The sequence below is a fragment of the Aromatoleum evansii genome (genome assembly GCF_045689615.1).
Lineage (GTDB): Bacteria > Pseudomonadota > Gammaproteobacteria > Burkholderiales > Rhodocyclaceae > Aromatoleum > Aromatoleum evansii.
In genome coordinates this window covers 514,559-572,229 of record NZ_CP141259.1, presented here as the reverse complement: position 1 = coordinate 572,229, position 57,671 = coordinate 514,559, and the positions used below count along the sequence as shown (strand labels likewise).

General features: G+C 67.9%; 48 protein-coding genes (1 of these 48 cut by a window edge). 27 read left to right on the top strand and 21 right to left on the bottom strand.

Annotated elements, in window-relative coordinates; genetic code table 11:
* The first annotated feature begins 323 nt into the window (after positions 1-323).
* Entirely contained in the window at positions 324-1,205 is an 882-nt protein-coding gene (locus tag U5817_RS02420; RefSeq protein WP_407279594.1) for a DMT family transporter, read from the top strand.
* A gap of 135 nt (positions 1,206-1,340) precedes the next feature.
* A complete protein-coding gene (locus U5817_RS02415; protein WP_407279593.1) occupies positions 1,341-2,726 on the top strand; it encodes a dicarboxylate/amino acid:cation symporter in 1,386 nt (461 codons plus the stop codon).
* A gap of 101 nt (positions 2,727-2,827) precedes the next feature.
* Here the strand turns inward: U5817_RS02415 and U5817_RS02410 are convergent, their stop codons facing one another.
* Positions 2,828-3,748, bottom strand: coding sequence for a hypothetical protein (locus U5817_RS02410; RefSeq protein ID WP_169129544.1), 921 nt, complete (start codon positions 3,746-3,748; stop codon positions 2,828-2,830).
* A 273-nt stretch (positions 3,749-4,021) separates the two neighbouring features.
* Between U5817_RS02410 and U5817_RS02405 the strand changes: the two genes are divergently transcribed.
* Positions 4,022-4,540 carry a hypothetical protein gene (locus U5817_RS02405; protein WP_407279592.1) on the top strand — a complete coding sequence of 173 codons (519 nt, stop codon included), beginning with the start codon at positions 4,022-4,024 and terminating at the stop codon, positions 4,538-4,540.
* 87 nt (positions 4,541-4,627) lie between these two features.
* A complete protein-coding gene (gene ruvC, locus U5817_RS02400; protein WP_169129548.1) occupies positions 4,628-5,182 on the top strand; it encodes a crossover junction endodeoxyribonuclease RuvC in 555 nt (184 codons plus the stop codon).
* On the opposite strand, the gene U5817_RS02395 is transcribed toward ruvC, so the two are convergent.
* The 12 genes from U5817_RS02395 to U5817_RS02340 form a co-directional block, all read right to left on the bottom strand.
* Positions 5,183-5,710 carry a Gx transporter family protein gene (locus U5817_RS02395; protein WP_407279591.1) on the bottom strand — a complete coding sequence of 176 codons (528 nt, stop codon included), beginning with the start codon at positions 5,708-5,710 and terminating at the stop codon, positions 5,183-5,185.
* Positions 5,691-6,080, bottom strand: coding sequence for a NusG domain II-containing protein (locus tag U5817_RS02390; protein ID WP_169129550.1), 390 nt, complete (start codon positions 6,078-6,080; stop codon positions 5,691-5,693). The genes U5817_RS02395 and U5817_RS02390 overlap by 20 nt, the downstream gene beginning before the upstream one ends.
* A complete protein-coding gene (gene rapZ / locus U5817_RS02385; protein ID WP_169129552.1) occupies positions 6,077-6,955 on the bottom strand; it encodes an RNase adapter RapZ in 879 nt (292 codons plus the stop codon). Before rapZ ends, U5817_RS02390 begins: the two co-directional genes overlap by 4 nt.
* An 89-nt stretch (positions 6,956-7,044) precedes the next feature.
* On the bottom strand, positions 7,045-7,965 hold the full coding sequence (locus U5817_RS02380; RefSeq protein WP_169129554.1) for an MBL fold metallo-hydrolase: 921 nt from the start codon (positions 7,963-7,965) through the stop codon (positions 7,045-7,047).
* A complete protein-coding gene (locus U5817_RS02375; RefSeq protein WP_169129556.1) occupies positions 7,962-8,144 on the bottom strand; it encodes a DUF1289 domain-containing protein in 183 nt (60 codons plus the stop codon). The genes U5817_RS02380 and U5817_RS02375 overlap by 4 nt, the downstream gene beginning before the upstream one ends.
* Positions 8,141-8,350 (bottom strand): DUF1289 domain-containing protein, encoded by a 210-nt coding sequence (locus U5817_RS02370; RefSeq protein WP_169129558.1) that lies wholly within the window; start codon positions 8,348-8,350, stop codon positions 8,141-8,143. The genes U5817_RS02375 and U5817_RS02370 overlap by 4 nt, the downstream gene beginning before the upstream one ends.
* Positions 8,351-8,531: 181 nt before the next feature.
* On the bottom strand, positions 8,532-9,455 hold the full coding sequence (locus U5817_RS02365) for a hydroxymethylglutaryl-CoA lyase (protein WP_407279590.1): 924 nt from the start codon (positions 9,453-9,455) through the stop codon (positions 8,532-8,534).
* Positions 9,456-9,720: 265 nt separating this feature from the next.
* Positions 9,721-10,512, bottom strand: coding sequence for an enoyl-CoA hydratase/isomerase family protein (locus tag U5817_RS02360; RefSeq protein WP_407279589.1), 792 nt, complete (start codon positions 10,510-10,512; stop codon positions 9,721-9,723).
* Between the two features lie 293 nt (positions 10,513-10,805).
* On the bottom strand, positions 10,806-11,939 hold the full coding sequence (locus U5817_RS02355) for an acyl-CoA dehydrogenase (RefSeq protein WP_407279588.1): 1,134 nt from the start codon (positions 11,937-11,939) through the stop codon (positions 10,806-10,808).
* Positions 11,940-13,130 carry an acetyl-CoA C-acetyltransferase gene (locus tag U5817_RS02350; protein ID WP_407279587.1) on the bottom strand — a complete coding sequence of 397 codons (1,191 nt, stop codon included), beginning with the start codon at positions 13,128-13,130 and terminating at the stop codon, positions 11,940-11,942. It lies immediately after the preceding gene.
* A 32-nt stretch (positions 13,131-13,162) separates the two neighbouring features.
* Entirely contained in the window at positions 13,163-14,302 is a 1,140-nt protein-coding gene (can, locus tag U5817_RS02345; protein WP_169129568.1) for a carbonate dehydratase, read from the bottom strand.
* 324 nt (positions 14,303-14,626) lie between these two features.
* Positions 14,627-15,064 carry a MerR family DNA-binding transcriptional regulator gene (locus tag U5817_RS02340; RefSeq protein ID WP_169129570.1) on the bottom strand — a complete coding sequence of 146 codons (438 nt, stop codon included), beginning with the start codon at positions 15,062-15,064 and terminating at the stop codon, positions 14,627-14,629.
* A gap of 137 nt (positions 15,065-15,201) precedes the next feature.
* On the opposite strand from U5817_RS02340, the gene U5817_RS02335 reads away from it, so the two are divergent.
* From U5817_RS02335 to U5817_RS02325, 3 genes are all read left to right on the top strand, one after another.
* Positions 15,202-16,230: an MBL fold metallo-hydrolase gene (locus U5817_RS02335; RefSeq protein ID WP_211167143.1), complete on the top strand. Its 1,029-nt coding sequence runs from the start codon at positions 15,202-15,204 to the stop codon at positions 16,228-16,230.
* Between the two features lie 20 nt (positions 16,231-16,250).
* A complete protein-coding gene (locus tag U5817_RS02330; RefSeq protein WP_169129572.1) occupies positions 16,251-18,074 on the top strand; it encodes an alpha/beta hydrolase in 1,824 nt (607 codons plus the stop codon).
* 98 nt (positions 18,075-18,172) lie between these two features.
* On the top strand, positions 18,173-18,664 hold the full coding sequence (locus tag U5817_RS02325) for a putative toxin-antitoxin system toxin component, PIN family (RefSeq protein ID WP_211167144.1): 492 nt from the start codon (positions 18,173-18,175) through the stop codon (positions 18,662-18,664).
* 158 nt (positions 18,665-18,822) lie between these two features.
* Here the strand turns inward: U5817_RS02325 and U5817_RS02320 are convergent, their stop codons facing one another.
* Positions 18,823-19,656 carry a helical backbone metal receptor gene (locus U5817_RS02320; RefSeq protein ID WP_407279586.1) on the bottom strand — a complete coding sequence of 278 codons (834 nt, stop codon included), beginning with the start codon at positions 19,654-19,656 and terminating at the stop codon, positions 18,823-18,825.
* Positions 19,657-19,838: 182 nt separating this feature from the next.
* Here U5817_RS02320 and U5817_RS02315 point away from each other — a divergent pair, with 182 nt between their 5' ends.
* From U5817_RS02315 to U5817_RS02275, 9 genes are all read left to right on the top strand, one after another.
* Positions 19,839-21,755 carry a potassium transporter Kup gene (locus U5817_RS02315; protein ID WP_169129576.1) on the top strand — a complete coding sequence of 639 codons (1,917 nt, stop codon included), beginning with the start codon at positions 19,839-19,841 and terminating at the stop codon, positions 21,753-21,755.
* Positions 21,756-21,794: 39 nt separating this feature from the next.
* Entirely contained in the window at positions 21,795-22,256 is a 462-nt protein-coding gene (locus tag U5817_RS02310) for an HMA2 domain-containing protein (RefSeq protein ID WP_407279585.1), read from the top strand.
* Between the two features lie 44 nt (positions 22,257-22,300).
* Positions 22,301-22,636: a cation transporter gene (locus U5817_RS02305; RefSeq protein ID WP_169129580.1), complete on the top strand. Its 336-nt coding sequence runs from the start codon at positions 22,301-22,303 to the stop codon at positions 22,634-22,636.
* Positions 22,629-23,321 carry a ferritin gene (locus tag U5817_RS02300; RefSeq protein ID WP_407279584.1) on the top strand — a complete coding sequence of 231 codons (693 nt, stop codon included), beginning with the start codon at positions 22,629-22,631 and terminating at the stop codon, positions 23,319-23,321. Before U5817_RS02305 ends, U5817_RS02300 begins: the two co-directional genes overlap by 8 nt.
* A gap of 1 nt (position 23,322) precedes the next feature.
* Positions 23,323-23,745 (top strand): hypothetical protein, encoded by a 423-nt coding sequence (locus U5817_RS02295; protein ID WP_407279583.1) that lies wholly within the window; start codon positions 23,323-23,325, stop codon positions 23,743-23,745.
* Entirely contained in the window at positions 23,745-24,104 is a 360-nt protein-coding gene (locus tag U5817_RS02290) for a hypothetical protein (RefSeq protein WP_211167146.1), read from the top strand. Before U5817_RS02295 ends, U5817_RS02290 begins: the two co-directional genes overlap by 1 nt.
* A complete protein-coding gene (locus tag U5817_RS02285) occupies positions 24,070-24,438 on the top strand; it encodes a YtxH domain-containing protein (protein WP_169129584.1) in 369 nt (122 codons plus the stop codon). The genes U5817_RS02290 and U5817_RS02285 overlap by 35 nt, the downstream gene beginning before the upstream one ends.
* Complete coding sequence (locus U5817_RS02280) at positions 24,435-26,522, top strand: heavy metal translocating P-type ATPase (RefSeq protein WP_407279582.1); 2,088 nt, start codon at positions 24,435-24,437, stop codon at positions 26,520-26,522. The genes U5817_RS02285 and U5817_RS02280 overlap by 4 nt, the downstream gene beginning before the upstream one ends.
* 87 nt (positions 26,523-26,609) lie before the next feature.
* Entirely contained in the window at positions 26,610-27,782 is a 1,173-nt protein-coding gene (locus U5817_RS02275) for a glycoside hydrolase family 2 TIM barrel-domain containing protein (protein ID WP_407281145.1), read from the top strand.
* A gap of 131 nt (positions 27,783-27,913) precedes the next feature.
* On the opposite strand, the gene U5817_RS02270 is transcribed toward U5817_RS02275, so the two are convergent.
* Positions 27,914-29,824: a DUF3656 domain-containing protein gene (locus U5817_RS02270; RefSeq protein WP_407279581.1), complete on the bottom strand. Its 1,911-nt coding sequence runs from the start codon at positions 29,822-29,824 to the stop codon at positions 27,914-27,916.
* A gap of 279 nt (positions 29,825-30,103) precedes the next feature.
* Here U5817_RS02270 and U5817_RS02265 point away from each other — a divergent pair, with 279 nt between their 5' ends.
* On the top strand, positions 30,104-35,983 hold the full coding sequence (locus U5817_RS02265) for a retention module-containing protein (RefSeq protein WP_407279580.1): 5,880 nt from the start codon (positions 30,104-30,106) through the stop codon (positions 35,981-35,983).
* Between the two features lie 60 nt (positions 35,984-36,043).
* Here U5817_RS02265 and U5817_RS02260 read toward each other — a convergent pair whose 3' ends face one another.
* The 5 genes from U5817_RS02260 to argS all read right to left on the bottom strand — a co-directional run bounded on the left by U5817_RS02260 (position 36,044) and on the right by argS (position 45,228).
* Complete coding sequence (locus U5817_RS02260; protein ID WP_407279579.1) at positions 36,044-40,861, bottom strand: NAD-glutamate dehydrogenase; 4,818 nt, start codon at positions 40,859-40,861, stop codon at positions 36,044-36,046.
* A gap of 259 nt (positions 40,862-41,120) precedes the next feature.
* Complete coding sequence (locus U5817_RS02255) at positions 41,121-41,912, bottom strand: SDR family oxidoreductase (protein WP_339380066.1); 792 nt, start codon at positions 41,910-41,912, stop codon at positions 41,121-41,123.
* Between the two features lie 218 nt (positions 41,913-42,130).
* The gene (locus U5817_RS02250) at positions 42,131-42,772 is read right to left on the bottom strand and encodes a thiol:disulfide interchange protein DsbA/DsbL (RefSeq protein WP_169130367.1); all 642 of its coding nucleotides are present in this window, start codon (positions 42,770-42,772) and stop codon (positions 42,131-42,133) included.
* Positions 42,773-42,870: 98 nt separating this feature from the next.
* Entirely contained in the window at positions 42,871-43,449 is a 579-nt protein-coding gene (locus tag U5817_RS02245) for an SPOR domain-containing protein (RefSeq protein ID WP_169130365.1), read from the bottom strand.
* A 15-nt stretch (positions 43,450-43,464) separates the two neighbouring features.
* Entirely contained in the window at positions 43,465-45,228 is a 1,764-nt protein-coding gene (gene argS, locus U5817_RS02240) for an arginine--tRNA ligase (protein ID WP_407279578.1), read from the bottom strand.
* Between the two features lie 231 nt (positions 45,229-45,459).
* Between argS and U5817_RS02235 the strand changes: the two genes are divergently transcribed.
* From U5817_RS02235 to ubiB, 3 genes are all read left to right on the top strand, one after another.
* Positions 45,460-45,807, top strand: a complete 348-nt coding sequence (locus tag U5817_RS02235) for a hypothetical protein (RefSeq protein WP_407279577.1) — start codon at positions 45,460-45,462, stop codon at positions 45,805-45,807.
* Between the two features lie 108 nt (positions 45,808-45,915).
* The gene (locus tag U5817_RS02230) at positions 45,916-47,970 is read left to right on the top strand and encodes a TonB-dependent receptor (RefSeq protein ID WP_407279576.1); all 2,055 of its coding nucleotides are present in this window, start codon (positions 45,916-45,918) and stop codon (positions 47,968-47,970) included.
* Between the two features lie 277 nt (positions 47,971-48,247).
* Positions 48,248-49,777 carry a ubiquinone biosynthesis regulatory protein kinase UbiB gene (ubiB, locus tag U5817_RS02225; protein ID WP_169130357.1) on the top strand — a complete coding sequence of 510 codons (1,530 nt, stop codon included), beginning with the start codon at positions 48,248-48,250 and terminating at the stop codon, positions 49,775-49,777.
* A gap of 36 nt (positions 49,778-49,813) precedes the next feature.
* Here the strand turns inward: ubiB and U5817_RS02220 are convergent, their stop codons facing one another.
* A complete protein-coding gene (locus tag U5817_RS02220; RefSeq protein ID WP_169130355.1) occupies positions 49,814-50,083 on the bottom strand; it encodes a hypothetical protein in 270 nt (89 codons plus the stop codon).
* On the opposite strand from U5817_RS02220, the gene rocD reads away from it, so the two are divergent.
* From rocD to hcrC, 7 genes are all read left to right on the top strand, one after another.
* Complete coding sequence (gene rocD / locus U5817_RS02215) at positions 50,082-52,238, top strand: ornithine--oxo-acid transaminase (protein ID WP_407279575.1); 2,157 nt, start codon at positions 50,082-50,084, stop codon at positions 52,236-52,238. The genes U5817_RS02220 and rocD overlap by 2 nt on opposite strands.
* A gap of 140 nt (positions 52,239-52,378) precedes the next feature.
* Positions 52,379-53,836: a sodium:solute symporter family protein gene (locus U5817_RS02210; RefSeq protein ID WP_407279574.1), complete on the top strand. Its 1,458-nt coding sequence runs from the start codon at positions 52,379-52,381 to the stop codon at positions 53,834-53,836.
* Positions 53,837-54,097: 261 nt separating this feature from the next.
* Positions 54,098-54,712, top strand: coding sequence for a twin-arginine translocation signal domain-containing protein (locus tag U5817_RS02205; RefSeq protein WP_407279573.1), 615 nt, complete (start codon positions 54,098-54,100; stop codon positions 54,710-54,712).
* Positions 54,713-54,749: 37 nt separating this feature from the next.
* Entirely contained in the window at positions 54,750-56,318 is a 1,569-nt protein-coding gene (locus tag U5817_RS02200; RefSeq protein ID WP_407279572.1) for a GMC family oxidoreductase, read from the top strand.
* 22 nt (positions 56,319-56,340) lie between these two features.
* A complete protein-coding gene (locus tag U5817_RS02195; RefSeq protein ID WP_169130345.1) occupies positions 56,341-56,691 on the top strand; it encodes a ribbon-helix-helix domain-containing protein in 351 nt (116 codons plus the stop codon).
* A gap of 74 nt (positions 56,692-56,765) precedes the next feature.
* The gene (locus U5817_RS02190) at positions 56,766-57,161 is read left to right on the top strand and encodes a VOC family protein (protein ID WP_407279571.1); all 396 of its coding nucleotides are present in this window, start codon (positions 56,766-56,768) and stop codon (positions 57,159-57,161) included.
* Positions 57,162-57,541: 380 nt separating this feature from the next.
* Positions 57,542-57,671 carry the beginning of a 4-hydroxybenzoyl-CoA reductase subunit gamma gene (gene hcrC / locus U5817_RS02185; protein ID WP_407279570.1) on the top strand. The gene runs 356 nt beyond the window's last position, so the window shows 130 of its 486 coding nt (coding positions 1-130); it begins with the start codon at positions 57,542-57,544; its stop codon lies beyond the right edge, outside the window.

Sequence of the window (57,671 nt, the reverse complement as noted above, 5' to 3'; positions counted from 1 at the left end):
TTCCCCCCTTGTGGGTGGGCCCGGCAATGGCGCGGGCACCGAAGAATCGCTGCTGTGCCCGAAAGGGAATCGACACGCCTTTCGGGTGCGAAAACGACCATGTTCTTCTTATATACCGACGTCACGAAACATACTATGACGTTGTTGCGATCCAGTGTAACTCCCGCCTTGCATACCCACAACGCAGCGGTGGTTGAAAAATGCCCGGCATGCGAGAAAATTCATCGAGCAGCCGGTCAGCAAAGGCACGCAGGCATCAACGTGCATGTAAGATCGGACAATTCCGCCCCGCCGGGCCCGCCCACGCACGTTCCCGACACCTCATGGCCGCCCTCCATCCCCGCCTGACCGCCGCAGCCCCGCTCCTCTTCGTCCTGCTGTGGAGCACCGGCTTCATCGGCGCCAAGTTCGGCCTGCCCTTCGCGGAGCCGCTGACCTTCCTGAGCACCCGCTACGTACTGGTGATCACGCTGATGGGCGCGCTGGCATTCGCGATGCGCGCCCCCTGGCCCCGCGACTGGCGCCAGGTGGTGCACATCGGCGTGGCCGGCCTGCTGGTGCAGGCGACCTATCTCGGCGGGGTGTTCATGTCGATCGATCGCGGCCTGCCCGCGGGCGTCTCGTCCCTGGTCGTCGGCATGCAGCCGCTGCTGACCGCGCTCGGCGCCGGCTGGCTGCTGGGCGAGCGGGTCACCCCGCGCCAGTGGACGGGGCTGGTACTGGGCTTCGTCGGTGTCACGCTGGTGGTGAGCAACAAGGTCGCGGTCGGCGCATCGGCGGCGGAACTGGGGTGGATGCTGACGCCGGCCCTGACGGCGCTGGCCGGCATCACCGTCGGCACGCTCTACCAAAAGCGCTTCTGCCCGAGCTTCGACCTGCGCACCGGCTCGGTCGTGCAATTCATCCCCAGCCTGGTCGTCACCAGCCTCCTCGCGCGTGGCACCGAGACGATGCACATCGACTGGAGCGGCCAGTTCGCGTTCGCGCTGCTGTGGCTGGTGCTGGTGCTCTCGCTCGGCGCGATCAGCCTGCTCAACCTGCTGATCCGCAGCGGCAGCGCCGTGAACGTGGCCAGCCTGTTCTACCTCACGCCGCCGACCACCGCGCTGATGGCCTGGCTGCTGTTCGGCGAGACCCTCACCGGCCTCGCGCTCGCCGGCATGGCCGTCGCCGTGCTGGGCGTGTGGCTCGCACGCAAGGTGTGAACGGCCCCGGCCCGCGCCGGAAAACATCCGTGCTTTCCGCAATGCGGCTATCCGCAATGCGGATGTTCACACTGCCCACCTTCCCTCCCGGCCGAAATAATCGCGCCCACACGCAGTACATAACAGGAGAGGGAATTGGCAAAGAAACCGTTTTACACGTCGCTGTACTTCCAGGTCATCGTCGCCATCGTGATCGGCGTGCTGCTGGGGCACTTCTACCCGCAGACCGGCGCCGCGATGAAACCGCTGGGTGACGGCTTCATCAAGCTGATCAAGATGATCATCGCCCCGATCATCTTCTGTACCGTCGTCGTCGGCATCGCCGGCATGGAGGACATGAAGAAGGTCGGCAAGACCGGCGGCTTCGCGCTGCTGTATTTCGAGATCGTCAGCACCATCGCACTGATCGTCGGACTCGTGATCGTCAACGTGGTCAAGCCGGGCGCCGGCATGAACATCGACGTGACGACGCTGGACACGAAGGCGATCGCCGCCTATACCGACCCGTCGAAGATGCAGAGCACGACGGACTTCCTGCTGCACGTGATCCCGACCACCGTGGTCGACGCCTTCGCGAAGGGCGAGATCCTGCAGGTGCTGCTGTTCTCCGTGCTGTTCGGCTTCGCGCTGCACAAGTTCGGCGGCCGCGGCACGCTGGTGTTCGACTTCATCGAGAAGTTCTCGCACGTGCTGTTCGGCATCGTCGGCTACATCATGAAGGTCGCCCCGATCGGCGCCTTCGGCGCGATGGCCTTCACCATCGGCAAGCACGGCGTCGGCGCGCTGGCGCAGCTGGGCATGCTGATGGCGACCTTCTACCTGACCTGCATCGTCTTCATCTTCGGCGTGCTGGGGGCGATCGCCAAGGCGCACGGCTTCTCGGTCGTGAAGCTGATCCGCTATATCAAGGAAGAGCTGCTGATCGTGCTGGGCACCTCGTCGTCGGAATCGGCGCTGCCGCGCCTGATGGCGAAGATGGAGAACCTCGGCTGCAAGAAGTCGACGGTCGGCCTGGTGGTCCCGACGGGCTACTCGTTCAACCTCGACGGCACCTCGATCTACCTGACGATGGCGGCCGTGTTCATCGCCCAGGCGACCAACACCCCGCTCGACATCACGCAGCAGCTGACCCTGCTCGCGGTGCTGCTGCTGACCTCGAAGGGCGCGGCCGGCATCACCGGCAGCGGCTTCATCGTGCTCGCGGCGACGCTGTCGGCCGTCGGCGGCGTACCGGTCGCGGGCCTCGCGCTGATCCTCGGCATCGACCGCTTCATGTCGGAAGCTCGTGCGCTGACCAACCTGATCGGCAACAGCGTGGCGACCGTGGTCGTCGCCAAGTGGTGCAAGGACGTCGACATGAAGGTGCTCAACAGCCACCTGAACAACGAGACCGTCGAGGAAGCCGACGCTCCCGAGGCCGTGCTCGACCTGCAGGACGCGCACATGGACGTTCGCCCGGCCGTGGCCAGGGTGGAAGAAGCCACCGAAATGCCGCCGCTCGCCGTGCCCGCCCGCGCGTAAGCACGCCGCCTGCGGCAGCGGGAAGCAAATCGGCCCGCCGGCACATGCCGGCGGGCCGATTTATTTACCGTACGGGGCCGGGACTCCCGCCCCGCTCCGTGTCAGCCCGGCAGCAGCACGCCAGCGTTGCGGATGGCCTTCTGGTACTCGGCGGTCGATTCGTCGATCGTCTTCAGCGCATTGTCGAATTCGCTGCGCTTGGCTTGCGCATCGGCGTCGGCACGCAGCTTGGCGGCACGGTCGAGCGTTCCCTTGAGCTGCGCCTCGCGGGCACTGCCGTTGGGCACCAGCATCGGAATCAGCAGGCGGTAGGTCTCGTTGCGATCCTGCTCGTAGCGGTATTCGTCGCCCTTGCTGTCGAACTGCAGCGTGCGCACGAGCGTTTCGCCGCCGCGCAGACGTTCGATCTGCACCTTGGTGCGCAGGTAGGCGTGGTCGAGGATCGCGCGACCGCGGCGCGTATTGTCGGCGTGCTCGGCATCGGCGTCGGCCATCAGCTTGTCGACGACCTTCACCTCGGCCCGGCCCTTGTCGTCGTTCTTTTCCTCGGCGATGCGCACCAGCGCATCACGCAGGGCCTTGGTGGAGTCCTTGCGTGCGGCGTATTCCTTCTGCTCGCGCGGATCCGCGGCGGCGGCCGGCGCCGCCGGCTTGGCGCCGTTCGCCGCGGGTTTAGTGAGTTCGGCGATGGAGAGCGCCGCACCGAGGTAGGCGTCCTCGAGGAGCAGGCGCGCGTCGAGAGTCTTCCCTTCTGCCGCAGCCGCCTCGGCCTGCTTGATCTTGGCCTCGTTGTCCTGCACGGCGCGCGCATTGTCCACCTTGCGTTGCTCGCCGACACGCTTGAGCGCCTTGTTCAGTTCCTTGGTGCTTTCGAGCTTGCGTGCGAACTCGCTCTTCATCCGCGCCTCCTCGGCGGCCACGACGCGGGCCGACTGCACGTCGGCGAGCGCATCGGCCGTCATCAGGAAGCCCGCGCTTGCGACCAGTGCGGCGCCGAGGGCGTGTTTCGATCCTTTCATCATGCGTATCCCCTTGTTTTGCGTATTCCGGTGCATCAGCCTCCCCCGCTTCCAGCCTCCCGTGGCTTCAATCCGGAAGCGGGACGGGACGGTCTCGCCGCCCATGACGAAAGTCTAGCCTATTGGCCATGGCGCGATCATGGATTTGGTCAAATTGGCCGCAGTTTCCGACGATTCGGGCGCCTGCGGAATATTGCGCGGGGTCGTCGCGTTCACCATTTGCCCGCAGACAAGGTTCGCCTGACGCGGCGCCCTACCCCCAACAAGGAGACGAAAATGAAACGACTCGCACTGACGGGCATCTGCATGCTGGCCACAACCGGACTGATGAGTTCTGCGGCGATGGCCGCGGGCGGCCAGGACAAGATCCTCGAGTTCGACACGATGGTCGGGGTGTCGCGCCCCTATACCGGAACAGCGAACCCGATCCGCGGCGTGAACGGCGGAGGGCTTCCGTGGGTGATCGGCCCCGTCGAGGGCGAACTCACCATCGACGGAAAGCTGGAGATCCGCGTCACAGGGTTGGTGTTCGCGGACGATCCGGCTGTACCGATTCAGAACCAGGGCAGGAATACGGTCCCCAATTTTCGTGCCATCGTGAGCTGCCAGACCGTGAATATGCAGACGGATCCGCCCAGCCCGCAGGTGCTGAACGTCACGACCGGACTCTTCCCCGCCACCGAGGCGGGCAACGCCTATATCGAAGCGCAAGTGGACCTGCCCCAGCCCTGCATCGCGCCGATCATCTTCGTGACGAATCCGAACGGCGCGTGGTTCGCGGCGACGGGCATGTGAGCTTGCCACGCCGCCCACAGAACCTCAGAAGCCGAGGCTGAGCAGCGGGTGCGGGGAGGACACGCGGCCTTCCTTTAGAATGCGCGGATGAAGGAAATCTCCGCATCGCGCATCGTCGCCACCCGCATCCTCGGCCTGGACCCGGGGCTGCGCATCACGGGTTTCGGCGTCATCGACAAGCTCGGCAGCCAACTGCGCTACGTCGCGAGCGGCTGCATCCGGACGCGCGACGGGGAACTACCGGGGCGGCTGAAGACGCTGCTCGACGGCGTGCGGGAAGTCGTCGCGACCTACACGCCGGACCAGGCCGCAGTGGAGAAGGTGTTCGTGAACGTGAACCCCCAATCCACGCTGCTGCTCGGGCAGGCGCGCGGCGCGGTGATCTGCGGTGCCGTGTCCTGCGACCTGCCGGTGCATGAGTACACCGCGCTGCAGGTCAAGCAGGCGGTGGTCGGCTACGGCAAGGCGAACAAGGAACAGGTGCAGCACATGGTGCAGCGCCTGCTCGCGCTCGACGGCAGCCCCAGCCCGGACGCCGCAGACGCGCTCGCGTGCGCGATCTGCCACGCGCATGGCGGCGAAGGGCTGGCGGGCGGAATCGGCGGGCGCCGGCGCGCCGGACGCATCCTCGTCATGCCGTGATCAATTCTTCCCCGAGACCGGACCCTGCATCAGCTTCGCGGCCACCAGTCCATTGACCAGGCCGAACACCGTCGCGGCGAGGGCGAACACCGGCACGAGGTAGAACACGCCATCGTGGGGCACGAGCCACAAGCGCGCGAGCACGAGCTGCCCGCCGATATGCGCGAAGGCGGCGAACACGCTGAGGCTGACGGGGCCGAACCAGCGGCGCGGCAGGTGCATCGCAAGGCCGAGCGTGGCGAGGCTGGCGAGCGAACCGGCGAGGCTGAGGAAAAAGCCCGGCGCGAAGAGCTGGCCGAGCAGCAGGCTGCCGGCGAACACGCGCAGCAGCGCCACCCATACGGCGTCGCGCCAGCCCCAGCGCGCCAGCACGATCAGCGTCACGATGTTGGCCAGGCCCGGCTTCACGCCCGGCAGCGGCAGCGGAATCGCGGCCTCGGCGACGGTGAGCACGATCGCGGCGGCGGCCAGGCGCGCGATGCGCCGGTCGTCCGCGGTCGGGACGATCTCAATAGTTGAGGGAGTCATAGTCCGCAGCACCGCCGGCGAGGCTCAGGGACACCTGGTTGGGGGCGCAGATCGCCACCGCCCCCGAGCGCGTCAGCCAGCCCTGGCGCACGCAGTACTGGCGCGGCCCGGGATCGGATGCGACGCGCGCGCGGCCCGGCTCGATCTCGATGCGGGTGATGCCGAGCGGGCCGGGCACCTCGACCACCTGCGCGCGCGCGAGCCCCGTTTCCGCGAAGACCTTGCCGCCCGCGCGCACGACCACCCTGTCCGGCGCCCCGCCACGCCACAGCGCCAGCGCCGACAGCACGCACAGCGACAACGCACCGGCGAGCACGAGCCAGTCGCCCGGCCGCAGCAGGACGACCCACTCGGACAGACGCGCCCTCACTGGTCCGCCGGTCGCGCCGCGTGGTCCAGCGCACGCCGCACGGCCGAGCGATGGCGCACCAGCACGCGCACGGACCCGGCAAAGTGCTGCCCCAGCTTCTCGGCAAGGTACACCGAGCGGTGCTGTCCCCCGGTGCAGCCGATGGCGACGGTGAGATAGCTGCGGTTGTCGCGCGCGTAGCTGGGCAGCCAGTTGGCGACGAAGCTGCGGATGTCCTCGTACATGCGCGCGACTTCGGGCATGTTCTCGAGGAAGTCGATCACCGGCTTGTCCTTTCCGGTGAAGGGCCGCAGCAGCGGGTCGTAATGGGGATTGGGCAGGCAGCGCACGTCGAACACGTTGTCGGCGTCCAGCGGAATGCCGTACTTGAAGCCGAAGGACTGGAACATCAGCGTGAGCCCCGCGGTCGCCTCGATCTGCATGAAGTCCTTGATCCACGCGCGCAGGGTATTCGCCTGCAAGTCGCTGGTGTCGATGCGGTGGCCCAGCGCGGCGACCGATTCGAGTGCGTCGCGCTCCTTCTGGATCGCCTCTTCGAGCGAGACCTCGTCGCTTGCAAGCGGATGGCGCCGGCGCGTTTCCGAGAAGCGCGCGATCAACGCATCGTCACGCGCTTCGAGGAAAAGCACGCGCAGGTCGCCGACCGTCCGGCGCAGGTCTTCCACCTTCTGCGGCAAGGCCGCGATGTTGGCGCCGGAGCGCACGTCGACCGCGACCGCGACACGCCCGTGGCCCAGCCGCCGCAATTCCGCCACGAGCTTGGGCAGCAGGCTCGCCGGCAGATTGTCTACCGCGTAATAGCCCGCGTCTTCGAGCACCTTGAGTGCGACGCTCTTCCCGGAACCCGACAAGCCGCTGATAAGGACGATCTGCATGACCCTGAACTCCGCGTGGATCAGCGATTATCGCCAAAGCGCGCCTCCCCGGCCAGCGCGGAACGCCCCTTTCTACGACTAAAGTCAGATCAGGCCGCGACCAGCAGCTCGCCTTCGCGCCGCGCCACCCCGGCCCGCGTGAGTTCGGCGACCAGCCAGTCGGCGAGGGTTTCGGGCGCGAGCCCGAGGAAGCGCGCGTTGGCTTCGCGGTACAGCGGCACGCCGTCCAGATGTTCCGCGAGCGCGTCGATCCGCATGCTGCGCGCATCGAGCAGCGAGAAGGTCATGCAGGCGCGGATCGCGTTGCGCGCCATGCGCGCGCCATCCTCCTCGAACGCCCGCAGGCGGGCGAAGGCGCGCGCGAGGGCGTCGTCGAACTCGACGAAGGGTGCGCCATGGCCGGGGATGACGACATCCACCGCCAGGCGTGCAATGGCCTCCAGCGTGCGCCGCGTCGCGCCGATGCCGTCGCCGGTCCCCAGCACCTCGGCGAACAGGATGCCGAAGCCGTCGCGCCACAGCGCGTCGCCGGAGATCAGGATGCGCCGATCCGCGTTGTGGAAGACCAGCGCGTCCATGTCGTGACCGGGTGCGGCGATCGCCTGCCACGCGAGGCCGCCCATCTGCAGCATGTCGCCCGGATGGAGCGCGCGATCGGCGTGGAAGCGCTCGGCGCTCTGCGCCGCGGTGGTCAGCAGCAGTGCGTCCTCGTCCCACGCCGCGACCGAGGGCAGCATGCCCGCGGGGACGCTGATCGAGCAGCCGAAGGTGCGCTGCAGCAGGGCATTGCCGCCGATGTGGTCGGAATGCGAGTGCGTGTTTACGAGCTCGGCGAGCCGCCGTCCCGCCAGCACCTCGCGCAGCAGCGCGACGGTCTGCTCGCCGTGGCTGACGTAGCCGCTGTCCACCACGGTCGCCCGGTCGCCGTCGATCAGGACGATGTTGTTGGCCGACAGCCAGCCGCGTTCGAGCACGCGGATGGTGTCGGGCAACGCGGCTGCGGCGCTCATTCGGAACCCTCGCCGACCTGAGCGGCGACGTTGGCGGGCAGCGGCGCGGGTTTCGGCGCTTCGGCCGGGGCCGGCGGCACCGGCACACCGTTGATCTCCTCGGGGGTGCGACCGCAGCCGAGGCACACCCCGGAGTCCCAGTCGATCATGCACACGCCGACACACAAGGGCTCGCTCATGCGCCCTCCTTCAGTGTCGCGGTCGGCGCCGCAGCGCCGCCCAAGGTCACCCGACGCCGGGCGATGAGTTCGAGGATGCGCTGCTTGTCGGAGTCGTCGCTGCGGCTCCAGCGCGCTATCTCGTCAAGGCTGCGGAAACAGCCTTCGCACAGGCCGGTCGTCGCGCTCATGCGACAGAGGTTGATGCAGGGCGATGCGATGCTCATGTCGGGGTCGGGGGTCTTATTGAGGTAGCGGGTGCGGCTCGTTGTCGTATTTGGTCTGCCGCGGCCCGATCGAGTTCATTATCAGGGAGAAATCGGATACTCCGTTCGCCCTGAGGGCTTCGACCGGCCTGTCCTGAGCGAAGTCGAAGGGTTCAGCCCGAACGGTATTCAGTTCCCGTGTTCAAGCGGCGCAGGCCGCCTTCCCCCGCTTCGCGAGCACGGCGCGGGCCACGCGCGAGGCCGGTTCGCGACCGAGCACACCGCTGATCCATGCGGCGATGTCGACCAGGCGGTCGAGGTCGATGCCGGTGTCGATGCCCAGCCCGTTCAGCAGCCACACGACATCCTCGGTGGCGACGTTGCCGGACGCGCCCGCCGCATAAGGGCAGCCGCCTAGCCCGCCGACCGAGGCGTCGAACACCGCCACGCCCATCTCGAGCGACGCGTAGACGTTCGCGGCCGCCATGCCGTAGGTGTCGTGATAGTGGCCGGCGAGGCGCTCGACCGGCACGCGCCTGATCACCGCTTCGAGCATGCGCGAGATGTTCGCCGGGTTGCCGCTGCCGATGGTGTCGCCCAGCGACACCTCGTAGCAACCCATCTCCATCAGCGTCGCGGCGACTTCAGCGACCTTCTCGGGCGCGACCGGTCCCTCGTAGGGACAGCCCGCGACGCAGGAGACGTAGCCGCGCACCTTCACCCCCGTCGCGCGCGCCGCCTCGGTGACCGGGCGGAAGCGCTCCAGCGATTCGGCGATCGAGCAGTTGATATTCTTCTGGCTGAAGGACTCGGACGCCGCGCCGAACACCGCGACCTCGTCGGCGCCGGCCGCAAGCGCGGCCTCGAAGCCTTTCAGGTTGGGCGTCAGCACCGGGTAGGCGACGCCCGGACGGCGCGCGATGCGCGCCATCACCTCGGCGTTGTCGCCCATCTGCGGCACCCACTTGGGCGACACGAAGGAGGTCGCCTCGATGGTCTTCAGGCCGGCGTCGGCCAGGCGCGCTATCAGTTCGACCTTGGTTTCGGTCGTGACGATCTGCTTCTCGTTCTGCAGCCCGTCGCGCGGGCCGACGTCGACGATGCGTACGCTTTTGGGGAATGTCATGGAGTTATCCTCGCGACTCCCTCCGCTTCAAGGGGGCGGAGGCGGGGTTTCGGAGAGCACCGCTCTGCGCCGCCATAGCGGCGGAGCGAAGCGGAGACTCCCGGGTTGGGGTGGGGATGGGTGGACTCCGAAGCGCCTGCACGAAACCCATCCCCATCCTGTCCGTTCCAAGGCCGGCTTTGCACAGCCGGCCCGCTCGGACGGCACGAAGCGATGCTTCGCGAAACCCCGTCCTCGCCCCCTTGAAGGGGAAGGAACCTGCTAATCAAGACCGCGGCACCCACGCCGCCGGACGCTTCGACAGGAAGGCGTCGAGCCCCTCCTTCGCTTCCGGCGTCGCGCGCAGGCTGGAGATGCGGCGTGCGGTGTCCTCGACGAGCTCGTCCGACACCGGCCGGTTCGCGACCGCGCGGATCAGGTCCTTCGCCGCGGCCTGCGATTTCGGGCCGCCCTGCAGCAGGGCCGTCACGATCTCGCTGACCTTTGCATCCAGTTCCTCGGCCGCGACGACCTCGTGCGCGAGGCCGATCTCGCCGGCGCGCCGGGCGGAGATGCGCTCGGCGGTCTGGAAGTAGCGATACGACTGCCGCTCGCCGATGGCGCGGAGCACGTAGGGGCTGATCGCCGAGGGGATGATGCCGAACTTGACCTCGGAGGTCGCGAACACCGCCTTGTCGGAGGCGACGCAGATGTCGCACGCCGACGCGAGCCCCATGCCGCCGCCCAGCGCCGCGCCCTGCACCCGCGCGATCGTCGGCTTGTCCATCTCCGACAGCGTGCGCAGCATGCCGGCGAGCTTGCGCGCGTCGGCGAGGTTCTCCTCGACGCTCGCCTCGCCGGCGGCCTTCATCCAGTTGAGATCGGCGCCGGCCGAGAAACTCTTGCCGCGGCCGGCGAGCACGACGACACGCACCGCATCGTCGGCGTCGAGCTGGCGGCAGGCTGAAGTGATGTCCGCGATGAGCTGCGCGTTGAACGCGTTGTGCACGTCCGGACGGTTCATCCACACGGTCGCGACGCCTTGTTCGACGACGATTTCGAGGGTTTCGTAGTTCAATTTCGTCTCCTGCCTTCCATCGCCGGGGCTCTTGGCGGCCCCGGTCGGGTGTGAATAAAAGGATCCCGCGGGACACCGGAGGCATCTAGAGGGAGGCTGCAGGGAGAACACCCCCGGCGCCTGCACCCGCAGGATCGGGAAACACCTGTTGCTTGACGGTGCCGGCGACCAGAGCGGTTTACCGACCCGTGTCCCCATCGTAGGGCGGGAGGAGCGGAGCGCATCCCGCCACCCGGAACAATGGCATGGCGGGATGCGCCTTCTGCTGCTCCCGCCCTACAGCAACTTGCTGCTCAAACCGCGAGCGAGCGCCCGATCACCAGGCGCTGGATGTCGCTCGCGCCTTCGTAGATCTGGCACACGCGCACGTCGCGGTAGATGCGCTCGACCGGGAAATCGCTGACGTAGCCGTAGCCGCCGTGGATCTGGATCGCGTCGGAGCACACCTTCTCGGCCATCTCCGAGGCGAAGAGCTTCGCCATCGAGGCTTCCTTGAGGCAGGGGCGGCCGGCATCCTTCAGCGTCGCGGCGTGCCACACGAGCTGGCGCGCGGCTTCGAGCTGGGTCGCCATGTCGGCGAGGCGGAAGTTCACCGCCTGGTGCTCGAAGATCGGCTTGCCGAAAGTCTCACGCTCGTGTGCGTACTTCACCGCCGCTTCCAGCGCCGCACGCGCCATGCCGAGGCACTGCGCGGCGATGCCGATGCGGCCCGCCTCGAGGTTCGACAGCGCGATCTTGTAGCCCTCGCCTTCGGCGCCGAGCAGCGCGCCGGCCGGCACGCGGCAGTTCTCGAACAGGATCTGCGCGGTGTCGGAGGCCTTCTGGCCCATCTTCTCCTCGATGCGCGCGACGATGTAGCCCGGCGTGTTCGTGGGCACGAGGAAGCACGAAATGCCCTTCTTGCCGGCGGTCTTGTCGGTCACCGCGAACACGATCGCCACGTCCGCCTCGCGGCCCGTCGTGATGAACTGCTTGACGCCGTTGATGACCCACGAGTCGCCGTCCTTCACGGCAGTGGTCTTCAGTGCGGAAGCGTCCGAGCCGACGTGCGGCTCGGTCAGGCAGAAGCAGCCGAGCTTCTCGCCGCGCGCGAGCGGCTTCAGCCACTCTTCCTTCTGCGCGTCGTTGCCGTAGCGGTTCGGGATACCGCAGGCGAGCGAGTTCTGCACGCTGACGATGGTCGAGGTCGCACCGTCGCCGGCCGCGATCTCCTCCAGCGCGAGCACCAGGCTCACGTAGTCCATCCCCGCGCCGCCCCACTGCTCGGGCACCACCATGCCCAGCGCGCCGAGCTCGGCCAGTTCCTTCAAGGCCTCGCGCGGGAAGGTGTGATTGCGGTCCCACTCTGCGGCGAAGGGGGCGAGGCGCTCCTGCGCGAAGGCGCGCAGGGAGTCGCGGATCATTTCCTGTTCTTGCGTGAGGATCATTTACGCGAGCTCCACCGCAACCGCCGTCGCCTCGCCGCCGCCGATGCACAGGCTCGCGACACCGCGCTTCTTGCCGTACTTCTGCAGCGCGCCGAGCAGCGTGACGAGGATGCGCGCGCCCGAGGCGCCGATCGGATGGCCCAGCGCGCATGCGCCGCCATGCACGTTCACCTTGTCGTGCGGCAGCTCGAGTTCCTTCATCGCCGCCATCGTGACGACCGCGAAGGCTTCGTTGATCTCCCACAGGTCGACCTGGTCCTTGGTCCAGCCGGCCTTCGTCAGCACCTTCTGCATCGCGCCGACCGGGGCGGTCGTGAACCAGGCGGGCTCCTGCGCGTGCGTCGCGTGGCCGACGATGGTCGCGAGCGGCTTGAGGCCCAGCTTGTCGGCGGTCGAGCGGCGCATCATGACGAGTGCCGCGGCGCCGTCGGAGATCGAGCTGGAGTTCGCGGCGGTCACGGTGCCGTCCTTGCTGAATGCGGGCTTCAGGCCGGCGATCTTGTCGATCTGCGCCTTGGGCGGCTGCTCGTCCTTGTCGACGACGACCTCGCCCTTGCGGCCGGCGACGGTCACCGGCGCGATTTCCCACGCGAAGCTGCCGTCCTTGATCGCATTCTGCGCCCGCGTCGTGGACGCGATCGCAAATTCGTCCTGGGCGCCGCGCGTGAAGCTGAAGTGGCTCGCGCAGTCCTCGGCGAAGGTGCCCATCAGGCGGCCCTTGGTTTCCTTCTTGTAGCTGTCCTCGAGGCCGTCGTAGAACATGTGGTCGAGCAGCTGGCCGTGGCCGAGACGATAGCCGGCGCGCGCCTTGGGCAGCATGTAGGGGGCGTTCGACATCGACTCCATGCCGCCCGCAACCATTACATCGTTGGAGCCGGCTACGAGCAGGTCGTGCGCGAGCATGACGGACTTCATGCCCGAGCCGCACACCTTGCTCACCGTCGTGCAGCCGGCGGCCAACGGCAGACCCGCGCCGAGCGCCGCCTGGCGGGCCGGCGCCTGGCCGACGCCGGCGGGCAGCACGCACCCCATCAGCACTTCCTGCACCTGCTCTGGAGAGATCCCGGCGCGCTCGACGGCGGCCTTGATCGCGACGGCGCCGAGCTGGGGACCGGTCAGGCCGGACAGCTCGCCCTGGAAGCCGCCCATGGGGGTGCGCGCGGCGGAAACGATAACGACGGGATCACTCATGCTTCTCTCCTAACTATCGACAAATCCGGCTCTCAGGCCAGTGAATCAAGCGCCGCGACGTAGCGCGGCATCAGGTCTTCCGGACGATGCACGTTGAGACCGAGATCCCGCATCAACCCGTCCTTCAGTCCGTAAATCCAGGCATGCACGGTCAACGGCTGCCCGCGCCGCCAGGCGTCCTGCACGACCACGCTCTGGCACACGTTGACGACCTGTTCCAGCGCGTTCAATTCACACAGGCGGTCGTGAGCCTGCTCGAGCGGCAGGTCGTCGACGCGTTTGCGGTGCTTCACGCGCACGTCCTGCACATGGCGCAGCCACAGGTCGACCAGGCCGACGCGCGAGCGCTCGAGCGCGGCCTTCACGCCGCCGCAGCCGTAGTGCCCGACCACCATGATGTGCTTCACCTTCAGCACGTCGACGGCGTACTGCATCACCGACAGGCAGTTGAGATCGGTATGCACGACGACGTTCGCGACGTTGCGATGCACGAACACCTCGCCCGGCAGCAGGCCGATGATCTGGTTCGCCGGCACGCGCGAATCCGAGCAGCCGATCCACAGGTATTCGGGCGCCTGCAGCGTCGACAGCTTCTCGAAGAAGGTGGCATCGACCTGACGCATCTGCTGCGCCCAGGCGCGGTTGTAGTCGAAGAGGTGAAACAGGTTGTCGCTCGCGACCTCCTCCTCCGACCAGTTTTCGAGGTCCAGCGAAAGGAAGATCGTGCCTTCGAGCGGCGTCGGGTAATACGCGGGTGCTTCCTTGAAGCCCATTTCGCGGTACAGCTTCACGGCGATGCGCATCGCCGGCAGCGTGTCGAGCAGGATGCGGCGGTAGCCGAGATCCTTCGCGGCGCGGATCGCCGCGAGCACCAGATCGCGACCGATGCCCAGGCCTCGGACGGCCGGCTCGACATACAGCCGCTTCATCTCGCACACGCCTTCCGAGAACCGCCGCAGCCCCACGCAACCGGCCGGCTGACCTTCGTGCTCGGCGTAGAACAGTCGCCCCTCGGGCGGCGAATACGTGCCAGGCAGCGAGGCCATCTCGTCGCCGAACCCCTGAAAGCACAGGTCCACGCCCAGCCATGCCGCGTAGTTGCGGAAGAACTGGCGCACGTGGTCCAGTTCGACCTTGTCGTCAGCACTCAGTATGCGAAGCTTCGCTGCCATCCTCACTCCCAGGAACAGTCGCAGGCGGAAGCCCTTGCGAGCCGCCGCGGGTTATCGTCGCACGACGGGGCCATGCCCCGTCACTAACCCGCCATGCTGCCACAGTCCGCCCCCCGCCACCCGTACGGCGCTTTTCTTGTGGGAGCGGCTTCAGCCGCGAATTTGCGCCTGACCAACCCGGGCCGGTCGATTCGCGGCTGAAGCCGCTCCCACAGTCTCATCCCGCCAGCCTCATGCTCTGGCGGACGTCAACCGTCCTCTCACCCGCCCAGCCGTTCCTGCCACCATTACGTTTACGTCAACGTAAACTAACCGTCAAAAAAATCAAGTCCCGGCGCGCATGCGGCGAACGACTGCGGCGCGCTCCTCGGCCGCACGGGAGGTATCGTGGCCGAGCAGTTCGGAGCACTGCTGCTCCAGCGACTCGATCTCGCCCAGCACCGCCTCGATGTCCTCGCGCTGCTGTTCGAGCGCCGCCCGCCGGTCGGCGAGCACGACGAGGAAGCGCAGCAGCTGGGGCGCCGCGTTGCGCACGCCGCCGTGCATCTCGATCAGCTCCTTGATCTCGGCGAGCGACAGGCCCAGGCGCTTGCCGCGCAGCGTGAGCTTGAGGCGGGTGCGGTCGGACTTCGAGTAAACCCGGGTGCGGCCGACACGCGACGGCTTCAGCAGGCCCTGGTCCTCGTAGAAGCGGATCGCGCGCGGAGTCACGTCGAATTCCCGCGCGAGTTCCGTGATTGTGTAGGTTTGTTCGCTTGCCATTGGCCGACCGATCGAAGTAAAACCGGTCCGAAGCGGGCGCGTTGCGTGGCCACCAGCCCGGACAGGGCGAAAAAGTTAATCAGAATTCAGGGGTTTGGGCAATGCTCGATTGCTCCCCCGCCAACGGAGACGGTCAGATGACGACAAGCGGAGAACTGCAGTACCCCTTCGACGACACCCCTGGAGCGGGCGAAGTGAAGCAGGTCGCACCCGGCGTGGGCTGGGTGCGCATGCCGCTGCCCTTCGCGCTCAACCACATCAACCTGTGGACGCTGGACGACGGCGAGGCACTCGCCGTCGTCGACACCGGCTTCGGCCTCGACGCGGTGCGCGACAGCTGGAACGCCATCCTCGACCACGACCGGCGCCCGCTGTCGCGCGTCCTCGTCACCCACAGCCATCCCGACCACCTCGGCCTCGCCGCCTGGCTCGCCGAGCGCGACGGCGCGCCGGTGCAGATGACGCAGGGCGAGTTCTTCAACGGCCACGCGATCTGGAACCAGATCGCCGGCAACGCCGTCGACGAGATGGTCGCGCACTTCGCCGCCCACGGCCTCGACCCCGAGCGCCAGGGTGCGCTGCGCGAACGCGGCAATTCCTACCGCAAGGGGGTCCCGGCCCTGCCGAAGTCCTACCAGCGCATCTTCGACGGCGACGTGCTGCGCATCGGCGCGCACGACTGGCGGGTGATCGTCGGCTTCGGCCATTCCCCCGAGCACGCGAGCCTGTATTGCGAGTCGCTCGGAGTGCTCATTTCGGGCGATATGCTGCTACCGCGCATCTCGACAAACATCAGCGTTTACGCCCTCACTCCGGAAGACGACCTGCTCGGCTGGTTTCTCGAATCATTAAACCGCTTCAAGGACTTGCCCGACGATACGCTCGTGCTACCATCACACGGGCATCCGTTCCGCGGTATCCGTGCGCGCATCGAACAACTCAATGTGCACCACCGTGAACGCTGCGATGCACTATTGGACGTGATCAAGACCCCCCGCAGCGCAGGGGAACTGCTATCGACGCTGTTCCCCCGTGAGTTGGACACCCATCAGGTCATGTTCGCCATGGGAGAGGCGATTGCACACCTCAACTACCTCGTCGCGCGCGGCGAGGTGCGCAAGGTGGGCGACCGGACAGGCATCATCCGATTCGAAAAAACAGCTTGAAAACAGGAGCAAGACAAGAAATGGCCGCACCAACACCCGAGACCGTGTTCGCCGACCTGCCCGACCCCAAGGAAGTCGCGAAAACCTATGCCGAGGTCGCCCAGCGCGCCTCGCACCTCATCAGCGAACACGTCCAGCGCCAGCTCAAGCGGGGCGTCTCGACCCCCAGCGACGAACTCGGCATCGCGCAGGCCTTCATGGACATGATGGCCAAGCTGCTGGCCAACCCGTACAAGCTGGCGCAGTCGCAGATGAACCTGGTGTGGGACTACTTCTCGCTGTGGCAGCACTCCATGCTGCGCGTGATGGGCATGCACGGCGCACCGATCGCCGAGCCGGAAAAGACCGACAAGCGCTTCAAGGACGAGCAGTGGGAAGAGCATTTCCTGTTCGACTTCATCAAGCAGTCCTACCTGATCGCCGCGCGCCACGTGCATGACACCGTGTGCTGCGTCGACGGCCTCGACGAGCAGACGCAGAAGAAGGTCAACTTCTACACGCGCCAGTACATCGACGCGCTGTCGCCGTCGAACTTCGCGCTGACCAACCCGGAAGTGTTCCGCGAGACGGTCAAGAACAACGGCCAGAACCTGATCAAGGGCCTCAACAACCTGTTGCGCGACATGGAAGACGGCGGCGGCCAGCTGCGCGTGCGCATGACCGACACCAGCGCCTTCGAGCTGGGCAAGAATGTCGGCACGACGCCGGGCAAGGTCGTGTTCCAGACCGACATGATGCAGCTGATCCAGTACACGCCGACGACGCAGAAGGCCTACAAGCGGCCGCTGCTGATCGTGCCGCCGTGGATCAACAAGTTCTACATCCTCGACCTGCGCGAGAAGAACTCCTACGTGAAGTGGTGCGTGGACCAGGGCCACACGGTGTTCGTGATCTCGTGGGTGAACCCGGACGAACGCCTCGCCGACAAGACCTTCGAGTCCTACGTGCTGGAAGGCATCGTCGCGGCGCTGGACGCGATCGAGAAGCAGACCGGCGAGAAGGAAGTGAACGCCTGCGGCTACTGCCTGGGCGGCACCCTGCTGGCGACCACGCTCGCCTACCTCGCGGGCAAGAAGCAGAAGCGCATCGCTGCGGCGACCTTCTTCACGACCATGACCGACTTCGCCGAGCCGGGCGAACTGGGCGTGTTCATCGACGAGCAGCAGGTCTCCAGCCTCGAGAAGAAGATGTTCGAGCGCGGCTACCTCGAAGGCGCCGAGATGGCGGGCACCTTCAACATGATGCGTGCCAACGACCTGATCTGGTCCTTCGTCGTCAATAACTACCTGATGGGCAAGGATCCCTTCCCGTTCGACCTGCTGTACTGGAACTCCGACTCCACGCGCATGCCGGCGAAGATGCACAGCTTCTACCTGCGCGCGATGTACATGGAGAACCGCCTCGTGCAGCCGGGCGGCATCGAGATCGACGGCGTGCCGATCGACCTCGGCAAGATCAAGGTCCCCTGCTACTTCATCTCGACGCTGGAAGACCACATCGCACCGTGGAAGAGCACCTACGTCGGCGCGACGAACTTCGGCGGTCCCGTGCGCTTCGTGCTGGGCGGCTCCGGCCACATCGCCGGCATCGTCAACCCGCCGGTTGCGAACAAGTACGGCTACTGGCTGAACCCGGCCGCGAAGCTGGCCGACACCGCAGACAAGTGGTTCGAAGGCGCCGAACACCAGCAGGGCTCGTGGTGGACCGACTGGCAGGCGTGGGTCACCGCCCACGATTCGGAGCAGGTCGATGCCCGCGATCCGGCCAAGGGCAAGCTGAAGGCGATCGAGGACGCCCCGGGCTCCTACGTCAAGATCCGTCTCGACGCCAAGGAAGCTGCCTGATCCCCGCCTGATTCGCATCCGGTGGCAATGAACGCGAGGGGGCCCGGCCCCCTCGCTGTCGTTTACACCCGGCCAACCGCTCCCATCGCCCGCGCCCAATGATCTTCACGCTGCCCCATCCGTCCGCCTTGCGCCTCGTGCTCGACACCAACACCGTGATGGCGCTGTGGGCGTTCGAGGATCCGAAGCTCGCATCCTTGCGTGCGCTGATCGAAGGCGGCGCGCCGCGGCTGCTCGCCAATGCGCTGACGCTGGAAGAGCTGCGGCGGGTGCTGGCCTATCGCCAGTTCGCAATTGCGCCGGAGCGCCAGGACGCCATCCTCGCCGCCTACCGGTCCCGCGTCGCCGTGATGTCCGCCCCCGAAGCTGCGGATGTCCCCGCCCTGCCCGCATGCCGCGACGCGGACGACCAGAAATTCCTCGAGCTCGCGCGCGACAGCGGCGCGACGCATCTCGTCAGCCGCGACAAGCTGCTGCTGAAGCTCAACCGCCACCGGCTCGTGCGTCCACTTTTTGCAATACTGACGCCGGAAGCTCTCGACTCCAGCCTGACTGCCGCCGCCGATTCCGCCTCGCCGTCGGGAGGGTAAGCGGAAGACGCTTCACCGTTCCGCCCGGCGCGAACGGTGGGAGCGGCTTCAGCCGCGAAGATGCGGTGTCGCTGGCTGCACGGCCCATTCGCGGCTGAAGCCGCTCCCACATCGCTGCTCCCACATCACCGCTCCCACATCGCTGCTCTCACATGGCGTCAAGCCACGCCGGCCAAGGCGCGCCGCAGCGCTGCAAGGTAACGCAAGCCCGCCGCGGCACGGCTGCCGTACCACGACGCCATCTCGCCGTCGATCATCGCCACCGGCCGCCCCGACAGCGCAGCGACTTCGGCGAGGTGCCGCTCGCGGAAACGGTAGGGCTCGCTCGACAGGAACACGCGCGCGACGCCCGCCATCCATGGCACCTGCCAGTCGATCTCCGGATAGCGCTGGCCGGCATCAGCGGGCAGCGTGTCCCAGCCCACCGCGGCCAGGGTGGCGGAGATGTAGGTGTCGCGCGCGACACTCATCCACGGCTCGCGCCAGATGAGATACAGGACCTCCTCGCGCGGCAGCTCCCGTGCGACGCCCTGCGCCTCGGCCAGCGCCGTCCCGAGTTCGGCCGCGAGCCGCGCGGCGCGGTCGGCACAATGGAAGATTCCGCCGAAGAGGCGATACAGGTCGAGATTGTCCGCCGGCGCGCAGGGATGCGTGACGATCACGTTGGGCACGAAGGCCGCCAGTTCCTCCACCGTCTCGCGCCGGTTTTCGTCTACATTGACGATCAGATGGGTCGGCGCGAGCGCTCGCACGACATCCATCTTCACGTCCTTCGTGCCGCCGACCTTGGGGATGGGCTTCAGGACGTCGCGCGGGTGCACGCAGAAGCCCGTGCGCCCCACCAGGCGATCGGCGAGCCCGAGATCGCACACGAGCTCGGTCAGCGAGGGCACGAGCGACACGATGCGCAGCTCGCCGGCGGCCGGCCGGTGCTCGGTACCGAGGGCATCGCGCAGGGGCGCGGCGGCAGCAGGCGAGAGGGAAGTTTTCATCGACACGGTGACTGAACGGAAATCGCTCGCAATTGTAGGACAGGCGCGGCAAACACGGAGCGCGCGGTCGATGCGCACGTCCTAGCGGGGATTTTCCGCGCGGAATGTGACGCATTTTTCCCTGTTTCGGGATGTTGCATTGCAGTATGCTTTGCCCCCCAACAGAACATCCAGGGGTCGTCGTGCACTCCTCAGACCGTGCGGAACACCCGACCGATGCACCCGTCGCCCACGCCCCGCAGCACGCCGGGCTGGCCGGGCTCGCCGTTGCCGCGATCGGCGTCGTCTATGGCGACATCGGCACCAGCCCGCTCTATACGCTGAAGGAAGTGTTCAACGGCCCGCATGCCGTGCCGGTGACCCCGGCGAACGTGTACGGGATCCTGTCGCTGGTGTTCTGGGCGCTGATGCTGGTGGTGTCGGCGAAATACGTGGTCTTCATCACGCGGGCCGACAACCGCGGCGAGGGCGGCATCATGGCCCTGACCTCGCTGGCGCTGCGCGTCGTCCCCGAAGGCCGCAAGGCCTGGGTGCTGTCGTCGCTGGGCGTATTCGGCGCGGCGCTGTTCTACGGCGACGGCATGATCACGCCGGCGATCTCGGTGCTGTCCGCGGTCGAAGGCCTGGAAGTCGCGACACCGGCCTTCGCCCCCTACGTGCTGCCGATCGCACTGGTGGTGCTGGTGGGCCTGTTCATGATGCAGCGCCACGGCACCCACAAGGTCGGCGCGATCTTCGGGCCGGTGATGGTGTGCTGGTTCCTCCTCCTTGCGGTACTCGGCATCTCCGGGATCCGCCTGCACCCGGAAATCCTCGGTGCGATCAATCCGGCGTGGGCGCTGGGATTCCTCGCCGAAAACCCGCTGCTGGGCTGGCTCGGCCTGGGCGCGGTGGTGCTGGCGATCACCGGCGGCGAGGCGCTGTACGCAGACATGGGCCACTTCGGCCGCCGTCCGATCAAGCTCGCGTGGTTCACGGTGGTGTTCCCGGCGCTGTACCTGAACTACCTCGGCCAGGGCGCGCTGATCCTCGACCATCCCGACAACGTGCGCAACCCCTTCTACCTGCTGGTGCCCGACGAGCTGGTGTATCCCATGGTCGGCATGGCGACGCTGGCGACCATCATCGCCAGCCAGGCGGTGATCTCGGGCGCCTACTCGCTGACCCGCCAGGCCATGCAGCTCGGCTACGCGCCGCGGATGCGCACGATCTTCACGTCCGCGCGCGAAATGGGCCAGATCTACGTGCCGAGCATCAACTGGATGCTGCTCGGCGCGGTGATCGCGCTGGTCGTCGGCTTCCGCTCTTCGAGCGCGCTAGCCTCGGCCTACGGCATCGCCGTGACGATGACGATGATGATCGACACGGTGCTCGCTTTCGTCGTCGTGCGCGCGCTGTGGGGCTGGGGCCCGCTCAAGGCCGGCCTCTTCCTCGCCGTGTTCCTCGCCGTCGATATCGCGTTCTTCTCCGCGACCACGGTGAAGATCCTCGCCGGCGGCTGGTTCCCGCTGCTGATCGGGGCGGTGATCTTCACCTTCCTGACGACCTGGAAGCGCGGCCGCGCGATGCTCAACAACCGCATCCGCACGGACACGATCCCGCTCGACCTCTTCATCCATTCGATGTTCACCAGCCCGCCGCCGCGCGTCGCGGGTACCGCGGTGTTCCTGACCACCTGGCTCGACGCCGTGCCGCGCGCGCTGCTGCACAACATCCTGCACAACAAGGTGCTGCACGAGCGTGTGGTGCTGCTGAAGGTGCACACCGCGGACGTGTCCCACGTGGCGGAAAAGGACCGCATCGAGCTCGAGGAGGTCGACTACGGCTTCTACCGCCTGCGCCTGACCTTCGGCTTCATGGACGACCCCGACATCCCGGCGGAACTGGCACGCTGCGCCGGGCACGGACTGGCCTTCGAGACCATGGAGACCTCGTTCTTCCTCGGCCGCGAGACCATCGTCCGGCGCATGGGTTCGGGTATGGCACGGTGGCGCGAGCGGCTCTTCATCGTCATGTTCCGCAATGCCGGCAGCGCAGCCGACTACTTCCACCTGCCGCCCAACCGCGTGGTGGAACTGGGTACCCAGGTCGAGCTATGATGCGGAATATCGGACATCCAGCAATGAGGGCGCGCCAGCATGAACCGCATCGCCTCGGCCGTGCCCGGCCGCATACGGATCAGGGATAGCCGCCTGCGCGACAGCGCGCGGCATGCCGCGCTGGGCGCGACGCTGGCCGCACTCGACGGTGCCGGCCAGATCGAAGGCAATTTGCTCACCGGCAGCTTCCTGCTGCGCTACGACGCGGCGCGCGTCGCGCCCGCGGTCATGGAGGCCCGGGTTGCGGCTGCCGTCGCCACCGCACTCGACCCGCAGCAGGTTGCGGCGCAGGACGCAGCGCCCGCACGTCGCACCCCGCGGCGCTGGCAACGCGACCGCCGCCTCAACACCTGGGCGAAATACGGCATGCTCGGCAGCCTGGGCATCTCGCTGGCGCTGGCCGCGGCCGGCAGCAAGAAGGCCCATGCGGCGACCGGGGGACTGTTCCTCGGCCTGCTCGGCATCCACATGGCGGTACACCGTCGTCATCTTTTCAAATAGGCGCAATCCCGCCGCCATTCCCGGATCGCTCCACACACCATTCCATGGATGCCTTCGAGCAACTGCAACGCTTCTCGCGCAATCTGCGCATCGCCCACCACATCCCGGGGCGCATCCGCCTCAAGCTCGAGGCCGATCTCGACCAGGGCCAGATGGACGCGATCGGGGACGCGAAACGCTTCGGCCAGGCGCTCGACGACATCCCCGGGATCCGCTCGGTGAAGCTCAACCTGCTCGCGCGATCGTGCACCGTCGAATACGACACCGGAGCGATTCCGGCTGCCGCCTGGCCGGACCTCCTTGGCGGCGTGCGTTCGCCCGCGGCCGAGACCCTGCTCGACATCCTCGTCGCGAAACACCGCGAGGTGACCGGTGCCTAATTACGACGAGGCGATCCTGCGCGGCCGGCGCATCGCGCGCAAGGCGCCGTTCCCGCCGGTGCACCAGGCGCTGCGCATCGCCCTGTACGACGAATTCGCCGCCCGCGCCTTCTTCCGCAAGGCGGTCGAGGCCTATGGGCCGCGCGAGCCCTTCGCCGCGAGCCTGAAGGCGGCCGAGGCGCGCATCGCGACGCTCGCGCGGCTGTGTCGGCGCTACGGCGTCGCCGGCCCGCAGGATCCCTTCCCGCTGGAAACGAGCCTCGCGCCGGGCTGGCGGGCGAACTGCGAGCGCGCCCTCGCCGGGACGCTGGGACGCCTGCACCTTTACGAGACGCTGATCGCGCGCACCGACGCCCTGCGCAAGCCCCTGCGCCGCCTGCAGGCCGAGGACGCACGGCAACTGCAGGTATGGCACGAGGCGGTCGCGGAGGCGCTGCGCCTCGAACAGCTCCACGCACAAGGCGGTGTGGCACCCGAGGAGGCGCACATGGAACACGGGCTGATCGGCGACTTCCTCGAAAAGACCTTCTCGATGCTCAGCGGACAGCATGCCGCCATCGGCGTCGTCGGCCCGCTGCTGGGCAAACTCAACCCTGCCCTGCTGGCCGGCATCGCGGCCGGCGGCGCGGGCGTCCTGCTTGCCCGCGGCAAGCTCAATTTCACTCACGACGGAAAGGAGGGATGAGATGTATCCCGTGCTTCCATTCGCAATCGGCGCCATGGTCGGCGCCGCGGCCGTACGGCTGCTGAAGACGGTCAACCTGCGCGGCGGCCTGGACAAGGCGCAGGAGAAACTGCGCGACGCGACGATCTCCAGCCTCGACGCGATCGAACACTCGTCGGCGGGCCTGAAGGCCAAGCTGGCGGCAGTGCCTGAACCGGCCGAAGCCGCACCCGCCGAAGCGGCACCCACGCGCAAGGCCCCAGCGCGCCGCAGGAGCAGCCCTGCAGCCGGCGCGGCCAAGCCTGCGGCGCCCGCCAAGGTGGCGGCGGTTGCCAAACCGGCAGCCAAGGCTGCGAAGTCCGCCGACGCGGCCCCAGCACGCCCGCGCACGCGCAAGAAAGCCGCGGCGCCGGTTCCGCCTGGCGACACCGGAGACTCCGCCTGATGCGACCGGCGCACAAGTTTCCGGTCAAGCTGAAGACCGGCGAGATGCCGGCGAATTTCGTCCGCGGCTTCGTCGCCACCGGCCTGCTCGCGGCCCTGCAGGAACCGGCAGGGCGCGCCACGCCCACCGCCGGCCGGACGGTGCTGAAACAGGCCTTGCAGGGCGGCACCGCGCTGGCGGCCGGCTGTGCCGCGGCCGATGCCTGGCAGCGGCAGGATCTCCGCGGCGTGCTCATGGCCGTCGCGGGCGGCGCGGCGGGCCTGGCAGCGATCGACTACTTGGCGCGCAAATCCGCGCGCCGCAACGGAAAAAGGGAGAAGCTCCTTGGGCAAGAAGAAACACAAGAAAGCGCGGCATGACGACTACGCCGCCGGCTACGCGCCGGGCGGCTGGGGTGCCGGCTACGGCATGCCCGCCGGCGGCCAGGGCGGCCCCATGGGCCACGGCTTCGACGAAGGCCTGCTGAAGGCGATGCCCGGTCTGCTCAAATCGCGCCAGTACGACCAGTTCCTGCTCGGCGCCGCAATCGGCGCGGCCGCGGCCTATGTGCTGAGCGACGAGGAACTGCGCGGCAAGCTGCTGAAGATGGGCATGAAGCTGTACGCGGGCGTGCTCGGTGGCGTCGAGGAGTTCAAGGAACAGATGGCCGACCTGAAGGCCGAAGTCGAGGCGGAGCAGCACGGCGGCGCATGAGCGGAGGCTCGTGGTTCCGCTCGCTGACGGTCGCGCACCGCACGCGCGGGCGGGTGCGCTTCCGCTTCGCGTGCATGCCCGGCACGCCTGCGACACCGCTGGCGATCGAGCGTGCGGCGGAGAACGTCCCGGGCGTCCATGAGGCGCGGGTCAATCCGCGTGCGCAATCGCTGGTTGTGACGTTCGACGCTGCGGCGACCGACGTCGATACGCTGCAGCGCGCCGTCGCGGCACTGACGCCCCCCGGCGCGCGAGCCGCGCCCGCGAAGGCCGCCACGGATGAAGGTGGCGCCGGGCCGTTGGTTGCGAGCCTCGCCACGCTGCTGGGCACCCCCTACCTGCCCGCATCGGTTCAGCTGCCCGTGACGCTGGGCGCCGCGGCACCGCTCATCAAGCACGCCCTCGACGACTACCGCGACAACGGCATTTCCTCGCACGTGCTCGAGGCGATGGCGGTGTCGATCTCGCTCGCACGCGGCGATTTCAGTGCCGCCAACACGACCACCTTCATGCTCGCGCTCGGGGAGTACCTCGAGGACTCGATCGCGCGGCGCTCGGACGATCTCCTCAAGCACTTGCTGCGCCCGTCGAGCGACGAGATCTGGGTGGTGCGCGACGGCCAGGAGGTGCTCGTCCCGGCGGCGGAGGTGAGCGTCGGCGACACCGTCGTCGTCGGCACCGGCGCCGTGATCCCGGTCGATGGCACCGTGCTCGGCGGCGAAGGGACGGTGAACGAGGCGGCGATGACCGGCGAGAGCGTCGCGGTCGTGAAGGGGCGCGGCGATGCGGTACTGTCGGGCACGCTGATCGAGGAAGGCCGGCTGCAGATCTACGCCGAGCAGGTCGGCGCGCGCACCGCGGCGGCACGCATCGCCGACTACGTCGAACAATCCCTCACGGCGAAGAGCGAGGCACAGCTCGGAGCGGCGCGCCTGGCGGATCGCCTCGTGCCCATCGTGCTCGGGCTGGCGGGCTCCACCTACCTGCTGTCGCGCGACTGGCGCCGCGCGGCCGCGGTGCTGCAGGCCGACTACTCGTGCGCGCTGAAACTGGCGACGCCGGTGGCGTTCAAGTCGGCGATGTACCGCGCCGGGCGCACCGGCATCCTCGTCAAGGGCGCGAGCGCGCTGGAGCGACTGGCCGAGGCCGACACCTTCGTCTTCGACAAGACGGGAACGCTCACGGCCGGCCGGCTCGCCGTCACCGACTCGGTGACCTTCGACCGCAGCTTCTCCGCCGACGACCTGATCTGCCTCGCTGCGTCGGTCGAGGAACACTACTTCCACCCCCTCGCGCTGGCAGTCGTCGCAGCGGCGAAGGAGATCTCGGGCAAGCACTTCGACCACCAGGAGGTGCAGTTCATCGTCGCGCACGGCGTGGCCAGCGTGATCGACGGCCGGCGCATCGTCGTCGGCTCGCGCCACTTCATCGAGGACGACGAGAAGATCGATGTCTCCACGCACACGGAAACAATCGACCGCCTGTACCGCGAAGGCAAGACGCTGCTCTACATCGGCTTCGGCGGCAAGCTGCTGGGTGTGCTGGCGCTGAAGGACGAAGTGCGGGCCAACGCCGCGGCGACCATCACGCGACTGCGACAGCTCGGCGCGCGCCGCATCCTGATGCTGACCGGCGACCACCATGACCGCGCCGCCGAACTCGCGGCGGAGCTGGGTCTCGACGCCTTCCACGCCGAGCTGCTGCCCGAGCAGAAGGCGCACATCGTCGAGGAGCTGGGCCGGCAGGGGGCGCGCATCGCCTTCGTCGGCGACGGCATCAACGACGCCCCCGCGCTCGCCGGTGCGCACGTCGGCGTCGCGATGCAGAAAGGTGCCGACATCGCGCGCCTGACCGCCGACGTCGCACTGCTGGAGGACGACATCGGCTGCGTCGCCGACGCCAAGGCGCTGGCACAGGCGACCATGACGCGCATCCGCAACAACTACCGCCTCACCGTCGGGCTCAACACCGCGATCCTCGGCGCCGCCGCGATCGGCGTGCTGTCGCCGGTGACCACCGCAATGCTGCACAACGGCAGCACGATCGCGATCCTGCTCAATGCGCTGCGCGGCAGGGCGGGCTGAGGCGCCGGATCGCAGGTGAACACGCCCTCCGGCGGAAAATCGCCGATCCTGCCCAAGCTGCACCGCCTGCTCGCGATCGGGCTCACGCTGCTATGTCTCGGCGTACAGCCGGTCCGCGCGCAGCCCGCGACGGAGCAATGGCAGGGCGCGGCCTTCGAAGGCGACCGCGTGGCGCTGGAGAGGCTCGCCGCGGCCGGTGCGCGCGTCGTGCGCGTGTATCGCGAATCGGACGCGTGGGTGCTGGACGCCGCGCAGGCGCTCGGGCTCAAGGTGGTGATGGGGCTATGGGTCGGGCACCCGCGCCACGGCTTCGATCTCAACGACGCGAATGCCGTGCAGGCGCAGGAACAGGCGATCCGCTCCTTCGTCACCCGCCACCGCGGCCACCCCGCGCTGCTCGCCTGGGGTGTCGGCAACGAGGTTGAGACCGGCGCAGCCGACCCCTTGCCGGCATGGCGCGAAGTGGACCGGCTCGCAGGCATCGTCAGGGCGCTCGACCCCGCCCACCCGACCATGATGGTCGTCGCAGACACCGGCATGGCGCAGTTGCGCGCGCTCGCCGGCTGCTGCCCGAACGTCGAGCTGCTGGGCATCAACGTCTATGCCGGCGCGGTGTTCGACCTGCCGCAGCGCCTGCGCGAGGCCGGCATTGCGAAACCGGTCGTCGTCAGCGAACTGGGGCCGCTCGGCCAGTGGCAGGCCGGCAGGAAGCCGTGGGGAGCGCCGGTCGAGCCGACCAGCAGCGAGAAGGCCGTCTTCTTCCGCGACGCGCTCGCCTTCCTGCGCAATCAGCCGCAGATCGCGGGCGTGTTTCCCTTCCTGTGGGGCGCGAAGCAGGAGCAGACGTCAACATGGCACGGGCTGCTGCTCGCGGACGGCAGTCTCACGGCAATGACCGACGCGCTGGCGCAGGCCTGGGGCAAGCCGGTCGGCGAAGCGGCGCCGGCGATTCGCGGCATCGGCATCGCGGCCGACGTGTTCGCGCCGGGGGCGGAGATCTCCGCGGGCGTCGATGCCGTCGGCTTCGACGGCTCGCCGCTGCAGGTCGAGTGGAACGTGTTCGCCGAGGCGACCGACCTGCGCAAGGGCGGCGACACGGAAGCCGCGCCGCCACGCATCGAGGTTCGCCTGCTGCACGCGGACGCGACGAGCGTGCGCTTCCTTGCCCCGCAGCCGCCGGGCGCCTACCGGCTCTTCATCACGCTGCGCGACCGCAAGGGCAAGGCAGCGACCGCCAACCTGCCCTTCCTCGTGCGCTAACGCTGGCGGTGGATCGGCGGGATGCGCTGCACTCCTCCCGCCCTACGCCAAGACCGCGGCACGTCCCGGGCGGGAGGAGCCGAAGGCGGATCCCGCCATCACCGGCCGCGGGGCGCGGATCACTCGACCACTCAATCGCCGGCGACCTGCACCCGGCCGCCCTTGCCGCCGACGCGCCGGCCGACCACGTGCATCTCGCACGCCTTGCAGTCGAAGCGCAGCGTCAGCGGCTCGCGCACGACGCGCTCGCCGTCCGTGCGCTCCTGCCACAAGGTCATCGGATCGGGGCGGATGCCCTTCACCTGCTTCGGGCACAGGTTGAAGCTGTAGCGCAGGCAGTGCTTGGTGATCATCAATGACACGAGTCCGTCCTCGTGGTTCGCCTCGAAGGCGTCGGCGATCAGCTCGACGCCGTGCCTGCGGTAGAACTCGCGCGCACGGGCGTTGAAGACGTTGCCGAGGTAGTTCAGCGAAGTGTCCGGGTAGCGTGCCGGCGGATCGACCGGCAGCGCACGCAGCGGGCGCTGCCACACCGCCGCGCGGGCCTCGACGAGTGCCTCCACCGCGGCGCGGCGCAGTGCGTTGAGCTGCCCGACCGGCACGAACCAGGGCTGCGCGGTGTCGATCGCCACCTCGTCCGCAGCGGCAATGAACATCGTGCCGCCGAGCTTCGCGAGGCTGTCGCGCAGGGTCGCCAGGGCGCGCTCCGGGTCGCGCGCTTCGGCCTTGTCGCAGGCGAGCGTGGCCGTCGCCGACACACCCGTCTCGTCGGTGATCGTCAACGCCAAGCCGTCCGCCGCATCGGCCAGACGCAGTCGCACCCGCACGCGACGTTCGGCCGATTTGCCGGCGAGCTGTTTCTCGAACGCGTGATCGACGTTGCGGTACAGCGTCGCACCGCTCACGAGCCCCTGCGGCAGGTCGACGAGCTGGATCCGGTCGCCATCGACGCGGTTGACGCGCGCCCCCTGCAGCTCCCCGGCGGCGTTGAACCACGCCAACCCGTCGCCGTTGGCGAGCGGCTCGGCGGCATCGACGGTGACGAAGCGCCCGCTCACGCCCAGCACGCGACCAACCGGGGCGCCGACGAACTTGGGTGACTCGAAGGACTCGATGTCGCCGTGCCGGCCATTGACGAAATAGTCCGTGCTGCCGCGATTGAAGGTCTTGTCCGGACGCGGCGTGAAGGAGAAGGTCGAGCGGCCCGCCGAACTGCGCGCAAGCTCCGGCCGTCCCTCGAGGATGCGGTCGAGCTCATGGCGGTAGTGCGCGGTCACGTTCTTCACATAGGCCAGATCCTTCAGCCGCCCCTCGATCTTGAACGAGCGGATGCCGGCGTCGACCAGCGCCTCGAGGTTCGCCGTCTGGTCGTTGTCCTTGAGCGACAGCAGATGCCGCCGCTCGGCCACCGGTGTGCCGTCGGCATCCTTCAGCGACCACGGCAGGCGGCACATCTGCGCACACTCGCCGCGGTTCGCGCTGCGTCCGGTGAAGGCGTGGCTGATCGTGCACTGGCCCGAATAGCTGACGCACAGCGCACCGTGGATGAAGAATTCCAGCGCGCAGCGCTCGCGGTCCGTGGCGTCGGCGACCGCACGGATCTGCCGCAGGTCGAGTTCTCGCGCCAGCACGATCTGCGAGAAGCCCACGTCCTGCAGGAAGCGCGCCTTGGCCGGGGTGCGGATGTCGCACTGCGTGCTCGCGTGCAGCTGGATCGGCGGCAGATCCAGCTCCAGCAAGCCCATGTCCTGCACGATCAGCGCGTCCACGCCGGCCTCGTACGCTTGGACGACCACCCTGCGCGCGTCCTCCAGCTCGTCGTCGCGCAGGATCGTGTTGAGCGCAAGCAGCACGCGCGCCGAATAGCGGTGCGCGTGGGCGGCGAGCGCGGCGATGTCCGCCATGCTGTTGCCGGCCGAGGCGCGCGCCCCAAAGGACGGCCCGCCGATATACACGGCGTCGGCACCGTGCTCGATCGCGGCGACGCCGGATTCGAGGTTGCGGGCGGGAGCGAGGAGTTCGAGGGCGGAGGCGTGCGACATCGGGAAACCGGGCAAGTGCGAGTGGATGGAGCGTCCCGCGTGGGGCGGAGGCCCCGGAATGATAGGACTTTTTCCCCTCGCACCGTCACCGATCGCACGCTCCGCGAGCTCGCAACATATCGTTACAAGTCGTGAATTCCTTCACACGAACGGCCTGCCCCCTGTACCTCCGGCCAATACCTTCCGGACCTCCCCGGCCCTATTCTGTTACCGAGTGTAAAAGGATTCCCGCGCAGCTGCCACTCGGCGGCTTCGCCAGACGATCAGAGGAGCAGGAAAATGGCACAAGCGATTGCGGTAGTCGTGGCGGTCACCGGCAGGGCGTTCGCGCGCGACGTAAAAGGCAACCTGCGTCCGCTCAAGGCGGGTGACACGCTGCAGGAAGGCGAAGTGGTCATCACCATGGCCGGCGGCCAGGTTGAACTGGCGATGGCCGACGGGGCCCCGATGACGGTCACCGCGGATCAGGTCGTGACGCTCACCGCGGAGGTCTCCGCAACGAGCCGGCCGGGCCGCGAGGACGCCCAAGTCTCGCAGGATACCGTCGACCAGATAATCCAGGCGCTTGAACAGGGCGGGAACCTCGACGACATCGAAGCCCCTGCAGCCGGTCTGGCCGGCGGCGGCGGCGGCGAAGGCAACAACTTCGTGCGCCTGCTGCGGATTTCCGAAGGGGTGAGCCCGCTCGAGTTCGAGTATGCCCAGGAAACGACCGCGCTCCTCGAGCCTGAAGAACCGGCACCGATCGCGGAGGAGCCTGAGCCCATTGGCACGACGATCACCCTCGGCGACGTCACGGTGTTCGAAGGCACGGGCACGGCTACGATCACCGCAACCGTCAGCAGCCCGGTGACTGGCAGCGACCTCGTCATCACACTGAGCAACGGCGCGATCATCGTCATCCCGGTCGGCTCCACCACCGGCACCTCGACGCCCTTCCCGATCCAGGGCGAAGACCCCTACATCGACGCCGAAACCTTCCCGGTCTCGGTCGTCGACACCAGCGGCAGCGGCTTCAGCACGGTGACCCCGACCGGTCCGGCGACCGTGACAGTGAATGACACGATCGACCAGACCAATTCGTCGCTCAACGTCAAGCTCGAAGCAGCCCCTTCGCTTACTGAGGACGGCGACACCCTCACCTACCTCGTCACGCTGAGTGCCGCCGTGCGTCCGGGCGACGATCCGGTGACGATCACCTTCACCGATATCGCCGGCAACACGCAGACGATCACCATCACCGAAGGCACGACCGGGTCGCTCAACGTTACGATCTCCGAGTCGCTGTTCGAAGATGTCTACAAGGAAGCGGACGCCGTTCTGCCCGTCGCGACCAATGTCACGCTCTCAGGCGGCTCCAATTTCGAAGCCCTCAACCCGCCCTCGGTCGGCACGGTGACCCTTGTCGACACCATCGATACCATCGCAGTCACCCTCGACGACGTCACCGTCTCCGAGGGCAGCGGCACTGCCACGATCACCGCGCACGTCACCAATGCGGTCACCGACACCGACCTCGTGATCACGCTCTCCAACGGCGCCTCCGTCACCATCCCCGTCGGCGCGACCTCCGCCGCCTCGACCCCCTTCGCGGTCCAGGGCGACGATCCCTATGTCGACGGCGAGAGCTATACGGTGAGCATCACCGGCACCACCGGCGGCAACTTCGAGGAACTCAACACCAGCGACACGGCCACCGTCACGGTCAATGACACGACCAACATCACCGCCGTCACCCTCGACGACGTCACCGTCTCCGAGGGCAGCGGCACGGCCACGATCACCGCGCACGTCACCAATGCGGTCACCGACACCGACCTCGTGATCACGCTCTCCAACGGCGCCTCCGTCACCATCCCCGTCGGCGCGACCTCCGCTGCCTCGACCCCCTTCGCGGTCCAGGGCGACGATCCCTATGTCGACGGCGAGAGCTATACGGTGAGCATCACCGGCACCACCGGCGGCAACTTCGAGGAACTCAACACCAGCGACACGGCCACCGTCACAGTCAATGACACGACCAACATCACCGCCGTCACCCTCGACGACGTCACCGTCTCCGAGGGCAGTGGCACGGCCACGATCACCGCGCACGTCACCAGTGCGGTCACCGACACCGACCTCGTGATCACGCTCTCCAACGGCGCCTCCGTCACCATCCCCGTCGGCGCGACCTCCGCTGCCTCGACCCCCTTCGCGGTCCAGGGCGACGATCCCTATGTCGACGGCGAGAGCTATACGGTGAGCATCACCGGCACCACCGGCGGCAACTTCGAGGAACTCAACACCAGCGACACGGCCACCGTCACAGTCAATGACACGACCAACATCACCGCCGTCACCCTCGACGACGTCACCGTCTCCGAGGGCAGTGGCACGGCCACGATCACCGCGCACGTCACCAGTGCGGTCACCGACACCGACCTCGTGATCACGCTCTCCAACGGCGCCTCCGTCACCATCCCCGTCGGCGCGACCTCCGCCGCCTCGACCCCCTTCGCGGTCCAGGGCGACGATCCCTATGTCGACGGCGAGAGCTATACGGTGAGCATCACCGGCACCACCGGCGGCAACTTCGAGGAACTCAACACCAGCGACACGGCCACCGTCACGGTCAATGACACAACCAACATCACCGCCGTCACCCTCGACGACGTCACCGTCTCCGAGGGCAGCGGCACGGCCACGATCACCGCGCACGTCACCAATGCGGTCACCGACACCGACCTCGTGATCACGCTCTCCAACGGCGCCTCCGTCACCATCCCCGTCGGCGCGACCTCCGCTGCCTCGACCCCCTTCGCGGTCCAGGGCGACGATCCCTATGTCGACGGCGAGAGCTATACGGTGAGCATCACCGGCACCACCGGCGGCAACTTCGAGGAACTCAACACCAGCGACACGGCCACCGTCACGGTCAATGACACGACCAACATCACCGCCGTCACCCTCGACGACGTCACCGTCTCCGAGGGCAGTGGCACGGCCACGATCACCGCGCACGTCACCAATGCGGTCACCGACACCGACCTCGTGATCACGCTCTCCAACGGCGCCTCCGTCACCATCCCCGTCGGCGCGACCTCCGCCGCCTCGACCCCCTTCGCGGTCCAGGGCGACGATCCCTATGTCGACGGCGAGAGCTATACGGTGAGCATCACCGGCACCACCGGCGGCAACTTCGAGGAACTCAACACCAGCGACACGGCCACCGTCACGGTCAATGACACGACCAACATCACCGCCGTCACCCTCGACGACGTCACCGTCTCCGAGGGCAGCGGCACGGCCACGATCACCGCGCACGTCACCAATGCGGTCACCGACACCGACCTCGTGATCACGCTCTCCAACGGCGCCTCCGTCACCATCCCCATCGGCGCGACCTCCGCTGCCTCGACCCCCTTCGCGGTCCAGGGCGACGATCCCTATGTCGACGGCGAAAGCTATACGGTGAGCATCACCGGCACCACCGGCGGCAACTTCGAGGAACTCAACACCAGCGACACGGCCACCGTCACGGTCAATGACACGACCAACATCACCGCCGTCACCCTCGACGACGTCACCGTCTCCGAGGGCAGCGGCACGGCCACGATCACCGCGCACGTCACCAGTGCGGTCACCGACACCGACCTCGTGATCACGCTCTCCAACGGCGCCTCCGTCACCATCCCCGTCGGCGCGACCTCCGCCGCCTCGACCCCCTTCGCGGTCCAGGGCGACGATCCCTATGTCGACGGCGAGAGCTATACGGTGAGCATCACCGGCACCACCGGCGGCAACTTCGAGGAACTCAACACCAGCGACACGGCCACCGTCACCGTAGACGACACGATCGGTACCACCACCGCCACCCTGACCGGCACATCCTCTACTCTTCCTGGCGGCACTATCACCTACACAGTGACGCTGGACCATGAAGTACGGGCAGACGACGCGCCGGTAGTCGTGACCCTGTCGAACAGCTTGAGCATCACGATCAGCTCGGGAACCACGGAATCGATTACCGTCAACGCCCCGAACGACGGTACGACGCCCGCAGTCGGCCCCGTGACCGTAACTACGGTCAGCCAAACCGTAAGCGGCACGCAGGGCTCCTTCGAGTTTCTGGCCTCCACAGGCACAGTCACGACTGATATCGACTACACGCCGTCAATCACGACCTCTAATCAGATCGTCGATGAAACGGGTGGCCTAGACACGGTCAGCGGGCTCTTGGCGGTCAATTACGGTGGCGACAACCCCGGCACGCTTGCCCTGGCCGCGAGCAACGCGACGTGGACCGCCGGCACGAACACGCTGACTGCCAACGACGGAAGCTGGAAGATTGTCGTGAACAGCAACGGCACCTACACCTTCACCCAATTGGCGCCACTAACTCATCCTGTTACGACCGATTCTAATGATCCGATCACATTGAGTATCACCGCGAGCGTCACCGATGCGGACGGGACGCCTGCGTCGACCTCCTTCACCGTCGCAGTGCTAGACGACGGTCCGACGACAACTCAAGTGACGAACCTTACCTTCTCTAATCAGGACGCCACGACCGGTGCAAGCGGTACCTTCGCCTACGAAATCGGGACTGACGCGCGAACGACGTACAGCGCGAGCAGTTCGGACTTCCATACCATCACATTGGCGAGCGGATTTGTAGGCGCTACTCCGATTGCGATCGGAGCGAACCCAGTGAATTGGGTATCCGAGACCAGCAACGAAGCGGTGTTTTCCTTCACCTTCCAATACGCAGCTAATCCACTCACACCCGGCATCCTGAGCGAAGCATCCGGTCAATTGATTTTCGACAAGGATGCGGACACCTACACTGTGAAACTGGATGACCCGGTCGAAAGCTTCACTGTTCTCAATACCGGCAGCACCATGGCTCAGGAAAGCTACAACCTTGTGGGTGAAGCTGCGAGTCAACCAGAGATCGTCGTCTCGAAGCTTGCTGCAGACTTCTATGTCCGTTTCACTGGAACGTCCGGCCCCTTGCGCGCCGACGGAGACTCAAACTTCACTGCCAACGAAACCTTCACCGGGACTCAGGACTATGTGAACGTCAATACGACTCAAAACGGTGTCGGCGACGGAGTGGTCGGGCCGGGCGAAGTCCTCAACATGGAGTTCTACACGAGCAGTCCTGGCAGCAACCAAAGCCCCGGTAACGGTACGGCACGAGCCGACGGTCTCTACCTGAAGATCGCCCAGTTCCAAGGGAAGGAAGACTTCGTCGTTGTCCTCAAGCTGATTGATCCCGAAGACAGCACCGACGTCATCACGCGTGCAATCGTCGTAAGCAGCGCGGATGTGTTTACGGGCGCGAACCCCTACGGCATTCCGCTCGGCAATGGCGAAGGGGTGGTGATCATCGAGAGTAACGACTTCAACTTCGGCGATGAGAACTACCAGATCTACGGGGCGCAGTTGCTGTCCTCGACCGAGAGCGTGACCGGATCGGGCATCAACCTGAATCCCCTCACGGGCTCTACAGGCGGATCCAGCCTAAGCGACACCCAAGCATTCGGGACGACCAGCGGATCCAACACTACAGGCACTTCTGACAACGACGTCATCAAGTTCACCGATATCGGTTTCCTGTCCAGTACCACAAGCACTCAAGATACCAAGCTGACGTTCGGGGTGACGGTTGGCGACGCAGACGGTGACACCACCGCAGCCCAAACGCTGAATGTGACGATTGAGGGCAACACGCACTTCCTCGGTACCGCAACGGCTGACACGATGTATGGAAGCGACGGCAATGACACGCTTCAGGCGGGCGCGGGCAATGACACCATGTTCGGCGACTTGGGTGCCGACACCTTCAAGTGGGCCCTTGCCGACGCTAACTCGGCGAGCGTGCCGACGGACACGATCAAGGACTTCAACACCGCTGCCTATGCCAGCGGTGGCGACCGCCTCGATCTGAAGGATCTGCTCGAAGGCTTGTCCCCGACCAATGAAAGCCTCGATAACTACCTGCATTTCAGCAAAACCGGGACATCGACGACGATCGAGGTGCATTCAGGCGGCAACGGAACACCGATCGATCAAGTCATCGTGCTCGAAAACGTCGATCTGGTCACAGGTTTCGCGAACGACGCAGCGATCATCACCGACCTCATGACCAAGGGCAAACTCATCACCGACTGACGCCCTGACGAGTCGCCCGGCGGCCTCAAGGCCGCCGGGCTTTTTTTGTCCATACCCCGCTCACACCATCCCGCGCAGCTCCCTCAGCAGCACCGACAGCATCGACATTTCGATCCCCTGCGCCATCTTCACGTCGGCGAGGAGGTGCCGGTAGCGCTCGATCTGCGGCATGCGGCGTGCTTCCCAGGCGGCGATGAGATCCTCGGGCTGCCCCAGGTCGGGCGCGGTCCGGAGGGTTTCCGCGGCGAGGCTGCGGGCGAGATTCGACAGATCGACGCGCAGCGCGCCGCGCGCGAGGTTCTGCCAGCGCGTGTCGGCCGGCAGCGCGGCGATCTGCGCGCCGAGCCAGTACAGGTCGAGGTGGCCGCCGAGGGTGAAGTACACGGCGGCCACCGTTCCCTCGGGGCGGCCGGTGTCGGCGACGATCTCGACGAGGTCGAGCGCCGAGTACAGCTCGTCGAGCAGGGCGACGCGCAGCGCGAGCTCTCCGGGCACACCCCGCTCGACGTATCGCGCGGTCACGGCGTCGAGCTGTGCACGATAGTCGTCCGACACCAGGCGGTACAGGTGCTCGGACAGGGCTTCGACGCCCGGAGTAAAGCGCGCCAGCGTGGCCTGCAGGTCGGCGAGCCATTCGCGGTGGCGCAGGAACCAGGTCGTGCCGCGCTGCACGAGCCGGCCGCAGTCGATGATCATCGCCGTCTGGACGGCGTCCTCGACGCGATTGTCGAGTTCCTCGATCGCGCGCCAGATCGGCACCAGCCCGAATATCTCGCGCGTCGCCATGTAGGCGCGCACGATCTCCGCGGGCGTCGCGCCCACTTCGCCCTGCAGCCGGCTCACGAAGGTGGGGCCGACGCGGTTGATCATGCTGTTGATGACATGCGTCGAGATGATCTCGCGGCGCAGCGGATGCTTCGCGATGTGGGCGGCGAAGCGTTCACGCAGCGGGGCCGGGAAGTAGCGCGACAGCGCGCTGCCGATGTAGGGGTCCTCCGGCACGTCGGACGCGAGCACCTCGTCGTAGAGCTCGATCTTGCTGTAGGCGAGCAGCACGGCCAGCTCCGGCGCGACGAGGCCGGTGCGCGCGGCAGCGCGTTCGGCGATCTCGTCGTCGAGCGGCAGGAACTCCAGCTTGCGGTTGAGTCGCCCGGCGAAACTCAGGCGGCGGATGAACTCGGCCTGCTCGTCGAGCAGCGCCACGCCGCGCGCGCGCGTCACCGACAGCACCTGCGTCTGCGCGTAGTTGTCGCGCAGCACCAGCGCGGCGACCTCGTCGGTCATCTCGACGAGCAGGGCGTCGCGCTGCTTGCCGGTGAGCTCACCCTCGGCGATCACGCTGTTGAGCAGGATCTTGATGTTCACCTCGTGATCGGAGCAGTCCACGCCGCCGGAGTTGTCGATCGCGTCGGTGTACAGCCGGCCACCCTTCAGCGCGTACTCGATGCGCCCGAGCTGCGTCATGCCGAGGTTGCCGCCTTCGCCGACGACGCGGCAGCGCAGCTCGGCGCCGTTCACCCGCACCGCGTCGTTGGCGCGGTCGCCGACCGAGGCATCCGTCTCGCTCGTCGCCTTCACATAGGTGCCGATGCCGCCGTTGTAGAGCAGATCGACCGGCGCACACAGGATCGCGTGGATCAGCTCGGACGGCGTCAGCGACTCCGCGGCGACGCCCAGCGCGGCCTGCATTTGCGGCGACAGCGCGATCGCCTTGGCGCTGCGCGGCCACACCCCGCCGCCGGCGGAGATCTTCGTGCGGTCGTAGTCGTTCCAGGAGGAGCGCGGCAGCGCGAAGAGGCGCTCACGCTCGACGAAGGAGGTTTCCGGGTCGGGATCGGGGTCGATGAAGACGTGGCGATGGTCGAAGGCCGCGACCAGGCGGGTCTTGCGCGAGCGCAGCATGCCATTGCCGAACACGTCGCCCGACATGTCGCCGACACCGACTGCGGTGAAGGGATCCTCCTGCGTGTCGATGCCGAGCTCGCGGAAGTGGCGCTTCACCGACTCCCACGCGCCGCGCGCGGTAATGGCCATCTTCTTGTGGTCGTAGCCGGCCGAGCCACCGGAGGCGAAGGCGTCGCCGAGCCAGAAACCGTACTCGGCCGCGACGGCGTTCGCATAGTCGGAGAAGCTCGCGGTGCCCTTGTCCGCGGCAACGACGAGATAGGGGTCGTCGCCGTCGTGGCGCACCACGTCGGGCGGCGGCACGACACGGCCCTGCACGAGGTTGTCGGTGAGATCGAGCAGGCCGCGCAGGTACAGGCGGTAGCACGCGATGCCTTCGGCGAGCACCGCCTCGCGATCGCCGGCCGGCGGCGGATTCCTGACCACGAAGCCGCCCTTGGAGCCGACCGGCACGATCACGGCGTTCTTGACGATCTGCGCCTTCACCAGACCCAGCACCTCGGTGCGGTAGTCCTCCATGCGGTCCGACCAGCGCAGCCCGCCGCGCGCCACCTTGCCGCCGCGCAGATGCACCCCCTCGAAGCGCGGCGCATAGACGAAGATCTCGAACATCGGCATCGGCTGCGGCAGGTTGGGGATGCGCTTCGGATCGAACTTGAACGACAGATAGGGCTTGAACGCGCCGTCCGCAGCCCGCTGGTAGTAATTCGTGCGCAGCGTCGCGCGCACCATCGCGAGGAATTGGCGCAGGATGCGGTCCTCGTCGAGGTTGGCGACGTCGTTGAGCGCGTCGTCGATGCCGGCCAGCACCGTCGCCTCGTGGCGGAGACGCTCCTGGCCGCGGGCCGGGTCCATGCGCAGCGCGAAGAGCTCGATGAGCTGGCGCGCGAGCCGCGGATGGGCGGCGAGCGTCTGCTGCATGTAGGTCTGGCTGAACGTGAAAGCGGCCTGCTTCATGTGCTTCGCGTAGGCGCGCAGCACGGTGATCTCGCGCCAGGTGAGCCCCGCGAGCAGGGTCAGGCGGTTGAAGTCGTCACTCTCCGTCTCCCCGCGCCAGGCGCGCAGGAAGGCGTCGTGGAAGAGCGGGCGCAGGGTGTCGATGTCCAGTTCCTCGGCCCCCGCATACGCGAGGCCGAAGTCGTGGATCCACACGCATTCGCCATCCTGGCGCGCGATCTCCGAAGGCCGCTCGTCGATGACCTTCACGCCCATGCGCTCGAGCATGGGCAGGCTCTGCGACAGCGGCACCGGCGCACCGACGCGGTAGATCTTGAAGTTGAGCCGTCCCGCAGGCGCCTCCAGCGGGATGTAGAGGCTCATCGCCAACCCGTCTGCGGCGACCGACTCCATCTGCTCGATGTCGAACACCGCCACACGCGGCGAAAACTCCTCGCGATAGCCGGCCGGAAAGGCGCTGCCGTAGCGGCGCAGCAGGGCCATGCCGCGCTCCTCGCCGCAGTGCTCGAGCAGCACGCGCTGCAGCTCGTCCTCCCAACGCCGCGTGGCACGCACGATGCGCTGCTCGAGCTCGTGCACCTCGAAGGGCGGGATCACCGAATCGCGCGTGCGCACGATGATCAGCACGCGCGCGAGCGCCGACTCGAAGAACTGCACGTCGAAGTCCGAGCTCGCACCGTTGAAGGCTTCCATCAGCACCGCCTGCATGCGCAGGCGCTGGTCGGTGTTGTAGTGCTCGCGCGGCACGTAGATCAGGCAGGAGACGAAGCGCGCGAAGGGGTCGCAGCGCACGAAGAGGCGCGTGCGCTGGCGCTCGCCCAGGTGCAGGATGCCCATCGCCTGGTGGAAGAGCTCTTCGGCGTCGATCTGGAACAGCTCGTCGCGCGGATAGCGCTCGAGGATGGTCAGCAGCGCCTTCGCCGCATGGCTCTTGGGCATCAGGCCGGCACGCGCGATCACCGCATCCACCTTGCGGCGCAGGAAGGGGATGAGCTTGGGGCTGGCGCTGTAGGCGGTGGACGCCAGCAGGCCGATCACGCGGCGTTCGCCGCACACGTGGCCGTCCGCGTCGAAACGCTTGATGCTGAAGCGGTCGATGTAGCCGGCGCGATGCACGGTCGAGCGCGTGTTCGACTTCGTGACCGTGAGCAGCACCGGCAGATTGGGCAGCGTTGTCTTCAGCTCCGCAGGCAGGGCGCCGAACGAGCGCGAGCGCTTCTCGCCTTCCTTCTCGCGCAGCAGCCCGAGCCCCGAACCGGCGACGATGGACAATTCCGGCGTGCCACCGTCGGCCGCAGCCAGCTCGTAGTCGCGGCAGCCCAGCAGCACGAGGTTGTCGTCCATCAGCCACTGCAGGAAGGCGACGCTCTCCTCGATCTCCTCGGCGGCGACCGGCGGCGGATTGTGCTCGACCTCGCTGATGATGTCGGCGACGCGCTGCTGCATCGCGGGCCAGTCGCTCACCGCCACGCGCACGTCGGCAAGCACGCGCTCCAGGCCCGCACGCAGCGCATCGAGGTCGACCGCGTCGGTGCGCCGGTCGACCTCGACGTGGATCATCGATTCGTAGTGCCCCGTCCCCGCCTCGTCGGCCACGCCCTGATAGACGCCGTCCGCGTCGCGCACGACACGCATCACCGGGTGAATGATCAGGTGCAGCGTGAGGCCCTGGCGATTGACCTCCATCGCGATCGAGTCTACGAGGAAGGGCATGTCGTCATTGACGATCTCGATCACCGAGTGGGTCGATTCCCAGCCGTGCTCCTCGAGCTTGGGGTTATACACGCGCAGGCGCGTGCCGCCACGGTGCTTGCGCGCGAAGTGCCAGTGGCTGAGCACCGCGCCGTACAGGTCGTCGACGGTGTAGTCGGCGATGTCCTCGGGCGCGACCTGCCCGAACCAGCAGCGCGCGAAGGCGCCGACGAGGGCCGCCTGGTCCGGGGGGAGCTTGAGTTGGATCTGATCGAGGATCGCTTCGAAACTTGCGGCACCGCTTTCTGCGTGGCGTGTCTGCATCGCTGTCTCCCGCGTGACGGGGGCCGCGCCGCGACGAGCCGATCAGTCGGGCAACCGCCCACCTTATCCGCATCACCTTACCCGCATCGCGTGCCGCGGGGAAGGGGTGGAGCACCGAACAGTACAATCGCATGAACGATATTCGGCGAGGACCCGTGCGGAGCGGCGGGAAGAGTCTGTGGGAGCGGCTTTAGCCGCGAATCGCCATCCGTTCGCGGCTAAAGCCGCTCCCACATGGAATACCGCCCCGGCAGCTCTGCTACAGCGGCAGCCCGCGCGGCTTGCGGCCGGCGCGGGCGAACAGGGCGTCGAACACCGGGTTCGGCAGCGCCCGCAGCACGCGCGCGACGACGCCCATCTGCCAGGGCACGACTGCATAGCCGCGACCGGCGTCGATAAGCTTCGCCATGCGCCGCGCGGCCTCGTCGGCCTGCAGCATGAAGGGCATCGGATATTTGTTCACGGCGGTCATCGGCGTTGCGATATAGCCGGGCGCGAGCGTCACGACACGCACGCCGCTGCCGCGCAGCTCGACGCGCAGGCTCTCCAGATAGGCGATCGCGGCGGCCTTCGATGCGCTGTACGCGCCCGCCCCGGGCAGGCCGCGGATGCCCGCCACCGAGGCGATGCCGACGAGCCGCCCGGAGCCGCGCCGACGCATCGCCTCGACGAAGGGCTGGAAGCTCGCGACCATGCCGTTCACGTTGGTGCGCATTACGCGCTCGAAGGCCGGTAGATCCTCGGAGCATTCGGTGAGCGTACCGACCGACACGCCCGCATTGGCGATGACGATGTCGGGCACGCCGAAACGCGTCAGGTAGGCTTCGGCCGCCGCCGCGAGGGCGCCCGCGTCACCGACATCGGCCGGCAGGGGGAGATGTTCGCCCGGCAGCTCGGCTGCGAACGCCGCCAGCGCCTCGCCGCGTCGCGCAACGAGGCCGAGGTTGGCGCCGCGACCGGCGTAATGACGAGCGAAGGCCTGACCGAGGCCGCTGGAGGCGCCGGTCAGGAAAACGCGAAGTCCGGCCGGAGCCGGACTTGCATGGGACACAGGGCGGGGATCGTGCTTCACGAAAACAGGGATCGCATGAATGGCGCGCTGAAGTGTCGGGGGTGGGCGCTTAACCAAAAACCGCCCGTCGAACCTGCGGGAGCGGCTTCAGCCGCGAATGAGCCGAGTCACATGCGGCACCGCCGATTCGCGGCTGAAGCCGCTCCCACAAGGCCGCCCCCGCTGGCGGGGCGCGGCGGCGCCCCGCCAGCGGCCGATCAGCCCTTGCCCTTCTCCGAACGCACGCGCGCGACCAGTTCGTTGACGGTCTTGAGCATGCCCTCGTGGCTGCCGGCGGTCGAGGCCGACACCATGAAGCGGCCATCCACGGCCATCATCGGCACGCCCGCCACGCGATAGGCGGCAGCGATCTGGTTCGAGCGCTGCACGCGCGACTGCACGCCGAAGGACTTCCAGGTGTCGCTGAAACGCTTCGAGTCGGTGACGCTGCCGGCCCACTCGAGCAGCACGTCTTCCTTCTGCAGCTGGCGCTTCTGCTCGTGGATCGCGGCGAACACGGCCGGTCCCAGCTTCGCCGCCTCGCCCATCGCTTCGAGCGTGTAGTAGATGCGCGCGAGGTTGGTCCACTCGGGGCGGTTGAAGGTGATGGGCACCTTCACGAAGTTCACGTCGGCCGGCAGCGTCTTCGTCCAGGTGTTGAGCAGGGGCTCGAAGTCGTGGCAGTGCGGGCAGCCGTAGGAGAAGAACTCGATCACCTCGATCTTGCCGGCGACCTCGGTCGGCACCTTGGTGGCCAGGGTCTGGAAGGGCTGGCCGGCCTTCTGGGCCCAGGCCGCGCCACCGAGGGCGGAGAAGGCGGTCAGGGCGGACAGCTGCTTGAGTGCGGCACGACGATTCATTCAATACTCCCGAGTTGATGACAGGGTCTCAGACGGCAGACCCTGAGAGTTGTTCCCGAAATTTTATAGGCATATCGACCGGCGGCGTGCAGCGTCGCTCAGGGATTGCCCTTGACGACCGTCGCGGTGAAGCCGGCATCGGACAGGCGTGCGCGCACCGGATTCATGTCTTCGGGCTTGGCGAAGGGGCCGATGCGCACCCGGTGCATCGTGCGGCCGTCGGGCAGCTGCGCGCGCTGCGCGCTCGCCTCGATGCCGCTCAGCGCGAGCTTGGCCTTCAGGTTGTCGGCCTCGGCGGGATTCTCGAACGCGCCGATCTGCAGGTAGAGCTTCTCGGGCGCAGCCGGCGCCGCGGCGGCCGGTGCGGCAGGCTTCGCCTCGGTGGGGGCACCCTCGCCCTGCGGCAGGATCTTGTAGAACTCGAAGTCGGGCTTCACCACCGGCCGGTCGCCCGGCTTGCCCGGCAGCGAGGCCGGCTGGTCGGATGCGGGCGGCCGTGCAGCCGCGGGGGCCGGCGCCGTCGGCGTCTGGAACGGCGAATTGCGCGTGAAGTACCACGCGGCCCCGGCCGCGAACAAGGCGCCGAGCACCAGTCCGATGAAGATGCCGACGATCACGCCGCCGCGGCTCTTCGCCGGCCGGCTGGCTTTCCTGCTGGGCTTGCGGTCACGACTCACGAAACTCTCCGACGGTTACATCGACTGCGGCGCCGACACGCCCAGCAGCGCGAGGCCGTTGGCGAGCACCTGGCGCACGGCGGCGGCGAGCGCGAGACGCGCGAGCTTCAGCCCCTCGTCCTCGACCAGCATGCGCTCGGCGTTGTACCAGCTGTGGAATTCGCCGGCGAGGTCCTTGAGGTAGAAGGCGATCTGGTGCGGCGCGTAGTCGGCGGCGGCGCTCTGGATCAGCTCGGCGAAGGCGCCCAGGCGTGCGCACAGCGCCAGTTCGCGCTCGTTCTCGAGGCGCGCAAGCTCGGCCGCGGCGAGCTCGCCGATTTCGCCGCCCCACTGCTGCAGCACCGAGCACACGCGCGCGTGGGCGTACTGCACGTAGTAGACCGGGTTCTCGTTGCTCTGGCTCTTGGCGAGATCGAGGTCGAAGTCGAGGTGCTGGTCGCTCTTGCGCAGCACGTAGAAGAAGCGGCACGCGTCGTTGCCGACTTCGCGGCGCAGCTCGCGCAGCGTCACGAACTCGCCCGAACGGGTCGACATCGCCGCCTTCTGGCCGTTGCGATACAGCACCGCGAACTGCACCAGCGCCACCTCGAGCTTCTCCGGCGGCAGGCCCAGCGCGGCGATCGCGCCCTTCACGCGCGGGATGTAGCCGTGGTGGTCGGCGCCCCAGATGTCGATGACGCGATCGAAGCCGCGCTCGTACTTGTTCAGGTGATAGGCGATGTCGGAGGCGAAGTACGTATACAGGCCGTTGTCGCGCTGCACGACGCGGTCCTTCTCGTCGCCGAAGGCGGTCGAGCGGAACCACTTGGCGCCGTCCTGCACGTAGATGTGGCCGCGCTTCTCCAGCTCGGTCACCACGCGCTCGACCAGCCCGGTGTCGAACAGGCTCTTCTCCGAGAACCACTTGTCGAAATGCACGCCGAACTCGTGCAGGTCGTCGCGGCCGTCGCCGAGCTGCTCGTTGAGCGCGAAACCATGCACGAAGGGGTAGTCCTCGCCGAGCAGGCGCTTGGCGTTGGCGATCAGCACGTCGAGGTGCTCCTCGCGCTGGTTCTTGGCCTCGTCGTCCTTGCGCTCGGGCGCGGGCAGGCCCGGCGCGCCGTCGAGGATCTGCGCGGCTGTGACCTTGGCGAAGCGGTCCTTGTGACCCTCGCGCATCTCGCGCGCCATCTCGATGACGTAGTCGCCCTGGTAGGCGTTGGGCGGGAAGTCGATCTCGATGCCGTGGAAGGCGAGGTAGCGCAGCCAGGTCGACAACGCGAGGATGTCCATCTGCCGGCCGGCATCGTTGATGTAGTACTCGCGCGTGACGTCGAAGCCCGCGAAGTCGAGCACCGCGGACAGCGACGCCCCGTAGGCTGCGCCGCGGCCGTGGCCGACGTGCAGCGGGCCGGTCGGGTTGGCGGAGACGAACTCGACCTGCACCTTGGTGCCGAGTCGGGCGCCGCGGCCGAACTCCGCGCCGCGCGCGAGGACGTCGGCGACCACCGAGGTCTTGGCACCGGAGTTGAGCGTGAAATTGATGAAGCCGGCGCCGGCCACTTCGGCCTTCGTCACCAGCGGCGAGGCGGGCAGCTCGGCCAGCAGCATGTTCGCGAGGTCGCGCGGGCTGCGGCGCAGCGGCTTGGCGAGTTGCAGCGCGAGGTTGGTGGCGAAGTCACCGTGACCGGCCTGCTTGGGGCGTTCCAGCTGGATCGGGGTTTCGCTCAGGTCGGGGGCGACGCTCTTCAGCGCGGCACGCAGCAGGTCGGCAAGTTGGACTTTCGGATCGGCGCTCATGGCACTCGGAAAAGAAACTAAACGCGCGATTATAGCGGATCGCCCGCCAAGACCCGGGACCGACGTTCCCGTGGCGGCCGGGTGACCGGATATGCCTGCGGCGCCGTCCGCCCTGCAGAAGGAAAACGCAACATAGTTGCACCGACCGGCGGCCCCGCCTAGAATCGCCGGCCCATGTCGAGTCGCCACGCGCCCTCCTCCTCCGTGCCCCCTGGCGCCCGACGGAATCCCGTGCGGGGACCGCTGGCGTTCGTGTTGCGGCTGTCGCTCGCGCTCGCGCTGCTCCTCGTGCAGGGCGCCGCGCTCATGCACGTCATCGGCCACACCGCGGAAGTCTCCGCTGCGCGCAACGGGCGGAGCGCCGGCTTCGAGCCCGACGAGGGCGCACGCCACCTCGCGTACTGCGTCGATTGCCTGTCCTTCAGCGGACTCGACCTGCCGCTGACCGACCGCGGTCCGGCTTGCGGCGCGGACGGGGAGTCCCTTGCGCCGGCGCGCTTCCGCTCGGCCGACACCCCGGCGCGCGACGGCCTCGCGCCGCGCTGCCGCGCTCCGCCCGCCGCCCTGCTGCGGGCCTGAGCCCCCTCCCGCATTCCCCGATCAATGAACCGGCATGCGTCCGCCACCGGGCGGCGCGTGCCGGCCGCTTTCGCCCGCAGTGGCGAAGGCACGGCCATGGACACAACGATGAATACGAATACGCCTTCTGCACGCCCCCTCCCCCGCCCCCTTGCGCTGTCGCTGCTGCTCGCATGGAGCTCCACCCCGTTTGCCGCGGCCGCGGCTGAAACAGCCGAGCTGCCGGCCGTGACGGTGTCGGCGAGCGCCCTCGCTCTCGGCAGCGACGCGATGAGCACGCCCGTCACGGTGCTCGCAGGCGAGGACCTCGTGCTGCGCCGCGATGCGACGCTGGGCGAGACGCTCGCGCGCGAGCCCGGCATCAACGCCAGCCCCTTTGGCGCGGGGGCGAGCCGACCGGTGATCCGCGGCATGGACGCCGCGCGCGTGAAGCTGCTGTCCGACGGCAGCGAGATCATGGACGCCTCGACGGTGAGCCCGGACCATGCGACCGTGGCCGAGCCGATGCTCGCCGAGCAGATCGAGGTGCTGCGCGGCCCCTCGGCCCTCGCCTACGGCGGCGGGGCGATCGGCGGCGTCGTGAACGTGCTCGACCGCAAGATCCCGATGGCCGTGCCGACGCGCGGCGTCGAGGGCAGCATCGAACTGCGCGGCAACACGGCCGCGCGGGAGGCCGCGGGCGCCTTCGAGCTGACTGCCGGCTCGGGCAATTTCGCCGTCCACGCCGAGGGCCTCAAGCGTGACGCGCGCGACTACCGCGTCGGCGACGGCTGGACCGGCGGGCGCCGTGTCGACGGCAGCTTCAACGAGACCGAGACCGGCAGCCTGGGGATGTCCTGGGTCGGCGCGCGCGGCTATCTCGGCCTCGCATACACGCACCAGCGCAACGACTACGGCCTGCCCGGCCACGCGCACGGCATAGAGGAGTGTTCGGTCGCCGGCAATGCGCTCGCGTGCCCCGAACACGAGGGAGGCGAGGAGGAGCACGAGGAGGAAGGCGGCGTGCCGGTCGTGAAGCTCGACAGCGAGCGTTGGGACCTGCGCGGCGAGTACCTGGAGCCTCTCGCCGGCTTCACGCGCCTGCGCGTGCGCGCGAGCCACACCGACTACCGCCATCACGAGGTCGAGGACGGCGCGATCGCGACGACCTTCCGCAACCGCGCCCATGACGGCCGCATCGAGCTCGAGCACGCCCCGCTGGCCGGCTGGCGCGGCGTGCTCGGCCTGCAGGGCTCGCGGCGCGACTTCCGCGCGACCGGCGAGGAGGCCTACGTGCCGCCGACGCTCACGCGGCGGAACGCGGCCTTCCTGGTCGAGGAATACACGACCGGCGACTGGCGCTTCGAGGCCGGAGTGCGGCGCGAGTGGCAGGCGATCGACGTCGATGCGGCGGCGCGCGACCGCAGCCACGACGGCAGCTCCGTGTCGCTCGGCACGGTGTGGAACTTCGTGCCGGGCTATGCGCTGGGGCTGTCGCTGTCGCGCGCGCAGCGCCTGCCGACCGCCGAGGAGCTCTACGCTGACGGCCTGCATCTGGCGACCGCAACCTTCGAGCGCGGCAACGCTGACCTGAAGGCGGAAACCTCGCACAACATCGACCTCAGCCTGCGCAAGACGGCGGGCGATACCCGCTTCAGCATCGGCGCATACCGCAACCGCGTGTCGGACTTCATCCACGCGCGCACGCTCGATGCCGTCGAGGGCCTGCAACTCGTCGAGTACGCCCAGCGCGACGCGGTGTTCACCGGTGTCGAGGGGCAGATCCGCCAGCGGCTGAACGCCATCTTCGGCGCGACGCTGTTCGGCGATTACGTGCATGCGCGCTTCGACGGCGGCGCCGGCGACCGCGACCTGCCGCGCATCCCCGCGCACCGCGTTGGCCTGCGCGCGGACGCCCGCTGGCAGGGCTGGAGCGGCGAGCTGGAGTGGTACCGCGTCGGCCGCCAGGACCGGGTCGCCGATTTCGAGAGCGACACGCCGGGCTACAGCATCGTGAACCTCTCGGCGAGCTACACCGGGCGCTTCGGCGCGCAGCCGTGGCAGGTCTACATGAAGGCGGGCAACCTCGGCGACGAGCTCGCGTTCAGCCACACCTCCTTCATCAAGAACGCCGCACCGCTGATGGGGCGCAACCTGACGCTGGGGGTGCGCGTGCCGTTCTGACCGGCCCCTGCGCCCCGCACGCGGGGCGTTTTCCCCGTGGGAGCGGCTTCAGCCGCGAATCGACCGGCGGGGCTCGCCAGGCGCCGATTCGCGGCTGAAGCCGCTCCCACACGAAGCCGCTCCCACACGAAGCCGCTCCCACACCAAGCCGCTCCCACACCAAGCCGCTCCCACACCAAGCTACGCCGGGCAGTTCGCGCGATTGCCGGCGCCGTGCCCTTTCCTCGCACGCGCCTTCGGGCTAAAGTCCGCCCTTTCCCCCGCCCGGCGATCCAAAGTGCGTCTCTTCCGTCTTGCCAAGATCATCACCGTCGGCCTGCGCTTCGGCCTCGACCAGATGGTGCTCGAAGCCGATACGAGCGGACGCCTGGGGAAGCTGTGGCACGTGGTGTTCTTCTGGCGCCACCCGAAGGCACCGCGCGGCGAACGCCTGCGCCGGGCGCTGGAATCGCTGGGGCCGATCTTCGTGAAGTTCGGCCAGATGTTGTCGACGCGCCGCGACCTGCTGCCGCCCGACCTCGCCGACGAACTCGCGCTGCTGCAGGACCGCGTCCCGCCCTTCCCCACCGAGCAGGCGCTGAGGGTGCTGGAGGACTTCTACGGCAAGCCGGTCGACGAGGTCTTCGTCGACTTCGAGCGCACGCCGGTCGCCTCCGCGTCGGTCGCGCAGGTGCACTTCGCACGCCTGCCGAACGGCACCGAGGTCGCGGTGAAGATCCTGCGCCCTGGCATCGAGCCGGTGATCGAGCACGACCTCGCGCTGCTCGACACCGCCGCGACGCTGCTGGAGAAGCTGTGGCCCGAAGCACGGCGCCTCAAGCCGCGCGAAGTGGTCGCCGAGTTCAGCAAGTACCTGCACGACGAGCTCGACCTGATGCGCGAGGCGTCGAACTGCTCGCAGCTGCGGCGCAACTTCACCAACTCCAAGCTGCTGCAGGTGCCCGAGGTGCACTGGGACTGGTGCGGCAAGAACGTGATGGTGATGGAACGCATGCGCGGCGTGCCGATCTCGCAGCTCGACGCGCTGCGCGCGCAGGGCACGGACCTCAAGGCGCTGTCGCGCGCGGGCGTCGAGATCTTCTTCACGCAGGTGTTCCGCGACGGCTTCTTCCACGCCGACATGCACCCCGGCAACATCTTCGTGCATGCCGACGGACGCTACATCGCGCTCGATTTCGGCATCGTCGGCACGCTCAATGCCGAGGACAAGAGCTACCTCGCGCAGAACTTCCTCGGCTTCTTCAAGCGCGACTACAACCGCGTCGCGCGCGCCCACATCGAGGCCGGCTGGGTGCCGGCACACACCCGCGTGGACGAGTTCGAGAGCGCGATCCGCGCGGTGTGCGAACCGATCTTCGACCGCCCGCTGAAGGACATCTCCTTCGGCAAGACGCTGCTGCGCCTCTTCCAGACCGCACGTCGCTTCGAGATGGAAGTGCAGCCGCAGCTCGTGCTGCTGCAGAAGACGCTGCTCAACATCGAGGGCCTGGGGCGCCAGCTCGACCCCGACCTCGACCTGTGGAAGACCGCCAAGCCCTTCCTCGAGCGCTGGATGGACGAGCAGATGGGCTGGCGCGGCCTGCTGCGCAACCTCAAGGACGAGGCGCCCTCCTGGGCCGGCACGCTGCCGCAGATCCCCCGTCTCGTGCATCGCGTGCTCGACTCGACCGCGCACCGCCACGAGGTGCAGAGCGGCGAACTGGAACGCGTCGCCCGCGCGCAGCGCACGCAGGGGCGCGTGCTGTGGCTGGTGTCGGCGCTGCTCGCGGCGCTGGTCGGGCTGGAGCTGTATCGGCTTTTCGGCTGATCGCTGCCGCCCGCAATCGGGCTATCAAGACGGCAATCAGATGCAGCCGTTCGCCCTGAGCTTGTCGAAGGGCATGGACAGGGCTTCGACAGGCCTGTCCTGAGCGAAGTCGAAGGGCTCAGCCCGAACGGTATTGGGTTGCGGGATTGATAGCCGCACCCGCACGTCCGCGCCGCGGATGCGCAATCCGTCACGCCCCGTATAACGCTCGCCGTCCGTACCTGAACGAATCCCCCCTCCTTGCGTCGAACGCATAAGCGCATCGACTATTCGCCCGCCCCCGCCGCGGGCAGGGAGGATGGCCATGACACACTCCGCGCCGCTTCACGTCCCGCCGCATGCCGACCTGCGCGCCATCGTGCAGGTCATCGGCGTCGCCTCCGCGCTGGGCGCCCCCGGCCACGGACCGGCCGCCGGGCCGGCCGCACTCGAGCACCACGGCCTGCTGCAGCGCCTGAAGGGCACCGGCATCGCCGCGAGCTGGCGTGAGACCCTCGTGCCGGCGGCGACACCTGCGCCGGGCGCGTCGATGCGCGAGCGCCTGGACGCGGTCGGCGCACTCGCGCAGCGCGTTGCGGACCACCTCACGGCCCTCGCACCCGATGTGTTCCCGCTCGTGATCGGCGGCGACCACGCCGTCGGCATCGGCACCTGGCGCGGCGTCGCCAGTCGCCTGGCGCCACGCGGCGCGCTGGGCCTGATCTGGATTGACGCCCACCTCGACAGCCACACCGAGCGCAGCACGCACTCGGGCAACATCCACGGCATGCCGCTCGCCGCGCTGCTCGGCGAAGGCGATGCGGCGCTCACGGGCGTCGGCGGCCCGAAGCTCGACCCCGCGAACGTCGTGATCATCGGCGCGCGCGCCTGGGAGCACGAGGAGCACGAACGCCTGACGCGCCTCGGCGTGCAGGTCTTCGACATGGCGGAAGTGCGCGAACGCGGCATCGCCGCCGTGTTCTGCGACGCGCTCAGCGTGGTGCGCGAGCGCACGGCCGGCTTCGGCGTCAGCATAGACCTCGACGCGCTGGACGCTGCCGCCTTCCCCGCCGTGACCTGCCCCGAGCACGACGGCATCGCGCCCGACGAGCTGTGCGCGGCGCTGCTCGCGCTGCGCGGTTGCGGCGATTTCGTCGCGATGGAGATCGTCGAGTACCTGCCCGAGCGCGATCCCGGCGGGATGTGCGCGGACTGGGTCGCGAACCTCGCCGGCGCGGCGCTGGGGCCCTCGACCTACCTGCTGCGCGCCAAGGAGCGCGAATTCGGCGCGCACAACTATGCGCCGCTGCCGGTCGTGTTCCATCACGGCAAGGGCATCTGGCTGTGGGACGTGGAGGGGCGGCGCTACCTCGACATGATGAGCGCCTACTCGGCGGTGAGCTTCGGCCACGCCAACCCGCGCCTGCTGCACGCCCTCAACGACCAGGCGCAGCGCCTCGCGCTGACCTCGCGCGCGTATTCCAACGACCGCCTGCCACTGCTCATGGAGCGCCTGTGCGGCCTGCTCGGCTACGAGCGCGTGCTGCCGGTGAACACGGGACTGGAAGCGGTCGAGACCGCGCTCAAGACGGCGCGCAAGTGGGGCTACAAGGTCAAGGGCATCGCCCCCGACCGCGCGGAGATCATCGCCTGCGAAGGCAACTTCCACGGCCGCTCGATCACCATCGTCGGCATGTCGTCGGAAGAGCAGTATCGCGACGGCTTCGGCCCCTTCCCCGCCGGATTCCGGCGCATCCCCTACGGCGACGCGGACGCGCTCGAGGCGGCAATCACGCCCGAGACCGCGGCCTTCCTCGTCGAGCCCGTGCAGGGCGAGGGCGGCATCATCGTGCCGCCGACGGGCTACCTCGCGCGCTGCGCGGAGATCTGCCGGCGCCACAACGTGCTGCTGATCGCCGACGAAGTGCAGACCGGCCTCGGCCGCACCGGACGCCTGCTCGGCTGCGACCACGAGGGCGTGCATCCGGATGGGCTGATCCTCGGCAAGGCGCTGGGCGGCGGCCTGCTGCCGGTGTCGGCCTTCCTCGCCGACGCCGCGGTGATGGACGTGTTCCGGCCGGGCGACCACGGCTCGACCTTCGGCGGCAACCCGCTCGGCGCGGCCGTCGCGCTGGAAGTGCTCGCCATCCTCGAGGAGACGCGTCCCTGGGAACATGCCGCGCGCCTGGGCGAGCGCCTCATGGCCCGCTTCCGCGACGCGCGCCTGCCCTGCGTGCGCGAGGTGCGCGGGCGCGGCCTGCTGGTGGGCATCGAGCTCGACCCGGCCCAATTGCGCGCGCCGGTCGCCGCGGAACTGCTGCTCGCGCGCGGCATCGCGACCAAGGACACGCACAACACCGTGATCCGCTTCGCGCCGCCGCTGGTGATCACCGAGGCCGAACTCGACCACGCGGCAAGCGTCGTCATCGATACGCTCGCCAACGCCGCACAGCATCACGACGCGGGGCCCCTGCCCGCGTAGCGCCCCCCTCGGAGCATCCGGCCGCGCACCGTTCCGGTGCGCGCGATGGCGCTTGCCCATCGCGGGAAAATCGTTGATACACTTCCGCCCCGATTCGTCATCAACGCGCTGTTTCGACCCACTTTTCCGGAAGGCCTGCCATGCTGCTCTGGCTCGTGATCGCTTACCTGCTCGTCTCCATCGGCATCGGCCTTTACGCCGCCACGCGGGTGCACAACGCGCGCGACTACATCGTCGCCGGCCGCACGCTGCCGATGTACATGGTGCTCGCGATGGTGTTCGCGACCTGGTTCGGCGCCGAGACGGTGCTCGGCATCTCGGCGACCTTCCTCGAGGAGGGTTTCCGCGGTCTGATCTCCGACCCGCTGGGCGCCTCGCTGTGCCTGGTGCTGTTCGGCCTGATCTTCGCGCGCCCGCTGTACCGCATGAACCTGCTGACGCTGGGCGACTTCTTCCGCGTGCGCTACAACCGCACGACCGAGCTGGTGCTGTCGCTGTGCATCGTCGTCTCCTACCTCGGCTGGGTGAGCGCCCAGATGACCGCACTGGGCCTGGTGTTCAACGTGCTCTCCGACGGCGCGATCTCGATGACACAGGGCGTGCTGATCGGCTCCGGCACGGTGCTCATCTACACGCTGTTCGGCGGCATGTGGTCGGTCGCGCTGACGACCTTCGTGCAGATGATCGTGATCGTGCTCGGCCTGCTCTACGTCACCTGGATCGCCGGGGACATGGCCGGCGGCTTCACCGCCGTCATGTCCAAGGCCGCGGCCGAAGGCAAGTTCGAATTCCTGCCGACGCTGGACCCGATGGACATGCTGGCCTGGATCGCGGCGCTCGCGACCATGGCGCTCGGCTCGATCCCGCAGCAGGACGTGTTCCAGCGCGTGAACTCGTCGCGCAACGAGCGCGTCGCGATCTGGGGCACCACGCTCGGCGGCCTGTCCTACTTCTTCTTCGCGTCCGTGCCGCTCTTCCTCGCCTACACCGCGACGATGATCGACCCCGAGATGGTCACGCGCTTCATGGAAGAGGACTCGCAGCTGATCCTGCCCAACCTGATCCTCGGCCACATGCCCTTCGCCGCGCAGGTGGTGTTCTTCGGCGCGCTGCTGTCGGTGATCATGAGCACGGCCTCGGGCACCCTGCTCGCGCCCTCGGTGACCTTCTCGGAAAACGTCGTGAAGGGCTTCGTGCCGCACATGAGCGACCGCCTGCTGCTGCTCACCACGCGCAGCACCGTCGTCGGCTTCACCGCGCTGGTGACCTATTACGCCGTGTATACAGACTCCTCGATCCACCAGATGGTCGAGAACGCCTACCGCATCACCCTCGCCGGCGCCTTCGTGCCGCTGGCCGCCGGCCTCTTCTGGTCGCGCGCGAACAACCTCGGCGCGGGCCTCTCCATCCTGTTCGGCCTCGGCACCTGGCTGATGCTGGAATTCTTCGCGCCCGAAGGCGACGTCGAGCCCCAGCTCGTCGGCCTCGTCGCCAGCGCACTCGGCATGCTGGTCGGCGGCCTGGTCGGCCCGCGCACGCACCATCGTCCGCACGCCGGCCACCACCACGCGGCCGAAGCGACGCACCACGTACGCTGAATCCCGCGGCCGCCAGGCCGCCCGCGATCGAGCACACACGCCCGACGCGAGGCGTACGCCGCTGCACGGCGGCATTCGAAAAAATCGGTTCGCACCCTGCAACGCCAATGCCTATGCTTTCAGCAGGGGCATTGGCGTTGCGGCGACATCGCGGCAACGCCTGCGACGTAGGTACCGGCGTATTACCCACGCGCCGCACCGCGATGGAATACTGCTCCGCACTCAGGGCACGCAGACCCCGATGCAACGAGGAGACGAACCATGCAAGCGATCCGGATCGCCACGGCGAGCGGCGGTGCAGCGTCGGCCGCAAGCACCGTGCAGCAAGCGCCGCTGACACGGCGGGAATTCCTGAAAGGCACGGGCATCCTGCTCGGCACCCTGGCGATCGGCGCGCCGATCGCCGCGCTGGCGCCCTCGCGGGCCTGGGCCCTCGAGCTCAAGGCGCTCGACACCGCCACCGGCGACACCCTGCTCAAGTTCGGCCGCGTGCTGTATCCGCATGCGCAGCTCCCCGATGCCGTCTACGCCCTGCTCGTCAAGGACCTCGACGCAATGGCGGCCGCCGACCCGAAAGTGGCCACTCTGCTGCGCGACGGCGTCGCCGGCCTCGACCGCGCGACCGGTGGCGCGTTCGCCAAGGCCAAGCCCGCCGCGCAACTCGCCGCCGTGAAGGCGATCGAAGGCAAGCCCTTCTTCGCGACCGTGCGCGGCAAGTGCGTGACCGCCCTGTACGACAACGAGATGACGTGGACGGCCTTCGGCTACCCCGGCGAATCCTTCAGCAAGGGCGGCTACATCCGGCGCGGCTTCCAGGATCTGAAGTGGCTGCCCGACCCGCCCGCGGATGCGAGCCCGCCGCCCTTCCTGGGCTGATCGGCACCCCGCACACCACGACATCCGGAGGCAGGACATGGCGAAGATCGCATTCGACGACGACTCCGCGGTCGTCATCATCGGTTCAGGCGCAGGCGGCGGCACGCTCGCGAACGAGTTGTGCCAGAAGGGCATCAAGGTGATCGTGCTCGAGGCGGGAGCCACGCAATCGGTCGCGACGTTCATCAACGACGAGTGGAAATCCTTCTCGCAGCTGGCGTGGCTCGACGCGCGCACGACCTCGGGCAGCTGGCGCATCGCGAAGGATTTTCCCGGACTGCCGGCGTGGATCTGCAAGACAGTCGGCGGCACGACGACGCACTGGGCGGGCGCCTCGCTGCGCTTCCAGGAACACGAGTTCAAGGCGCGCACGCATTACGGCGCGATCAAGGGCGCGAACCTGATGGACTGGCCGCTGACGCTGAAGGACCTCGAGCCCTGGTACGACAGGGCCGAGGACAAGATGGGCGTCACGCGCACCCACGGCATTCCCGGCCTTCCGGGCAACAATAATTTCAAGGTGATGCACGCCGGGGCGACCAAGCTCGGCTACAAGCAGGTACACACCGGGCGCATGGCCATCAACAGCAAGCCGCGCGACGGCCGCGGCAGCTGCCAGCAGATCGGTTTCTGTTTCCAGGGCTGCAAGAGCGGCGCAAAGTGGTCCACGCTCTACACCGAACTGCCGAAGGCCGAGGCGACCGGCAACCTCGACCTGCGTCCCGAGTCCCACGTCACGCGCATCGAGCACAACGCCGCCGGCAAGGTGAGCGCCGTCGTGTACTTCAACAAGGCCGGACAGGAGCAGCGGCAGAAGGCGCGCATCGTGTGCGTCGCCGGCTATTCGATCGAGACGCCGCGCCTGCTGCTGCTGTCGGCGAGCGACAAGTTCCGCGACGGCCTCGCGAATTCATCGGGCCAGGTCGGGCGCAACTACATGCGCCACATGACCGGTTCGGTGTACGCGGCGTTCAAGGAGCCCGTGAATATGTTCCGCGGCACGACGATGGCCGGCATCGTCGGCGACGAAGCGGGCAACAACCCGAAACGCGGCTTCGTCGGCGGCTACGAGATGGAGACGCTGTCGCTCGGCGTGCCCTTCATGGCGGCCTTCCTCAACCCCGGCGGCTGGGGCGCGGAGTTCGCGTGGTGGATGGAACACTACAGCCAGCTCGCCGGCATGTGGCTGGTCGGCGAGGACATGCCGCGCGAGACCAACCGCGTCACGCTCAACGCGAACGTCAAGGACAAGTACGGCAACCCGGTGCCCAACGTGCACTTCGACGATCACCCGAACGACGTTGCGATGCGCAAGCACGCCTACACGCAGGGCGAGCGCGTCTACCAGGCCGCCGGCGCGATCCGCAGCTTCCGCACGCCGCCCTATCCCTCGACGCACAACCTCGGCACCTGCCGCATGGGCGCCTCGGCCACCGACAGCGTGTGCAACGCGTACGGGCAGACGCACGACATCCCCAACCTGTTCATCTCGGACGGCAGCCAGTTCACCACCGGCGGCGCGGAGAACCCGACGCTGACGATCGTCGCCCTCGCAATCCGCCAAGCGGATCACATCGCCACCCTGATGAGCCAACGGGCGCTCTGAACCGGGGCAAGGGGAACGACACATGTGTGAATACTTCGTGAAAGCCGACCCGATCCAGTACGAGCAGCGCACGCGCACGATCCGCATCCATGGCGTGCTCACGAGCATCCGGCTGGAGAACATGGTGTGGGACATCCTCGCCGAGATGGCCGAGGAAGAGCACTGCACGACCAACCATCTCGTCGTGAGCTTCCACGACGAGATCCTTGCGCACCGGGGCGAGGTGCCGAACTTCGCCTCCTTCCTGCGCATCACCTGCATGCGCCACCTGCGACGCAAGCTCACCGCGGCGGAGCGTGCCCTCCCAAACGAGCCGGCGCCGGCACCTCAGTTGGCGCCGCCGCGGATCGTCGCGGTGGCGGGCCGGTCCTGAGCCTGCTCCGTCCCGCGGCAGCCGGCGCCGAAACCGACGCGCAGCAGGTATTTCCCCAACCCACCGGAATCTCCATGGCCAAAATCATCCACAGCATGATCCGCGTGCTGGATCTCGACAAATCGATGCGCTTCTACGAAGACGTCCTCGGCCTGCGCGAATCGCACCGCCTAGACTTTCCCGAGTTCACGCTCGTCTACCTGCGCAATGCGGAAAACGACTACGAACTCGAGCTGACGCTCAACAAGGGCCGCGAGGAGGCCTACACGCACGGCACCGGCTACGGCCACATCGCCGTCGTCGAGCCGGACGTCACCACGCGCCACGCCGAACTGACGGCCAAGGGCTACGAGCCGGCACCGGTGAAGGAATTCAAGCGCGGCGACGAGTTGCTCGCGCGCTTCTTCTTCATCCAGGACCCGGACGGCTACAAGATCGAGGTGCTCGAGCGCCACGGCCACTACCGGTGACGACATCGCGCCGCTGAGCCGCCTCAGTCCCTTGCCCGCCCCGTGCCGGATGCCGGCACGGGGCGGGGCGGGGCGCAGGCGCGCATCGGATCACGCCGGGCTCTAGGCGGACCGCAGTCGATCGTTCAATTCGCTCGAGCCGGCGGCAGCCGGGACGCAAAATCGCGGCCCGGACCTTGCCCGAGGCAAGGTCGACTGGTCTTTCCACTCGCAAAATAATCGTTTCAGTTCAATACCTTGCCAGTCACGAAGGGCATGCCGGCTATGCATGCACCTTCATATTTTCGTTCGCACCGGACGGTGCTAGCATCGCCATACGTTAAATTGTTTGATGTCAAACAATACAGCCCGCCGGACTTGGCCGCGGGACAGGAGGCGATGTGAAGAAACTGCTGACACTGATGGTCAATGGCCGCCCGCGCGAGGATGCGGTCGCCGAGAATGCGCTGCTGATCGACTACCTGCGCGACACGCTGGGCCTCACGGGCACCAAGCAGGGCTGTGACGGCG

What these genes read in the sequence shown, in the direction of transcription:
- U5817_RS02340 (WP_169129570.1), bottom strand. Translation starts at nt 15,064, where the DNA reads ATGGCAAGCGAACAAACCTACACAATCACGGAACTCGCGCGGGAATTC.
- U5817_RS02220 (WP_169130355.1), bottom strand. Translation starts at nt 50,083, where the DNA reads ATGGCCATCCTCCCTGCCCGCGGCGGGGGCGGGCGAATAGTCGATGCG.
- U5817_RS02190 (WP_407279571.1), top strand. Translation starts at nt 56,766, where the DNA reads ATGGCCAAAATCATCCACAGCATGATCCGCGTGCTGGATCTCGACAAA.
- U5817_RS02200 (WP_407279572.1), top strand. Translation starts at nt 54,750, where the DNA reads ATGGCGAAGATCGCATTCGACGACGACTCCGCGGTCGTCATCATCGGT.
- U5817_RS02380 (WP_169129554.1), bottom strand. Translation starts at nt 7,965, where the DNA reads ATGAGCGCCGCAGCCGCGTTGCCCGACACCATCCGCGTGCTCGAACGC.
- U5817_RS02265 (WP_407279580.1), top strand. Translation starts at nt 30,104, where the DNA reads ATGGCACAAGCGATTGCGGTAGTCGTGGCGGTCACCGGCAGGGCGTTC.
- U5817_RS02270 (WP_407279581.1), bottom strand. Translation starts at nt 29,824, where the DNA reads ATGTCGCACGCCTCCGCCCTCGAACTCCTCGCTCCCGCCCGCAACCTC.
- U5817_RS02250 (WP_169130367.1), bottom strand. Translation starts at nt 42,772, where the DNA reads ATGAATCGTCGTGCCGCACTCAAGCAGCTGTCCGCCCTGACCGCCTTC.
- rapZ (WP_169129552.1), bottom strand. Translation starts at nt 6,955, where the DNA reads ATGCAGATCGTCCTTATCAGCGGCTTGTCGGGTTCCGGGAAGAGCGTC.
- U5817_RS02230 (WP_407279576.1), top strand. Translation starts at nt 45,916, where the DNA reads ATGAATACGAATACGCCTTCTGCACGCCCCCTCCCCCGCCCCCTTGCG.
- ruvC (WP_169129548.1), top strand. Translation starts at nt 4,628, where the DNA reads ATGAAGGAAATCTCCGCATCGCGCATCGTCGCCACCCGCATCCTCGGC.
- U5817_RS02320 (WP_407279586.1), bottom strand. Translation starts at nt 19,656, where the DNA reads ATGAAAACTTCCCTCTCGCCTGCTGCCGCCGCGCCCCTGCGCGATGCC.
- can (WP_169129568.1), bottom strand. Translation starts at nt 14,302, where the DNA reads ATGGCAGCGAAGCTTCGCATACTGAGTGCTGACGACAAGGTCGAACTG.
- argS (WP_407279578.1), bottom strand. Translation starts at nt 45,228, where the DNA reads ATGAGCGCCGATCCGAAAGTCCAACTTGCCGACCTGCTGCGTGCCGCG.
- U5817_RS02375 (WP_169129556.1), bottom strand. Translation starts at nt 8,144, where the DNA reads ATGAGCGAGCCCTTGTGTGTCGGCGTGTGCATGATCGACTGGGACTCC.
- U5817_RS02210 (WP_407279574.1), top strand. Translation starts at nt 52,379, where the DNA reads ATGCTGCTCTGGCTCGTGATCGCTTACCTGCTCGTCTCCATCGGCATC.
- U5817_RS02405 (WP_407279592.1), top strand. Translation starts at nt 4,022, where the DNA reads ATGAAACGACTCGCACTGACGGGCATCTGCATGCTGGCCACAACCGGA.
- U5817_RS02350 (WP_407279587.1), bottom strand. Translation starts at nt 13,130, where the DNA reads ATGAGTGATCCCGTCGTTATCGTTTCCGCCGCGCGCACCCCCATGGGC.
- U5817_RS02280 (WP_407279582.1), top strand. Translation starts at nt 24,435, where the DNA reads ATGAGCGGAGGCTCGTGGTTCCGCTCGCTGACGGTCGCGCACCGCACG.
- U5817_RS02205 (WP_407279573.1), top strand. Translation starts at nt 54,098, where the DNA reads ATGCAAGCGATCCGGATCGCCACGGCGAGCGGCGGTGCAGCGTCGGCC.
- U5817_RS02420 (WP_407279594.1), top strand. Translation starts at nt 324, where the DNA reads ATGGCCGCCCTCCATCCCCGCCTGACCGCCGCAGCCCCGCTCCTCTTC.
- U5817_RS02260 (WP_407279579.1), bottom strand. Translation starts at nt 40,861, where the DNA reads ATGCAGACACGCCACGCAGAAAGCGGTGCCGCAAGTTTCGAAGCGATC.
- U5817_RS02305 (WP_169129580.1), top strand. Translation starts at nt 22,301, where the DNA reads ATGGATGCCTTCGAGCAACTGCAACGCTTCTCGCGCAATCTGCGCATC.
- U5817_RS02365 (WP_407279590.1), bottom strand. Translation starts at nt 9,455, where the DNA reads ATGACATTCCCCAAAAGCGTACGCATCGTCGACGTCGGCCCGCGCGAC.
- U5817_RS02355 (WP_407279588.1), bottom strand. Translation starts at nt 11,939, where the DNA reads ATGATCCTCACGCAAGAACAGGAAATGATCCGCGACTCCCTGCGCGCC.
- U5817_RS02395 (WP_407279591.1), bottom strand. Translation starts at nt 5,710, where the DNA reads ATGACTCCCTCAACTATTGAGATCGTCCCGACCGCGGACGACCGGCGC.
- U5817_RS02335 (WP_211167143.1), top strand. Translation starts at nt 15,202, where the DNA reads ATGACGACAAGCGGAGAACTGCAGTACCCCTTCGACGACACCCCTGGA.
- U5817_RS02290 (WP_211167146.1), top strand. Translation starts at nt 23,745, where the DNA reads ATGCGACCGGCGCACAAGTTTCCGGTCAAGCTGAAGACCGGCGAGATG.
- U5817_RS02325 (WP_211167144.1), top strand. Translation starts at nt 18,173, where the DNA reads ATGATCTTCACGCTGCCCCATCCGTCCGCCTTGCGCCTCGTGCTCGAC.
- U5817_RS02295 (WP_407279583.1), top strand. Translation starts at nt 23,323, where the DNA reads ATGTATCCCGTGCTTCCATTCGCAATCGGCGCCATGGTCGGCGCCGCG.
- U5817_RS02410 (WP_169129544.1), bottom strand. Translation starts at nt 3,748, where the DNA reads ATGATGAAAGGATCGAAACACGCCCTCGGCGCCGCACTGGTCGCAAGC.
- rocD (WP_407279575.1), top strand. Translation starts at nt 50,082, where the DNA reads ATGACACACTCCGCGCCGCTTCACGTCCCGCCGCATGCCGACCTGCGC.
- U5817_RS02310 (WP_407279585.1), top strand. Translation starts at nt 21,795, where the DNA reads ATGAACCGCATCGCCTCGGCCGTGCCCGGCCGCATACGGATCAGGGAT.
- U5817_RS02195 (WP_169130345.1), top strand. Translation starts at nt 56,341, where the DNA reads ATGTGTGAATACTTCGTGAAAGCCGACCCGATCCAGTACGAGCAGCGC.
- U5817_RS02370 (WP_169129558.1), bottom strand. Translation starts at nt 8,350, where the DNA reads ATGAGCATCGCATCGCCCTGCATCAACCTCTGTCGCATGAGCGCGACG.
- U5817_RS02330 (WP_169129572.1), top strand. Translation starts at nt 16,251, where the DNA reads ATGGCCGCACCAACACCCGAGACCGTGTTCGCCGACCTGCCCGACCCC.